Genomic DNA, 56,551 nt, shown 5'->3' with positions numbered 1-56,551 from the left:
AGCTTTTCTACATTAAATACAAATAGAAAGTTTCAGGTCTATACAAGCAACAAATTAAAAAGAGCAAACAAGTATGTAGTCGGGGTAAAAACAGGCTACACAAATGAGGCTGGTGCATGTTTAATCGCAAGAGGCAAAAAAGGTGAAAAAGATGTATTGCTTGTTATGCTTAATGCAGAAAACAGATGGGTTAATGCCAAAAAAGCGCTTGATGAGTTAGTAAATGTAAAAAAAGGCGATACAATAAAACAGAAAAAGGGACATGTCTGAGCTGTTTTTGGTGTTATCTGCCATTTGAACTGTTTTCTCTGTGCAGGAGAAAATCTTTATAAAGCAAAAAGCTTTTTAAAACATAATAACCGTTCGAGAAAACTATCATAACTGGTTGCAACAAACAACCTGATTACGACCGCCTTTTTTTGCTCTATAGAGGGCTTTGTCTGCATTGTCTATGAGTGATGTGATGTCATCTTTCTCACCGCACTCAGCTACACCAAAACTCGCTGTTTTTTTACCTACCGTAGTAAAGTTAGATTCTTCGATTTTGCTTCTAAGATGTTCAGCCAAAGAGAGTGCTCCGTTATGATTCGTTTGCGGGCATATGATTATAAACTCTTCGCCGCCCCATCTGCCTACATAGTCGGTATTTCTAACGTTCTCTTTTAAAATTGCAGCAAATTCTTTTAAAATCGCATCACCGATAAGATGACCGTATGTGTCGTTTACAAGTTTAAAATAATCTACATCAATTAAAATAGCAGAAAATGTATGGTCGTATCTTTTTTTCTTTTTGAGCTCAATTTCGATTATCTCATCAATTTTTACTCTGTTGTAAACATTTGTAAGTCTGTCTGTTACATATAAACCTTCTAGCTCTTTTTTTGCCACAGAGAGTTCTTGATGGCTTTTATGGAGTTTATTGATAAAGATATTTATTGACCTTATGATTTGACCAAGCTCGTCATAAGAGACAATGCAGAGCCTTTTTTCAAAGTCAACATCACCCCTTGCTATCTCTCTTGAGTCCTCGACTATCGTATTTATCTTGTAGCGAATATCTCTATAGACGACAAAAACAATAAGTACAGATAAAATAAGCCATGCAATAAAAATAAAATTTCCATTAAGCAATAAAAAGTTTGTATCTTCATAGAGGGAGTTTCCTCTGATTGCAATCTCTTGCTTTATTTTTAGTTTTAAATTATTTAGTGATGCATAAAGAGCATCATAGTCTGCAATAATTTTTTTGGTATCATCCTCTATACTTGTGTAGCAGTTCTCATTTTCGATGATTTTTTGAGAAATATTTTTAACTTTTTCATAATAGACATCAAAAGCTACTAGCGCATCTTCAGCATCTTTTTTATAGGTACTTTTAAAAAATGTATGGAGATTTTTTCTCATCTTTTGTGCATGAATCTCTGTTGTCTCTATCCATTCTGCCTCTTTTGCAGTAACGGCACTGTTGATATCGTTTGCTATTTTTTCAAGCAAAAGTATGTTGTTGTAGGCAGTCTCTTGCAGCGGATTTAGTTTGCTGTTAAACTCTTGTACCGAGTTTTTTATATCCTGCATACTGAAAAAAGCAAAAATATAAAACGGTAACACAAGAACAAGCCCGATGGTCGGTGCAAACAAGAATTTTTTAAGAATAGAGAGCGAGTGGTAAAAGTGAAGCAGTTTGTTAGTTTTCTTCATAAATAACTTTCCACTCCTTGCGCAAATCTTTTTTGTCTATATAAGCGATAGTGTTTGGTTCTTGAAGCTTTTTGACCATCTCACCCCATTCCAATCTTTTTGCTATGGGTTTTCTCCCTGTAAAAACAAGTCTAGCCCAGTAGCTGTTATACTGAGATTCACTTTTACATAAGATGGTATTGCAAAATTCATCGTGCAGATTTTTATCGTCTGAGAGAATCGGTTTTACTTTTACGCTTTCTACTTTATCTGTTTTTGCTAAGTAAAGATATTGGACTATCTCTTTTGGAATGGCGTTTAGCTGAGATTTTTTATTTGTCACTACTACAACTTTCGCATCTATAAAACATACAAAAAGCAGTAGTGAGAAAATAATTTTCATACGCCAAGCCCACTCAAAATATAAAATCCAACGCAAATGAGAAAACATTCAGCTTTTGAGGTTTTTGCAGAGAGCTTAAGTGGTAGCTTCCGTAATCGCCTTTTGGTACAACATGCTCATACTGAAATTTTAAATCAAAGTTTTCATCAATAAAGTATTTTACGCCGATTGTTTTTGATGATTGTGCCAGATTTTGAGCATGAAGTAGGGCATCTAAGGCAGCTACACCCGTATTTGCTTCATAGGTAGGTACATCCATTTTACTTTTTGCGTATGTTATAAAAGGGATAAACTTGTCAAAACTATACCCCAATGTAGCATAGTAGCCATGAACATCCGCAAAAAAACTAGGAATTTTTCTATGTCCGCATTCTGTAGAAAATAGAATGTTGTTGTAGTCCAAAAACAGTCCAACACCCATATACTCAGATGATGTATCCTTAAATTCATACTTATCTGCCAGCTCATTTAGTCCAAACGCACGTAAACCACTAAAGAGCTGTTCCAAAGAAGCGTTTGATGCGGTTATATCGGCGTTTAAGTATGTAAATCTGGCTTGAAGTGCAGTTGTTCCAAATGTGATGTTTAAGGAATACAAATCATCAACTTCTACATTTGCTTTTTGGTTGAGCGAATGGATGGGAACGGTTAGTTCTGCACTGCCGTAATTTGCCTGAAGTGTGTAAAAATATCTATCTATGATATTTGAGTAAATGACTTCAATACCGTTGTAGGATGAAAAAGGAACTTGGCCGTAAACTTCAACGCTTTCTCTTATCATAAGATTTGAGTATCCTACATTGAGGTTATCGGAATTTTTATAGTAAGGCGTTCTAATTCTTCCGATTTTAACTATAACGTTTTCGCCTGAATCATACTTTAGATATCCCCAGTCAATTTTTGCTTTTACTTCGTCATTGTAGTTGTTATTTACTATGCCTTGAAGCAAAAGAGAAAATTTTTCATTGATGTAAAGTGAAGTTTGCAGGCCGATGAGGGTGTCTGTTTTAAAACTCAAATCATCTGATGAACCATCTTTTTGGAAGATGTCTTTTCTATATATATAATTACTGTTGTCATTATACACGCCGCCTATCGTTCCGAAAGTTTTTATGTCAAACTCACTTGAATAAACAGATGTTGCTAACAAAAAAATACAAATTTTGTAAAATAAACGTTTTATTTTCATAGTAAAAAATTATACTACAAAATTTACATTTTGTAATGTTTATGAAACTTAAAAGCATTAATTGGATAAAATCCTCCTAATATTGCCATTTTTATCAAGGAAAACTATGTTTGAAGTAGTTATCGGACTTGAAGTCCATGTTCAGCTCAACACAAAAACAAAACTTTTTTGCTCTTGCCCTACCAGCTTTAACCACAAACAAAATACCAACACATGCCCGACATGTCTCGCACTCCCCGGCGCACTTCCCGTTTTAAACAAAGAGGTGCTTCATAAATCTGTTATGTTTGGTACGGCGATTGATGCTACCATTAACCAAACCTCTTATTTTGACAGAAAAAGCTACTTTTATCCTGATAGCCCCTCTGCATACCAGATTACACAGCTCTACACTCCTGTGGTTGAGCATGGGAAGTTGCGCATAGACTTTGAAGACGGCTCACACAAGGTTATCCGTATCAACCGTGCGCATATAGAAGCGGATGCGGGAAAAAATATCCATGACGGCGCTATCTCAAAAGTCGATTTGAACCGCGCGGGAACGCCGCTTTTAGAGATTGTCAGCGAGCCTGATTTAAGAAGTGCAGATGAGGTAACACTTTATCTTAAAAAACTTCACTCCATCATCCGTTATCTTGATATAGGCGATGCAAACATGCAAGAGGGGTCGTTTCGTGTTGACGTAAACGTTTCTATCCGTCCGAGGGGTGATGAGAAGCTCTACACTCGTGTCGAGATAAAAAATATCAACTCATTTCGCTTTATCCAAAAAGCTATAGAAGTTGAAGTTGAACGTCAGATAGAGGCTTGGGAAGATAGAGTTTACGAAAAAGAGATAGTTCAAGAGACACGCCTTTTCGACCAGATAAGACAAGAGACACGCTCTATGAGAGGCAAGGAAGAGGCGGCTGACTATCGTTACTTTCCTGAGCCGGACTTGCTTAAAGCGGTAATCACCGATGATATGATGAAAGAGTTTAGCGTGATTCCTGAGCTTCCAGATGAGAAAATGGAGCGTTTCGTGCGTGATTACGGCATGAATGAGTACAATGCAAGTGTACTGACATCGGCTGTAGAGATGGCGCACTACTTTGAGAGTATGATGGAAGAGGGTATTAGTGCTAAAAATGCGCTTACATGGCTAACGGTAGAGCTTCTTGGAAGATTTAAGGGTGAAGTCAACATCACAAATTCTCCGGTAGAAGCAAAAAAACTAGCTCTTTTGGTAAAAAGAATTGAGGATGGTACTATAAGCGGCAAAGCGGCAAAAGAGGTACTTGACTCTCTTATGGAAAAAGGCGGCGATGTGGATTCTACGATTGAGGCATTGGGGCTTAAGCAGGTAAGCGACACAGGTGCGCTTGAGGCAATCTGCGATACGGTTATCGCTGCCAACACTGACAAAGTGACAGAGTACAAAAGCGGAAAAGATAAACTTTTTGGTTTCTTTGTCGGTCAAGTAATGAAAGAGTCCAAAGGAAGTGCAAATCCTGCAACAGTAAACGAGATACTTAAAGCAAAGCTGGGGTAGATGAATTTTTTTACAAGATTAGCGGTCGATTTTGCCTATTTTTTACATTCGTCCCAATCTTACCAGAGTAAGAAGCGTTTTATTTATGATATTTTAGAAAACGACAAATACCACTATAAAAAATACTTTGATATCTTTATGATAATGCTTATTTTTTTAAGTGTTGCCATTTTGATAGTGGAAGTAAAATCTGAGATAAATATCTATCTAAAGATTTTTAACATCTATGTTATCTCTTTTATATTTCTTGTTGAGTATGCTTTAAGGTTTTGGATAAGCAGCAGTGTTAGCGAAATTATCATCAAAAAGAGCGAACAAGCTGTTTCTCTTGGCAGAAAGTTTTATCTCTACAAAGCACTTTTAGGTGCCGCCAAAGAGAAGTTGCGGTTTGTTTTGTCCATAAAAGCAATCATAGATTTGCTTGCCATCTTGCCGCTTTTTCATGAACTGCGATTATTGCGCCTTTTCGTTGTTTTTAGGGTTTTTAAATTCTTTCGCTATACAAAAAGTTTTCAAGTTTTTGCTTCTGTGCTTGCTACGAAAAAATTTGAGTTTTTTATTCTTTTTATCTTCTCATCCATTGTTGTTTTTGTCTCTTCCGTGCTTGTTTATATTATGGAAGCACAAAACCCAAAATCTCCAATCAATACTCTTTTCGATTCCATTTATTGGTCTGTAGTAACGATAGCGACGGTTGGTTATGGTGACATTGTTGCTGTAACAACAGAGGGGAGAATGGTGGCGATTTTTGTCATCATCACCGGTGTCTCAGTTTTGGCATTTATGACATCCATCGTTGTCTCCGCTTTTACTGAAAAACTTGATGAAGTTAGAGAGATACGAACAGTTGACACTATCCGAGAATTGAAATATTTTTATCTTATCTGCGGCTATGAAAGTGTGGCACAAGAGGTTGTGAAAAAACTCAAAAGCTCTAAAATAAGCATTATTGTTTTGGATGAAGATGTACAAAGAGTTGAAAATGCGAAAAAAGATGGACTAATAGCGATTAATTATGACCCTGGAAATGTTGAGAGTTATCAAAAACTAGGCATAGATATCAATTTGCAAGTTAAGACGATTCTTTGCTTGCGAGAGAGTGATGTTGAAAATGTTTACACTACGCTCACTGTGCGTTCTATCAGCAAAGATGTCAACATTATATCTCTGCTTATGGACGATGCAAATAGAAAAAAGCTAAATTTTGCAGGTGCAAATGAGATATTTTATCCAAAAGGGCTTGTCGGGATGATTGCAAAGGAGCTTACAGGGCGACCCGTTGCTTTTGAAGTTATTCATGCGCTTCGCAATGACTATTATGGTGTGGATGTAGAAGAGATTTTGGTAGATGAGAGAATGAGCCAAAATATACTCTACGTAAGTGAGTTAAACTGTGCTAAATTTAGAATTATCTTGCTTGGGATTTATAAAAAAAGCACAAAGAGATTTTTCTTTAACCCCATAGAAGATACGATGATTGAGAGCGGTGATTACTTGCTTGTTATAGGAAATCACGCCTTCATGGGAGAGTTTGAAAAATATCTGCATAAGAAGATAAGACGATGAAACAAAAAACAGCTCTCATTTTTGGCTACAATGATTATGCGCTTGAGATTGCTAAAAATCTTAAAAACGGATATGAAAAAATTATCATCTATACTCTTGAGAGTGATGCAAAGATGATATATGAAAATCATGAAATTGAGGTAAGAAGTTTTGATTTGAGTGATAACTGGAGCAACATCGATGAGTATATCGATAAAGAAAGCTCTATTGCATTTTGCGTACTAGAAGATAGTGCGGAAAATATCTTTTTGACTATCTCACTTCGCTCTACTTTTGCAGATTTAAACATTATAGCACTCTCAAACAACAAACAAACGGCAAGCAAACTCCAAATGGCGGGTGCCAACAAGGTAATTCCGCTTGTGCAAACAACAGCTGAAATGATTGATGAGATGTTGCAAAAGCCCATTGTTAAGGAAGTTTTTCATACTATTTTGTTTGAAAGCGGCGCACTCAAGATAGCACAGGTCAAAATCAACGAACATAACGCATATATCGGCAAGGGGATTGCTGAGATAGACTGGAGTATAAAGTATGGTGTGGTGGTTTTGGCACTTGTGAACAAAGATATGAGTAGTGAATTTATCTATTCGCACAAAATAAAGCACCATATCATTGATAAAGATGACCTCTTTATTATTGTGGGATATGCAAAAGACATCAAAGAGTTTGAAAATATGACAGGGAGCAGATGTGACTAAAGTAGGAGTGATTGGGGCAGGGAAGTGGGGGAGTGCTTTGGCTTTTGCCTTGAGCGAGAGGTGTGAGGTTTTTATTACCTCAAGAACGCCAAGAGAGCTGAAAAACTTTGTATCACTTGATGAGATTTTAAAAATGGAGTATCTCGTCATCGCCATTCCTGCCCAGCAAATCGCTTCATGGCTTAGAGAAAATTTTATCTACGCCAACCAAAAAATATTGGTTGCCTCAAAGGGCATAGAAGCGACTACGGGAAGATTTTTAAATGAGATTTATGATGCCTATGTTCCACAAGAGAACATCGCGTTTTTGTCGGGTCCATCTTTTGCCGCAGAAGTTATGCGCTCACTTCCAACGGCACTGGTTGTTAACTCCACAAATGAGGAGTTGAGTAAAACTTTTGCTTCACTTTTCCCCTCTTTTATCAAAACATATATCTCTAGCGATGTCGTAGGTGCGGAGGTTGCAGGAGCGTATAAAAACGTTATCGCTATAGCAGCGGGCATTTGTGAGGGTTTGGGGCTTGGTAAAAACGCAGCGGCTTCACTTATCGCAAGAGGGCTTGTCGAGATGCACCGTTTCGGTCTCTCTTACGGAGCAAAAGATGAAACATTTATAGGGCTTAGCGGGGCAGGGGACCTTTTCTTGACGGCATCATCAACTATGAGCAGAAACTTTCGTGTAGGACTTGGCATCGCCAAAGGAAAACCGCTTGATGAGATACTAGAAGAACTAGGAGAAGTCGCAGAGGGCATAGGTACGGCATACGCACTTTACGCTATCGCTCAGGAAAAAAATCTCTATCTACCCATAGCGCGCGAGGTTTACAATATGCTAGAAGGCTTAGACCCACACGTAAGCCTCCGCAATTTTCTTGCAAATTAGAATTTTTTCTCTAAGATGTAAGTGGAAATCATCCTGATTTCTTCTTCTGTTACTTTTCCTTTGAGTGAAGGCATAACACCAAACTTTTCTTTTGTCTCTCTTGGAAATAGCATCTTGTCTTCTGTCGGAGAAAAAGCATAATCAACGATATATTTGATTTTATCTTCCTCTTTTTCGTACTTCTCTCTTGCTTTTTTAGCAATCGCCCAGTAAGGAGGTGCTTTCATACTGCTTAATTTCTCTTTTGTTATCTCACCCATAAGATGGCACTCACCGCATTTAGCAACCGCAAGAGCCTCTACAGCCGCATCTGAAGCACAAACAATAGAGAAAACGCCGAGCATCAAAGATAAACCAACTATTTTTTTCATGATAAAACCTTCTATAAATTCGAATAATCAGGATTATAACATAGAATTATTAAAAGAGTGCAAGTTTTTTTTAGAGGTGTCCTTATTACCGCACCGACAAATAAACTTAACTTTTGATGATATAATTTTCAGCTAAAATTTTACAAAAAAAGGAGTATTGCATGGTTGTCCATATCGTTATGTTTAAATTTAAAGAAGAAAACAAAGAAGCAAATATCCAAGCGGTTGCGATGAGGCTAAACGCACTTGTTGCACTTGTTCCATCACTCAAATCTATGGAAGTAGGGGTAAACTTTACAAACTCCGAGAGGGCTTTTGACCTCTCTCTTTACTCTACTTTTGAGACTAAAGAAGACCTTGACGCTTATGCCATCCACCCAGAACATCTCAAAGTGGTAGAGTTTATAAAGTCTGTGACTTTGGAGTCAAAAGTGGTTGACTATATTTTATAAAGCTAAAGGGCACCTCTAAATGCTAGAATTGCGAAAAAATTAAATCCTAAAGGCAGTTTTATGGTAATGACGATTGTAGGAATCTATACGCTTTTTGTACTTCTAACTATGTATATCAGCGTGATGCAGATAGGTTATGTAAACCAAGCAAAACGAGGCAAAGCAGTACTTTTAAGTGAAAGTGAGTTTATAAAAGCCGGAAATTACAGTGTTGCCAAAGAGAAGATGAGCATAGCTTCGGCATTTGTGGAGTATGTCGCTTTTTTGTTTTGGGTCGGTTTTGGGATAAAGTTTTTGGAGCGTAGCGTTTATTTTGAGAGCGAGGCACTTCTTAGTGTTGGCATCGTTATGGGTTTTTTAGTTATAAATTCTCTCGTTTCTCTTCCTTTTGGCTATTATGAGAAGTTTGTGCTAGATACAAAGTTTGGTTTTAACAAATCAACCATGAAGCAGTGGGTCAAAGATACGCTTATCTCTTTTGCCATGACGCTTCTTTTTGGCTCGCTTGTGGTGTGGGGTATTTATGCCATCATCTCCAATTTTGCACTCTGGTGGCTATGGAGTTTTCTCTTTATTTTTGGGGTTGTTGTTCTTGTCAATATGCTCTTTCCAACCTTTCGTGCACTCTTTTTCGATAAACTAACACCCCTTCAAAACGAGGAACTCGATACGCAGATAAAAGAGTTGATGGATAGAACAGGTTTTGTCAGTTCCGGCGTTTTTGTGAGCGATGCAAGTAAAAGAGATGCAAGACTAAATGCCTATTTTGGCGGGCTTGGCAAGACGAAAAGAGTGGTGCTTTTTGATACGCTTATAGAAAAACTGACCACAAAAGAGCTTTTGGCGGTTTTGGGACATGAGCTTGGACACTTTGCGCATGGCGATATCTACAAAAATATCGCTATGGTGGGTGTGATGCTCTTTGGGATGTTTGCGCTATTTGGCAATCTTCCATCCTCGCTCTATGCAGAGCTTGGTATCAAAGAGGCTCCTTATGCGATTATGATTTTGTTGCTTCTTTTTATGCCCGTTCTTGGCTTTTTGATGATGCCGCTTATGGGAGTTGTAAGCAGACGCAACGAATATGCGGCGGACAGGATGGGAAGTGAGCTTGGCGGAGCAGCAGGAGCGATTGAGCTTGCAAATGCACTCACAAAGCTTGTCAATGAGAACAAAAGTTTTCCGCTTTCCCATCCGCTTTATATCTTTTTTCACTACACCCATCCGCCGGTTTTAGAGCGTCTCAAAGAGCTTGGCGTGGCACTGGATGGAACTGATAAAAGTGCTTTAGGGGCGGCATGTCAAGCAGATATCTAGTCAAAGATGCTCTTAGAGAGATTGCACAAACTCTTGCTCATATACAGAGGGCTTCAAGAGAAGCGCAACTGCTTTTGATGTATCATCTGGATGTGGATGAGCTTTGGCTTTTGACGCACCAAGAAGATGAGGTTAAAGAGAGAGAGATGCTTTTGGAGTGGGTAGGGCGCAGAGCTAAAAATGAGCCGCTGGAGTACATAACACAGAGGGTGAGTTTTTACAGTGAGGAGTTTTTTATCGCCAAAGGCGCACTCATCCCACGCCCTGAGACTGAGCTTCTTATAGATGAGGTTTTAAAAAACATTGAAGACAAAAGCGCACCGCTTACTATTGCAGAAGTGGGAGTGGGCAGCGGAATCATATCTATCATGCTTGCAAAGTTTTTACCAAATGCAAGATTTATAGCGGTGGATATCTCCAAAGATGCTCTTGTTATCGCACAAAAAAATATCCAAAAGTTTGGACTTACGGATAGAATCGAGTTAAGAGAGGGTTCACTTTTACAACCCATAACTGAACATATAGACTATCTTGTCTCCAACCCTCCCTATATTGCAAATGCTGCCACACTAGAATCAAACCTCTCCTATGAGCCGCAAAATGCACTTTTTGGAGGAGAAGATGGAGATGAGATCATCAAAGAACTTCTTGATGAACTCTTAAAGAGAGAGATTAACTTTTTTAGCTGTGAGATGGGTTATGACCAAAAAGATAAAATACGCGGCTATTTAAAAAACAGGCCCATCCAATCACTCTCTTTTTATAAAGATTACAGTGGTTTTGACAGGGGTTTTACACTAAGGTTATAATTTATGAAGCGTAATATTTATATTGATTTTGGTTATCTGCTTCTTTTGGCTGCAACTTTTGGCGCAGTTGTTGTTCTTGGTGCATTTGTCGCTCCAGTAGTTTTTAACACCCAAAATCTTCTTTACGGAGTAGAGCTGAGCAACTACAACGAGGGAGTTATCATGGCGGAGATTTTTCGCCGTTTTAGCTACTGGGTTTCTCTTGGGGCCTTTGTCATCACGGTGTATGAGATAGTTATGTACAAAAACGGACAAAGGGATGCCGTACTCTTTGGCGCTTCCGTTACTGCTATTTTTTCTGCTCTTATGTTTAGCGGAGTATATGCGCCAAAAATCATCTCCATGCAAAGGCTTGGCGAAGAGGCAACACTGAGTGACACATTTCAGAGTCTCCATCAGGCAAGTGAGCTTGATTTTAAGATTTTAGCAATAGCAATACTTATATTATTTATAAGAAGATTAATGCTTCTTAGGATAAAATAGCCTCTAAATTCTTCAAAAGAGGTGCATCTTGCTACATAAAATCCTTCTTCTTCTCCTCTCTCTTTTTCTTTCTTTGGGTGCGGAAACTTTTACAAAATCTGCCACGATTGCGCCTGAGCTGGTTCAAAAAGGGTCACAAAAAGAGTGGTGTCCCGTGTGTGGTATGAAGCTGGAAACCTACTACAAAACTTCCCATGCCGCAAAAATCCACAATCATCCGCAAAGACAGTACTGCTCTATAAGATGTTTGGCGGTAGATATGCATGAGTTCAAAATTGATACAAACGATGTGCAGGTTGTAGATGTTGTTTCGCAAAAGCTTATAAGCGCAAAAGACGCCTTTTATGTTGTCGGTTCGGATGTACTAGGAACGATGTCTAAAGTAAGCAAGCTTGCATTTAAAGATAAAGAGGCAGCAGAGGATTTTAACATGGAGCATGGCGGCGAGGTCGTTGACTTCAAAAAAGCTCTATCTATGGCACAGAGTTCGCTTGAAGCTGACATTGCAATGGTTCAGATGAAAAAAGAGAAGCAGGTTTATCCTATGGGTAAAAAAATCTTTGAGAAAAACTGCAAAAAAGAGATTGATATTCATCACTATCTGCAAATCAATGAACTCAAAGCGGATTTGGTAACAAAAAAACTCTGCGGTGAACTCGCAGAGCAGGAGCTTCAGCCACTTTCGCTTTATATGTGGGAGGTAAAAAGATTTGGTGAAGGTGCATCCAAGCAAAATATTATTCAGGTGACAAAAGATGAGAAATGCCCGATTTGCGGTATGTTTGTTTACAAGTATCCAAAATGGGCAGCGCAGATTTTTTACAAAGATACGCACTTCTCTTTTGATGGTGCAAAAGATATGATGAAGTACTATTTTGACCATAAAGACGGTATCTCCAAGATGATTGTAACTGACTACTACTCCCAAAAAACACTTGATGCGACCAAGGCGTTTTATGTCATCGGAAGCGATGTATATGGTCCTATGGGCAATGAGCTGATTCCCTTTGCTACCCAAAAAGAGGCGTCAGCTTTTAGCATGGATCACAAAGGGCATAAAGTGATTGGGTTTGAGGCAATCACAAAAAAAGAGATTGAAAAACTTGACTAATAAAAAAAGTGCTTTTTTGCTCGGGGCTTTTTTACTACTCTTTGGTTTTGTAGTGGTGGAGATTTTTTATCTCTCTTCTACAAAAAATGAAGCGGATTTTGCAAAAAAGAGAGAATTTGTTGCTACTGTAGGGCTTGCAGATTTGGCGATTTCAACAGAGGCTTCTTACATCAGACATAGAAGCATGAGCGATTTTTTTTCTATTTACCGAGACGATGGAACGCTGAGAGATTATTTTGCCTCTACTTATGTTTACAAGGCAAATGATGCGAAGTAGGATTAATTTCTATATCGTTGAGTATGCTATCAACTCGCTGTTGCGCCAAAAATATAAAACCGTTTTTGTCGCTTTGGTTTTAACGCTTCTAATTTTTCTGCTCTCATCCATATTTTTTATCACAAGCTCCATAAAATACGAACTTCATGCAACCGTAGAAGCACTCCCTGAGATTACAGTGCAAAAGATTAAAGCAGGACGGCATGACGAGATAGATGTCGCCCTCATGGATGCGATTTTAGAACTTCACGGCGTAGAGAGTGCAGTGGCAAGGGTGTGGGGGTATTACTACTTTGAAAATGCGGGGGTAAACTTTACGCTTATGGGCATAGATGAGTATGAAGAGCAGTATAAAAAATCATTTGTAGATGCTGCAACAAAGCTTGATTTTACAGGAACATCCATGCTTGTGGGTGAGGGAGTGAAACGAGTGATGGATGCGAACTACTACAAAGAGTATTTTAACTTTATCAAACCTGATGGCTCGCTCAAGCGAGTAGATATCGGCGGTGTTTTCAAAGCTCAGACTGAGCTTGAGTCTAACGATATTATCCTTATGAGTAAAGAGGGTGTGAGAGAGATTTTTGATATAAAGCAGAGCAAAGCGACCGATATCGTTGTGCGTGTAGCCAATTTCAACGAAGTGGCAACCATCGCCTCAAAAATCAAACTTCTCTATCCCGACACAAGAGTTATCACCAAGGATGATCTTAAAATCAGCTATCAAAATATCTTTGACTATAAAAGCGGTATCTTTTTGGCACTCTTTACCACTGCTCTTTTTGCTTTTTTTATCATCATCTATGACAGGGCAAGCGGACTGAGCAGCGAGCAAAAACGTGAGATTGGCATACTAAAAGCTATCGGCTGGAGAGTTGATGACGTGCTAAGAGAGAAATTTTATGAAGGTTTTATAGTCTCACTTTTTGCCTATCTTGTCGGGATTTCACTTGCACTTGCTTTTGTCTATATCTTTCATGCACCGCTTTTACGGGAGATTTTTTCCGGCTATTCGCAGCTCAAAACATCTTTTGCACTCCCTTTTGTGCTAGATGTGCAGACACTTGCACTTCTCTTTTTTCTTACAGTGCCGCTCTACATTGCTGCTATCATCATTCCATCATGGAGAAGCGCAACACTTGAAGCAGATGAGGTAATACGCTAATGATACGCTTGATAGATGTAGTAAAAAAGTATGAGGTAAACCAAAACGAGAGCGTAATTGCGCTTGATAATATCAATCTTGAGATAAAAAAAGGAGAGGTTGTCGTACTGAGAGGATCAAGCGGGAGCGGAAAGAGTACGATTCTCTCGCTTGTTGCCGCACTCAGCAAACCCACAAGCGGCGAGGTGGTTGTAGCAGATGAGCGAATCTCCAAACTTCCCGATAGTTTTGCTTCTGATTTTAGGCGCAACACCATAGGGTTTGTTTTTCAAAAGTACAACCTTATACCAACGCTTAGTGTGGAAGAAAATATCATTCTGCCGCTTGTACCGATAAATCTTGATGCCAAAGAGATAAAAGCGAAACTTGAGCGTGTTTTGGGGATGTTTCATATAGCGCACAAGGCAAAACAGCTTGTCAAAAACCTATCAGGCGGTGAGCAGCAGCGAGTGGCGATTGCCAGAGCAAACATCAACAACCCGCAAATCATCCTCGCCGATGAGCCAACCGCAAACCTCGACTCCAAGCTCTCACTCTCCTTTGTAGAGATAGTGGGAGAGCTTAAAGCAGAGGGAAAAACCATTGTTATAGCGACACATGATCCTCTTTTCTTTGGACTTGATGTTGTCGATAGAGAGATAGAGATTTCTCAAGGAAAGATTCTCTAATGCTTCTTACCCCCGAAGTTCTCGCCATTCTCATACTCAACCTACTCTTTGGGTTGTTTGGCGCAGTCGCATTTGTGCTAAGCTTTAGGATATTTTTAAAATGGGATGCCGATGCAACCACTCCGCTGCAATATAGCCTTGAAAAACAGAGTTTTCTGGCGGCAACCATCATCAAGTATATCTTTAGTGTCAAAGTACCGCTTTTTGCCTTTTTTATCTTTACACTTGACAAAATATCTGGCGTTATTACCGGTGCCATGTGTGCTGCGGGAGTTGTGGATGCCACGCAAAGCGGGATGTATCTTATAGCTCTCAAAATCATCAACCTCTATCTTTTTGCTTCTTGGCTCAAACTCCATAGTATAGATATGAGTGACAAAAATCAACCCTACACAAAGCTAAAATTTGGACTTTTTTTAGCATTCTTTCTATCTCTTTTGCTTGAACTCATACTTGATTTTAGAATGTTTCAAGATATAGAGATAGACAAGATGGTAAGTTGTTGCGGCAGTATCTATTCAAGTTCTTCCACTTCAGCACTCTCAACTCTTTTTAAGATAGACAGCTCTCTTTTGCTGCTTGCTTTTTATGGAAACTATTTTTTGATTCTTCTCTTCTTTTTTTTAAAGAAAAAGTATCTCTTTAGCATGCTCAACACTCTTTTTCTTCCTGTTTCGCTTGTATCGCTCATCCTCTTTTTTGGAACATACATATATGAGCTTCCATCGCACCGCTGCCCGTTTTGTTTTTTGCAGAGTGACTACTACTATGTCGGCTATTTTCTCTACACAGCTCTGTTTTTAGGAACATTTCACGGGATGATTATCGGTTTTATGCCAAAGGTTGCAAGTGGATATAAAATCTCACTTTTGTTTAATTCTCTTTATGTTATATTGCTGACACTTTATGTGCTGTTTTACTATATTAAAAACGGCGTTTTGTTATAAGGAATGTTGATGTTTAAACTTTTTTTACTCTCTTTGTTTGCACTTCTTTTTTTGGGATGTGAAGAGAAAGTTGCGGGAGGACCTGCAAAGATACATTGGGACAGAGATATGTGTGACCGTTGTGTTATGGTGCTTAGTGATAGAAAAAACACCGTTCAGCTGCAAAACCCCACAACAAAAAAAGTCCATAAATTTGATGATATCGGTTGCATGGTTTTATGGTTCGAAGAAGAGAAAATCGACTTTAAAGATAGTGTGAAGATTTGGATTACCGATGCCATTACCGGAGAGTGGATTGATGCCAGAAGTGCATTTTACAGCTCTGAAAATGTCACTCCGATGGCATTTGGTTATAGTGCGCATGCCTCAAAACAGAGCATCAAGGAGGGTGTGGAGATTTTAACTTATGATGAGGTTGTGAAAAAAATAAAATGAAAATACATCTAAAAAACACGATCCTCTTTCAAAATATTGATGATGAGACTATAAAAAAGATAGAAAGCTTTACGACAGAACATAAGATTGGCAGAGACAACATTGTATTTTACGAGGGTGATGGGCCAAGGTATCTCTATCTTTTAGTAAAAGGTGTTATAAAGCTCTACAAAACAACCTCAAGCCACAAAGAGATAGTGCTTAAGTATTTTCATGAGAACGAACTTATCGGCGAGGTTGCAAACTTTGAGGGTATCCCTTATCCGGCAACGGCAAAGGCTTACAGTGATGTGGAATTTTTAAAGATAGACTTTGAAAAACTTAAAGAGATTATTTTTTTAAATCCAAATCTTGCTTTTAACATCCAAACATCTCTTATTAAAAAGATTAAGAATCTTGAAAATATCATCTCTACTAACTTGGTTCTGGACTCAAAAGAGAGGGTAGCAAAGTATATATACAGCCATTCGGATGATTTTTTTGAGACAAAAAATATAGAGATAGCCGAAATTTTGGGTGTTTCTCCGGAGACACTCTCACGCATACTAAAATTTTTCAAAGATAACGGCACCATCAATATAAAGAAAAAATATATAGACAGGGATGCTCTTGTCCAATACTTTTGATTTTAGAGATGCCCTTTAGTTTGTAAGATGAGGAATAACTCTATACCCAATCCCATAAACGCTCTCAATGCAGTTGCCTGATATTTTTTTTCTCAGTTTTGAGACAAGTTTGCGGACATGGAGCGTATCTAAATTTTCATTAGATGCGATATAGTATGCTGTTATCTCTTCATTTGAATAGATTTTTCCTACACTGTTTGTGAGTATTTGCAAAAAAAGAATCTCATATTTTGTAAGAGGAATCATAGTGTTATCTACTTGTAAAATATTTGTATCTTTGTCAAAAGTACAAGTTCCGTGTAATTTTATAAGTGAAGACGGAGTGGATTGATTTTGTTGTTCATTTTTTAAAATTAGTTTTTTTGTTGTTTTTTGAAGTGTACTTAGTAAATCTTGGTAGTCAATCGGTTTTTTTATAAACCGCTCCACTTTCAAGTTGATGAGCGGTATAAGGTATTTTGCATCGTCATGGGCTGAGAGCATGATAACGGTCTGAAGAGGATTGATGGCGTAAATACGCTCTACAAGTTCAACACCGTTCATACGAGGCATCTGTATATCTGAAAGAACTATATCGTAGTATTTTGACTCTTTATCGTAAAAATTTTTATATTGCTGAAGCGCTTCTTCCCCATTTTTTGCACTATCGGCATTGTTAAAAAACTTATTTAAAACCTCTCTTGTGTTTTCTCGCAGTTCATCATAATCTTCAACAAATAGAATAGAGAATTTTTTTGTATCATTTAACAGTTCTTTAAAATTCAAAGAATACCCCTTACTTCTATTTTATTAATTATACTCCTTATTGATTGCGTATTCAATAAAATAGGATACTATAACGCAAAAAAGGTTATAGAAATGGAACTGACTATCAATGGCGAAATAAAAGAGTTTTCGGATGATATTACACTTGAAAAAATATTAGAAAAACTAGAGCTTAAAGATAAAGTGATGGCAGCAGCCGTCAATATGCAAATTGTAAAACAAAACGAATGGGCAACGCACAGGCTTTGCGATGGAGATAAAATCGAACTACTTGATTTTGTCGGCGGCGGCTGATTCTATCGCCACAACGGCAATAGCATACTCCCCGTCATGCGTGATTGATAAACTTATATCCGAAATAGCAAATTTTTCGATAATTTTTTGGGTAAGCTGTAGGCTTGGAGCGCCGTTTACAGTTTTGTAAATGATTATATCGTGAAACCCACACTCAGCACCGATTCCAACACCAAGAGCTTTTGAACATGCCTCTTTTGCTGCCCAAAATCCTGAAGCTGTTTTGTGGTTTTTTACAAGAGCTATCTCATCATCAAATAAAAATTTCTCAAGCGCTCTGCTTCCAAATCTTTGGATGAAGCGCTCCATGCGGGATATTTTAATGAGATCTATTCCTATCATTACTGAATGACGAATTCTGTAAAATAGATACCGTCTATACTTCCATCTGTAATCATAGAGTTAAGTGTATCCATAATTTGCTCTGAAATTTTCTGTTTCCCTTTTTTGGAAGAAATTTCCTCAAGTGTTTTGGAAGTCAAAATCCTGATAATTCTATCTCTAATAACAGGTTTTTTGTTGTCAAGTTCCATGCTTAACTCTTTGCCGTTAAGTTCAAGCGAGATAGTTGTTTTTAGATAGCGACGTCCGGAATCGCTTTTGAGATTGACTGTGAAAGTATCAAGCGGATAAAGCGTACCTATTTGGCTTAATTTTTTTGTCCCCATCTCATCGCCGTCATCTTTTGATTTGCTAGGTGTGCTTTTTTGTTGTGTTTGAGGAGCAGCGGCTTGTTCAACCTGCTGTGGGGCTTGTGCCGCATTTTTCTCATCACTGCTCATCAAAAGGAATGCAACAACGGCACCCGCAATAATAATAAGCAGCAGTACAACGATGATGATTATCATCAGCGTATTTGACTTTTTTCCCTCGTTTGTTGCGCTTTCTTCTTTTTTCTCTTTATCCGCCATGATTTCTTCCTTGAATATTAAATATAGTCTCGTTAGTATATCAAAATTTTTTAGTCACAGATTTCTATATTTAACGTCTTTATAATCTCTTCAAATATTGCTCCGGCTTCTCTTTCGACGTCGTCATGGTATTCAAGAACAACAACGTTCTTAGTGTCGGAGATGTGACATGTATATGACTCCGGTTTTATATCATATTTTGAAGTTATTTTATCTATGGTAGAGCATACAAGTTCCCCTTCCTCTCTTCCTTCATAAGCAATTGATATTTTGGAGAATTTTTCTTCGCTTCTTACTTGTGCATCCATAAAACGCTTTCCTTTTGAGAATTTTAGAAATTATACTATCATCTAAAGTAAAGGATGTTTAAAAGCTAGTACCATTCTAAGAGTTTTGTTACTTCATCTACGATAAATGTTTTTATATTTGTCTTCTCTAAAGGTTTTTTGCAAACAAGTGCTTTAGTGATATTTTGCATATTTGCCTCTTTGAGTCTTGCGTCCATGCCATATACCTCTCTTACATCCCCGACAAGGGTTACTTCACCGATAAAGATGGTCTTTTTTGAGATGGCACGGTTGCGAAAACTGCTGATAATGGCTGCAAGCACCGCCAAATCCGCCGATGTTTCACTTATCTTTATTCCGCCCGTGACGTTGATAAAAACATCATATCCGGATAGCGGAATCTCAAGTTTTCTCTCTAAAAGTGCTAAGAGCATATTGAGCCTGTTGGTGTCAAAACCGGTTGCCTGACGTTTAGAGTTTGCAGTGTGTGACTCTGAGACAAGTGCTTGAACTTCAAGTATGATGGGGCGTGAACCCTCCATAATGACTGTAAGTGCAGAGCCTGCCTGCTCTGAATCACGGTTGAAAAAGCGTGAACCAATGTCCGTAGCCGAGACAAGTCCATCGCTGCGCATCTCAAAAACACCAATCTCGCTTGTCGGTCCAAAACGGTTTTTAAATCCACGAAGGATTCTAAGTTCTTGCGAAGAGTCACCCTCAAAGTAAAGAACGGTATCGACCATGTGTTCCAAAACTCTAGGTCCGGCGATAGAACCCTCTTTTGTGATATGTCCTATGATAAAGATGGCGATGTTTTTATCTTTTGCTATTCGCATCAGCTCAAAAGTTATCTGTCTTACTTGTGTAACAGAACCGGGGGCTGAGGCGATGTTCTCGGAGTAGAGTGTTTGGATGGAGTCTATAATCAAAAAATCATATGCTCTATGCTCTAGCTCAACCAAAACCTGTTCCAGACGAATCTCGCTCAGCAGATAAAGAGAGTTTTGGTTTGCTTTTAGGCGATTTGCACGAAGTTTTATCTGTGAAGCAGACTCCTCTCCGCTTACATAGAGTACATTTTTTCCGCTAGAAGCCAAGTCACCTCCTACTTTTAAGAGAAGCGTTGATTTTCCAACTCCCGGGCTTCCTCCGATAAGTGTGAGTGACCCGGGAACAACACCACCGCCAAGAACGGTGTCAAGCTCGTAGTTGCCGGAGCTAAAGCGAAATATCTCTTCATCCTCAATCTCGTTGATGCTGCATGCTTTTGCTCCTGAAGCAGAGGTTGATTTGGTCTGTTTTACAACTTCTTGCTGCTGTTCGTTTAGCTCTACAAAAGAGTCCCATGCTCCGCAATTTGTACATTTACCCATCCATCTTGGAGTAGTAAGCCCGCAATGTTGGCACTCGAAAAGGATTTTTTTCTTTGACATCGACAAACAACCTTAGAAAAATTTGAGAAATTATAGAGAGAAAAGTATAAAAGGTGTAAAAATATGGCAATTTGCCATATTTTTTAATAGACTTCTCATAACCTCTGTTTGTGAACGATTCTGCAACGGAAGGGTCAAATCTAGCTTGCTAGATTTGGGGTACCCACTGTGAAGCCTAAGAGAACAAACAGAGGTTATGAAAGAATTCTAATCTCCCTCTTGTGAGTAGATAGCGTCTAGCAAACCATCGACAAACTCATATTTGTCAAACGGCGTGAGATTTTCCGGCTGTTCGCCTGTTCCTACATAGAGGATAGGAAGCCCAAGCGCATAAGCGATGCTAAAAACACTTCCTCCTTTTGCCGTTCCGTCAAGCTTTGTGATAACGATACCGTCAATCCCTATCATCTCATTAAATGCTTTTGCTTGAGCTATGGCAGAGTTGCCCTGTGTGCCGTCTATAATAAGAATAGTTCTGTGCGGTGCACCGCTGTGTGCTTTGTCGCATATTCTATGAATCTTTTTAAGCTCGTTTGCGAGGTTTGTCTGAGTATGAAGTCTTCCCGCCGTATCGATAATAACGTGGTCAAACCCTTTTGACTTCGCCGAATCTATAGTGTCATAAGCAACTGCAGAGCTGTCGTGTCCTTGTTTTGAGGCAATGATTGGAATGTCAAGCTTCTTTGCCCAAAGAGTAAGCTGCTCAATCGCCGCTGCTCTAAAAGTATCCCCTGCACCAAGCATAACTTTTTTGCCCTCATTTTTATAGCGAGCAGCAAGTTTTGAGATAGTTGTTGTTTTACCCGCGCCGTTTACTCCGACAATAAGTTCAACAAAAGGAGCCGTAAATTCAGGCTCTTTGTATGAGGTGTAAGCAAGTGTGGCAAGCAGTTTTGAACGTAAAATATCACGTGTTATCTTGCTTTGGTATATCTCATTTAAGATAATCTCTACGAGTGCATATTCTACATCTGCCTCAAGCAAAATCTCCTCAATTTCCTCTTTGGTAAAGGAGGGTTTTTGTTTTGGAACTATTGATTTTATCGCCTCGGCTGTTTTGCTGAGTGATTTTTTTATAAATCCAAACATGGCTACTTTCCTAGTGCATTTTTGATGTCACTCTCGATAAACTCCTCTTCTGTTGCGCCGACATAATGGTTGATGAGTTGCCCGTTTTTGTACATTGCCATCGTTGGAATAGGATATCTCTCTCCTAGACCCAACTCTTTGACGATTGCATCGCTTAAGCGTCTGTTTTGATCGGAGTTAACTAAAACATAGTTGGCTTTGTATGTGGATGCGAATTCTTTTAGTTTCTCATTTGCTATATTATTTTCAATTGTTATACCTATGACGATGAGATTTTCTTTGTATTTTTCTTGGAGTGAGCTAAGATGTTGAGCTGCAGCACGACAAGGCGGACACCATGTCGCAAATATATCAAATATAACAATTTTGTTTTCTGCTCCCTCAAGCGTAAAATTCTGTCCTGATTTTTTGACAAGATACTCTTTGCCGTCCAAGCTTTTTAGCTTAAAATCGGTAGTTGCTATCATCTGATTTGCGTTTGCAGAAGTATCACTACCCTCTTTTTTGCTATCTGAACACCCATGAAAAAGCAGTGCGGAGAGTACGGAGAGAATAAGAATATATTTTTTTGACATTGTAAGACCTTGTTTTGTGATTTTTAGTATAAAATAGCCAAAATTATATCCATAAAGATTTAAGATGGCTCTTACAAAAACAACTTTTAGAAAAAAATGTCTTGATAAAATCAAAAACAGCTCCAAACATAACCGCTTCTATAAAAATCAAAAAATTAATTTTTGGCTTTTTGAAGAGCTGAAAAAGATAAAAAAGAGAAGAATACTTTTTTATACTTCACTCCCTTTTGAGGCAGATACGGCAAAAGCAATCAAAAAAATGAGAAAAAAATATACAATTTATGTTCCGTTTATGCAAGGCGAAAGTTTTAAGATGGTACCATTTAGGCTACCGCTGAAGAAAAAAAAATTTGGTATTTATGAAGCGGGAGCGAGTTTAAGAGATATTAAAAAAATTGATGTAGCTATAGTGCCTGTTGTTGGCGTTGACGGAAATTTACAAAGAGTTGGTTTTGGAAAAGGGATGTATGATCGTTTCTTTGCAAAGTTGAAAAAGAGACCATATACAATTTTTATACAATCAGAGTTTTGTTATACAAAAAAGTTCATCTGTGATAGTTACGATATCACTTGTGATGTGATAATTACGCCAAATATAAAAGTGCAAAATATGGCTAAAATAAGGAATAAAAGTGCTAAACGAGATACTAATTGGAGGCTCAATTGCCTCTGTTAGCGGGCTTGTGGGTTTTTTGATTTCTAAAAAAATAACGAGTGCGAATTTTGATATATATGTCGAAAAAGCAAAAGCTCAGGCAAGTGCGATAGAAAATGAAGCGCAATTGCTTCTTTATAAAGCAAACGTAAAATCTCAAGAGATAGAGTTAGAGGCTACAAAGTTGTATGAAAATGCAAAAGAGAGAGCCAAAGCTGATCTTGTGCAAAGAGAAGATGATGTTGCAAAAAAAGAGCAAACTTTTAAACGTTATAAACAAAATGAAGAGAGACGGCTTCAAGATGAAGTCGCTACTTTAAAAGCAAGACAAGTTGATTTAAAAAGAAATGAAAAATCTCTGGGTTTACTAAAAAAAAGATACGAAGAGAAGATAGATGAGGCGCTTAGTGCGGTTGGGCATTGTGCAGGAATGACACAAGAGGAGGCAAAGATACTTCTTTTGCAAAAAGTAGAAGAGAAGTCTCGTGCAGAGATAGCGCATGTTGTAAGGCGTTATGAAAATCAGGCAAGAGAAGAGGCTAAAAGAAGAGCAAACTACATTTTGGCGCAAGCGACTAGCCGTTTTGCGGGAGAGTTTGCAGCAGAGCGTTTGACAAATCTTGTTTACCTCTCCGATGATGAGCTTAAAGGGCGTATCATCGGAAAAGAGGGACGTAATATCAAAACGCTTGAGACACTTTTGGGTGTGGACATCATCATAGACGATACTCCAAATGCGATTTTGGTGAGCAGTTTTAACCTCTATCGCCGTGCTATTGCTACAAAAACATTGGAACTTCTTATCCAAGACGGGCGTATTCAACCTGCGCGCATCGAAGAGATTTACAGTAAAGTTTGTGATGAGTTTGAAGCAGAGACGCTAAGCGAGGGGGAAGAGATAGTTGTAGATCTTGATGTCGGAGTGATGCATCCTGAACTTGTCAAACTTGTCGGAAAGCTTAGATACCGCGCAAGTTATGGACAAAATGCCCTTGTACATACGCTTGAAGTTGCACATTTGGCAGGTATGATGGCTGCTGAAATGGGTGGAGATATCAGACTTGCAAAAAGAGCAGGGCTTCTTCATGACATAGGCAAAGCACTCACTCATGAACATGAGGGTAACCATGTCGATTTGGGAGCGCAGATTTGCAATCGTTATAATGAGCATAGTATAGTTATAAATGCGATTTATGCACATCATGGACATGAGGAGATAAACTCCATCGAGTGTGGTGCGGTTTGTGCGGCAGATGCACTCTCGGCGGCAAGACCGGGTGCTAGGCGAGAAGTGCTTGAGAGTTTCTTAAAAAGAGTGACTGCCATAGAGGAGATAGCTTCTGAACATACAGGAGTAAAACAAGCCTATGCCATCAATGCCGGGCGAGAGGTAAGAGTTATCGTCAATGCTTCACTGGTAAATGATGATGAGTCGGTTCTTCTGGCAAAAGAGATAGCAAAAGAGATAGAAGAGAAAGTGCAGTACCCGGGCGATATAAAAGTAAACGTTATCCGTGAGAGCAGAGCAGTTGAGTTTGCTAGATAAATCTAGTAAATATCTTCTGCATCGTTAATCTCTGAATCATCATAAGGATCCATGTGCATAAGAACATGGGCTTTTTTCTCTTTAAAATGCTCTTTGATTTTAAGTTCTAGTTTGTCTGCAACAAGATGGGCATCATAAAGTGATATGCTTATGTTATAGACTAGATGCACAGAGATAAAAACATGCGAGCCTGACTCTCTTGTGCGAAGGTGATGGAAATTGGTCACTGCTTTGTCGCTTTGCAAAATAGTTTTGATGTTTTCTATCTCTTCTTCGGGAAGTGCCGCATCAAGCAGCATAAGAATCCCCTCTTTGATGATGGGCATAGCCGAGTAAATCATATAGATACCGATACCGACACCAAGAATAGGGTCAAAAAGCTGCTCCCCGCTTATAGTGACAAGCCCAAGAGCCAAAAGCACGGCGCCATTTGAGATAATATCTGTTTTATAATGCAGAGCGTCTGCTTTGATGACCATATTGCCCGTTTTTTTTGCTACTCTGTTTAAAAAAAGTACAAGAAAAGAGGTGATGATGATAGAGACAACCATCACGGCAATACTTGTCTCCATATATTCCATCTCTCGCGGATGCGCAATTTTTACAAGTGCTTCATAGAGGATAAAAAGAGCAGAGAGTGAGATAACAGTTCCCTCAATAACCGCTGCAAGGGGTTCTATCTTGCTGCGTCCATAGTTGAAATTATCGTCAGGGTCTTTTTCTGCGTTGTGCAGGGCAAAGTAGTTAAATAAAGAGACTGTCAAGTCAAGCAAAGAGTCGATAGCAGATGCCAAAACGGCGATAGAACCGCTGAGTATCCCCACCGCCATCTTTATTATCATAAGAAGTGTTGCTACAGATGTAGATACTACTGTTGCCTTTTTTTCTATTCTCATTTATGCTCCTTGCACCTTTTAAGGTACAATTATAATAAATTTAAGATATCACAGTGATTAAAATGAATATAGAAGAGTTGAGAAAAGAGCGTGCAAAGTGGATGGAGTGGAAAAATATTGCTCCTTTAAGAGAAGCTTTGGCAAATCTGCCCGATGGTTCATGGGAAGTTGAGTTAAATGATGCGGTTACCGTTAAAGGCGAAGCCGTCGCAAACATAGAGGAGACGGCAAGACTTATGATGCCTTGGCGCAAAGGACCGTTTGGGCTTTTTGACACATATATAGACTCAGAGTGGCAAAGCTTTGTAAAATACAATCTTTTGAGAAAACATTTTGATTTAAAAGATAAGAGAGTTGCCGATATAGGGTGTAACAACGGGTATTATCTCTTTAGGATGCAAGAAGATGCGCCGAAGCTGTTAGTTGGTTTTGACCCATCGCCGCTCTTTAAGACGCAATTTGATTTTATCAACCATTTTGTAAAGAGCGATATCGTTTATGAGCTTTTGGGTGTGGAACATGTGGAGTTTTACGAGCAGAAGTTTGACACAATCTTTTGTTTGGGAGTTCTCTACCATAGAAGCGACCCTGTGGCGATGTTAAAATCTCTCTATAAAGGGCTTGATAAAGAGGGCGAACTCTTTTTAGATACTTTTTATATTGAGGGAGAGGATGAGATGTGTTTAACCCCTGCATCCTCTTACTCAAAGATACCAAATATCTATTTTGTGCCTACTGTCAATGCTCTTAAAAACTGGTGTTTGCGTGCCGGATTTGATAGTTTTGAGGTTTTAGAAACCTCTAAGACCGATGCAAGCGAGCAGAGAAAGACTTCATGGATAGAGGGGCAGTCTTTGGAGGATTTTTTAGATAAAGAGGACAGTAGTAAAACGGTTGAAGGCTACCCTGCACCCGCTAGAGTCTATGTAAGAGCAAAAAAGGAGAAAAAATGAACCAAGCACGACAAGAGATGGAAGATGATGATTTGGAGATTAATGAGTACAAGAATAAAGATGAAGTACTCCTTACAACACATGAGCGTATAAATAGGGATTTATGCGGTGAGATAGAAAAATTAGAACAAGGCTATGTCAATCTCAAGCTTGTAACAACACAAGAGATGATTGCCGACTCGATGGGATTGATTCATGGCGGATTTATCTTTAGTGCGGCTGATTTTGCTGCAATGGCGGCGGTAAACGAGAGAAATGTTGTTTTGGTGGCTAGTGATTGTCAGTTTTTATCGCCTGTAAAATTTGGAGATATCGTTAATTTTACTGCAAAAGTGCGCCATAAAGAGGGAAGAAAAAGAAATGTTCATGTAACGGCAAATGTGCTTGATATCAAGGTTTTTGAAGGTGAGTTTAAAACAGTCGTGACAGAGCGACATGTTCTTAAACTCAAGCTCAGCGCTGAAGAGAGCGACGAAGGTTAAAGGTTTGCTATCCAGTAGTCGCTGTATTGCTGCTCTTGTTTGATGGTGGTTGTGCCACCGTGTCCCGGATAGATGGTCTTGTCATAAGGTATCTCTTTAAATCTTCTTAGCGACTCTTTCATCTCTTTTGGGGATGAGTAGGGAAAGTCCGTACGCCCGATAGAACGCTCAAAGATAAAGTCACCGCTAAAGAGTGCATCTCCTATCTCTATCATAGAACATCCGGGAGTATGTCCGGGAAAATGTAAAAATTTTACTTTCACTCCATCAAAATCAAACTCTTGATTTGCTTCTACTTCAACATCGGGATAAGAGGGCGGCAAATCCGGCATCCAAGAACTCTCTTGAAGCAGCATGACATCCTCTTTTGGGGTGTATAGCGGAATTTTTAGCTTCTCTTGTAACTCGGCGTTGCTCCAAACATGGTCAAAATGCCCATGAGTGTTGAAGATGACAACGGGGTTTGTCACATTTTGCATTACCCATTTTGTTGCCCCCATCCCAGGGTCTATAATAAAATCTTTTCCATCCACGCTTACGATATAGCAGTTTGTCTGATAATCGCCCATCGGTCTTGCTTTGACTTGCATAAGTTGCTCTTTTTTGCGAAATTATAACATCGGTTACCAAAATTCGATATAATAATTTTCTTTAAAGTTTACCAAAGGTTGATGATGCGCAAATACGAACTTATAACAGAACATCTTTGCTGTTTTTTAGATGATGAGGTTCGTAAGACGGGTATCCAAAATGTTGTTTTGGGTCTTAGCGGCGGAATTGATTCTGCTGTTGTTGCGCTTCTGGCACAGAGAGTTTTTGGGGAGAGACTGCTTTGCGTTATGATGCCCTCGCACTACTCTTCACAAAGTTCTCTTGATGATGCAAAGGAGCTCTGCTCTAAGTTTGGGCTGCGCAGTGTTACTGCTTCGATTGAGGGGATGCTTAAAGCCTATGAAGAGCAAAACCACGATATGGACAACCTCAGACGTGGCAATCTCTCTGCACGCCTCAGAATGGCGACCGTCTTTGACATTTCGGCAAAAGAGAGAGCTTTGGTCTTGGGTACAAGCAACAAAAGCGAGCTGATGCTTGGATATGGTACGCTTTATGGCGATTTGGCAAGTGCGCTTAACCCTATAGGTGATTTGTATAAGAGTGAAGTGTATGAACTAGCGGAGTATTTGGGCGTGACGGAGGCGATTATCCATAAAGCTCCATCTGCCGATTTATGGCATGGGCAGAGTGATGAAGCAGACCTTGGTTACAGTTATGCCGAGTTGGATGCGGTACTTAAGCTCTATGTGGAAGAGCGGCTAAGTAAAGATGAGATTATCGCACAAGGGCATAGTAAAGAGATGCTTGAGATGATAATGGAGCGGATTTACCGCAACCAGTTTAAGAGAAAGATGCCGCTTATCGCAAAACTTACCTCTCGAACGATAAACCATGATTTTAACTACCCGCGAGATATCAGACTATAAGGAGAAGAGATGAAAGTTGCATTTTGTAAGTATGAGAGCAGTAGAGAGGCGCACTCCAATGTGAGTGATGTTTTAGACGGCGAGGATATCGATCAGGTAAAAGAGCTTGAAGAGGAGTTTGCCTCTTACGTGGATGCCAAGTATGCACTCGCAACATCACATGGAACGGCAGCGCTTCATTTGGCTATGTTGGCACTTGACCTTAAACGAGGCGATAAGGTTGTCTGCTCTGTAAATGCACACCCAAGCGTGCCGGAAGTTGTACGCCATTTTGATGCGGAACCTGTTTTTATCGACATTGATGCGCAAACCTACAATATCAACCTTGATAAACTAGAAGCCTATCTTGAAGATAACAAAGCTAAAAAACTAAAAGCTGTTATCATTACTCATGTGGCGGGTTTATGTGCCGATTTGAGCAGGCTTTACGCTATGGCAACCATCTATGATGTTAAAATCGTAGAAGATGCAAGTGAGGCTCTTGGTGCAACATATAAAGGCAAAAAAATAGGCTCCACGGGTGCGGATATTACCTGTTTCAACTTCTCTTCACACCTTAAAAAAGATGTCTGCAACGGCGGCATGCTTGTGAGCAACTCTGAGGAGATTATCACAAGAGCAAGACTTTTAAGCTCCCATGCAATGGTGCGTGATGAGGACTCTTTGGAGTATGTTTATGATGTAACAGACATCGGTTTTGACTACTCTATGAGCCAGTTGGATGCTGCCTATATTCGGGCAAAAGTCGGAGAACAGGATGCAAATCTTGAGAGGATTCAAGAGATAGCGCAGATGTACAACAAAGCACTTGATGGAGTAAACCACATCTCCATACCAAAGACAAATGCGGAGCATCCGTACTCTCTTTATATTATCAAAGTTGATAAAAACAGAGACTCTTTTGCGTTGGAGCTTAAAAAGCATGGCGTTGAAGTCGGTCTTCATTACATCCCGCTTCACTTTTTGTCATACTACAAGCATAAGTATCTCTTAAAGGTAAACAACTTTCCCATAGCACTTACCACATACCAGCAGGTGATGTCTCTGCCTATCTATGCGAGTATGCAAAATAAAGAGGTGCAGTATGTTATCGATAAAGTCAAAGCAGTTGCTGCAACAAGAGTATAGTGTTTGAAAAAAAAGCTTATCTTTTGGGTTGAGGAGTACTTCTACAACCCAAATTTCTTCCAAAAAATCGTCTCGTTTCTCCTTTTACCGCTGAGTCTGTTTTACTGTTTTGTGATGTTTTTACGTTTTAAAAGCAAAAGGGCGGAGGATTTTGGCATCGCAGTTGTCGGTGTCGGAAATCTCACAGTCGGCGGAAGCGGCAAAACTCCGCTTGTGACCGCTCTTGCTTTACGCTATGAAGATGCGGCGGTTGTATTGCGAGGTTACGGACGAGAGAGTAAAGGGCTTTTTGCAGTTAGCGATAGAGGCAAAATCCTTTGCGATGTTGCTATAAGCGGAGATGAGGCGATGATTTACGCACGCAAACTCCCAAATGCGGTTGTGATAGTTAGTGAAGATAGAAAAGATGGTATAAAAAGAGCAAAAGAGATGGGCGCAAAAATCATCTTTTTGGATGATGCCTACTCTAAACATGATATAAAAAAGCTTGACTTTATTATAGAAGTAGTGAGTAAAAACTCCTTTTGTTTGCCATCAGGACCATTTAGAGAGAGGCTTTGGAGTACAAAAGAGGTTGTTACGCTAAAAGAGGGAGTTGATTTTAAAAGAGTAGTTACACTTCAAAATAAAAGTGATAAAATGTCGCTTTTAACTGCCATTGCAAGACCGCAGCGGCTTGATGCGTATCTGCCCGAAGTAGTGAGTAAAAACTACTTTGAAGACCATCATGTTTTCCTTGAAGAGGAGGCTTTGGAGATTTTGCAAAGAGATAGTTCGGACACTATTTTGGTAACTTACAAAGATTTTGTAAAGTTGGAACAGTTTGGTTTGCCGCTCTCGCTGCTTGACTTGGATGTGCAGGTGCGTGAAGATATTTTTAAAATTATAGATGATTACAGGGGAAAATATGCAAAAAAAGATTGAAACAGTTCAAACACTTCTTGAGGCTTTACCGTTTATAAAAGAGTTTCAGGGAGAGACTATCGTCATAAAGTACGGCGGTTCGGCGCAAGAGACGCCGCAGCTCAAAGAGAAGTTCGCAGAGGATATTTTACTGATGTATCTGGTCGGAATTAAACCCGTTATCGTGCATGGCGGCGGCAGGCAGATAAACGAGATGCTTGATGCACTCAAAATCGATACAAAATTTATCGACGGACAACGTGTAACTTCAAAAGAGGTTATGCGTATCGTGGAAATGGTACTTAGCGGCGAGATAAATAAAGAGATAGCTTCTCTTCTTAACTCTCACGGTGCAAAAGCCATAGGTATCAGCGGAAAAGATGCACACTTCATCTCCGCAAAATCAAAAGATTTCGCAAAATGGGGACTTACGGGCAACATAACAAATGTTAAAGCAGAGGTGATTGAAAATCTTATCGCAGAGAAGTTTATCCCTGTTATCGCTCCTATCGCCGCAGGGAGCGAGCTTGGACACCCGGGGTTTAATATAAATGCAGACTTGTGCGCTTCTTATGTCGCAAAAGCTATCGGTGCTAACAAAATCATCTTTTTAACAGACACGGCAGGCGTACTAAACAACAACAAAGAACTTTTCAGCACGCTTACAAAAGCCGAGATAGAAGCACTCAAAGCGGACGGCACTATTCACGGTGGTATGGTGCCAAAGGTGGATGCGTGTCTTGAAGCCATTGAGGGCGGAGTTCATAAAGCACATATCATTGACGGCAGGATAGAACACTCCATGCTGTTGGAGCTTTTCACATCCGCAGGTGTCGGAACACAGATAACGCTCTAACTTTGTCTTGCCATCTTATAAAAGAGTTTCTCGCTTGAAAGTTCTTTTGGGATGGAAGTTTCATGCAAGATGTTGTCGCCCAGTATCTTTGCAAGATAGGGAGCCAAAACAAAGCCTCTTGAGCCAAGAGCATTGATGATGTAGGCATTTTGGTGGCACTCTAGCAAATTTGGTGGTATCTTTGTGCCGTTTTTGATGGATGGGTACTTTTTGAGGCTTGCATCAAAATCATAAATCTTGCCGATAACGGGAAAGTAGCTCTTTATCGTTGCTCTTGCACCTCTATGGACTTTTGTGATTTCTAAATCTTCTAGTTTTATAAGCTCATTTGCTTCTCTCAGTAGTGTCTCAACTTGCCCCGCTTCCGTGTTTACGTAAAAAGCGCATTTGTCACATGAGGTTAAACACTCCATTTTTGCGGTGTTATGTCTCTCTTTTGTTGCACCGATGGCAACTGTACCGTCGCTTTTGGTTGTGGAGATAGAGATGGATTTGTGGATGTTAAAAGGCACTTTTGTAGATGTTTTTATATCTATTTTTACCCCAAAAATCGGCGCTATCTCTATATATGGAGTTTGCACCAAGGGCTTGAGTACCCCTTGGGCAAGAATAATATTCTTTGCTCTAACTTCCCCAAAAAGATAAAACCCATCTTCAAACCACAATTCTTTTACATCTTGTTTATAAAAATCCGACCCTCTCAAAAGCTCTTCACAAACCTCACGAGGGTTTAAAATGGCTGCATTTTCGTAAAAATAGCCATCTATTTTCCTGAAATTTGGTGAAAGTGTTTGCAGCCTCTCAGCAGAGACAAAGCGGCTCTCTATGGCACTGGAGCTTAGTTTGCCATCATCAAAATTTGCATTTGCAATCCGCAAAACACCTTTTTTGACAACTGCATGAGGTGCAAAATTTTCATAAAACGCAAGACTGTATGCAAGAGCCTCATTGACAAAAGTGTTGTATGGATTTGCTTTTCCGGGAAGCGGAGACAAAAATGCACCAGCGGCTCCGCTGCCACCGCCCGCAACTCCCTCTTGGTCTATCACGGCAACTTTTTTGCCTTTTTTTTGCAGATAGTGAGCGACGTTACACCCAGCGCTTCCGGCTCCGATAATTACAAAATCATATGTTTTCATTGGCGTATTGTAATGTGTTGTGCGTTAAGGCTTTATTAGAATAGTGATGATATAATCCCATTTTTATTAAAACTACAGGATAAAATATGCACGGACTTTTTGAAGACGAAGACGATATATTTATGGGTTCACCAAAGAGCAAATTGATGGATATCGTATTTAATGCAAACAATGGCGTTGTCAGATATGAGCTTGAAAAATTTATCGACAGAGCGGCTGCTATGGAGATGATGATGCGTGAGAAATGCAGTGAAAAGTTTAGTGATGACGGCGATGAGATAGAAAAAGAGATTCGTTCTTATATACTTACTCGCAGAGATGATGTGGATCAGTTTGCAAAAAATCTATATATAGAGTTGATGGGTTCGATTTTATCACAGAGTGAATAATTGAAAAATTTTTTTGTTCTTCTTGCACTTTTAGCTTTTAGCGCAACTTTTGTATTTGCTTCCGGATTTAAAGAAAGCAGAGAAATTTTGCTAAAAAAAGATGAGCAAAAGGATATTTTTGTAAAATACGCTGATAAAAAAAAGCTTTTTACTTTGAGATGGACGCTCTATAAGGATGGCGCTCTTGTTATTTTCCGCTCCTATGACAAGGTAGTAGCGCAAAATGTGCTCTCTTTGAAGCATGAAAATCAAAGTTTTCGACTAGAGCTTATGCCAAAAGGGAGCAAGTATTCTCAAATGGCGTATCTGCTTGTAAAGTTTAAAGAGTTCAAAGAGGAGTCCAAAGAGGCGCTTTTTGAGCTTTTTCTTTTTGATAAAGGCAAGCTTGTAGAGTTGGAAGAATTAAAAAATGGATAAAAAAGACGATGCAAAGAGTTGAGAGAGAGATAGCAAGACTGATAGAAGAGATAGGTTACGGTGAAGTAACACGTCTTTTTGAGATGCTTCAAGGCGGAAAAAGGCTAAGAGCAAAACTTATTTTAAAGATAGCCTCTTCCTCCCAGACGGCTCCGCTTCTTGGTGCAATTGTTGAGCTTATCCATGCGGCAAGCCTGCTTCATGATGATGTTATCGATGAGGCGACGCTCAGACGAGGCACACCTTCTGTCAATGCAACCGATGGCAGTAAAACAGCGGTTATGCTTGGCGACATCCTCTACTCAAAGGCTTTCAGCGAGCTTGTTTTATTTGATAGAGAGATTGCAAAAGCGGTCTCATCTTCAGTTACGGCTTTAAGCAAAGGCGAGATGATGGATGTTAAGATGTCGCAAACTTTTAATGACGATGCGCAGATATACCTTGATATGCTCTATCTTAAAACCGCTACTCTCATTGAAGCTGCCGCTTATGGGGCTGCTCTTTTGGCGGGCAAAGATGCACAAAATCACGCCCTGTACGGAAAAAATTTGGGGCTTTCGTTTCAAATCATAGATGATATTTTAGACATTACCGCAGATGAGGCAACGCTTGGCAAACCTGCTATGAATGATTTTGTCGAGGGCAAATGTACACTCCCGTATATCTACCTTTATCACGCCCTAAATGCGCCGGAACAAGAGAGACTCCGCGCACTTCATGCAAAAGTTTTAGACAAAGAAGAGGCTCTTTGGATAAAAAAGAAAATGCAAGAGCATAAAAGCATAGAAAAATCTTTTGCTTTAGCGCAAAAGCTATCAGATGAAGCGATGCAAGTCGTTAAAGAGGATGCGGGATTGATAGAGATTTTAGAAACCATGATAAAAAGAAGTTACTGATGCACTATTTAAACATAAGTTTTTCACACAAAAATTCGACACTTGAAGTAAGAGAGAAGCTCTCTTATAAAGATGATAACGCAACAAAAGGGTGTTTGACAAAGCTAAATGCGGGTGAAGCCATTAACGAATCCATCCTTATCTCTACATGTAACCGTATGGAAGTTTTTTGCAGCTGCAACGATATAGCAGGCGCAACACAGCATATTTTTGAGATGTTGGCGGCAAGGTCAGGGGTTTCTATTGAGGAGCTTGAGGGGAGAGCTGATATTTTTGATGACAGCAGCGCGATTCACCATCTCTTTAGCGTTGCATCATCGCTTGACTCTATGGTTGTGGGTGAAACGCAAATTGCAGGGCAACTTAGAGATGCATTTCGTTTTTCTTATGACAATGGATTTTGTGGACAAAAACTAGCTCGCGCTATGCACCACGCTTTTAAATGCGCCGCAAAAGTAAGAAACGCAACAGATATCTCCTCAAAACCGGTCTCCATAGCAAGTGTTGCGGTCGCAAAACTCAAATCTGTTTTAGAGAGTGTTGAAGGCAAAAAAGCTCTTGTTATAGGTGTCGGCGAGATGTCGGAGATAACGGCAAAACATCTTCTCTCAAGCGGAGCGGATGTTTACATTATGAACAGAACAAGAGAAAATGCCCAAAAACTCGCATATGACTGCGGTGCCAAAGTGCTGGATTATAGTGAACTCGCAAATGCCATCAATGAGTTTGAGATTCTCTTTACCGCAACCTCCGCTCCGGAGCCTATCATCACGGATGAGATTATCAAATCATGTGATTTTGAGAGATACTGGTTCGATTTGGCGCTTCCGCGAGATATCAACTACCACAAGGGCGATAAAATAAACCTCTATGTGATAGATGACTTAAAGAGTATCGTAGATGAAAATATCGGCTTAAGAGAAGAGAGTGCAAGAAAAGCACACGGGATTATCGGCAGAAGCACGGTTGAGTTTTTTGAGTGGCTCAACACACTCAATGTTGAGCCGATGATAAAAGAGATTTATCAAAAAGCTTTTGAAGCTGCACACATCGAGAGCGAGCGTGTTATCAAAAAAGGGTATATTCCAAGAGAGTATGAAACACAAGCAAAAAAGATGGCGGAACAGGCGATGAAACGCTTCTTGCACCAGATGAGTGCAAAGATGCGCAGTGTCTCTGAAGAGTCAAAAGCTGACATGGTGACAAGTGCCGTGCAGTTTTTGATACAGAAAGATAAAAACGATATGCCTGATAAATATAAGTGTGAGCATGCATTAAACATCATAGAAGGAAAAACAAATTGAGAAGAAGTAGAGCTTTTATTCCAACAGCAAAAGAGGCACCATCGGATGCAACACTGCCAAGCCATAAGTTTTTGGTAAGGGGTGGTTTTATCAACCAACAGGGTGCCGGACTTTACAACTTTATGCCGCTTGGCAAAATTGTTTTGGAGAAAATCAGAGCTATTGTCAAAGAGGAGCTAGATAACGCTCTCTGCCAAGAGGTGCAGCTTAGTTTTGTAACGCCAATTGGTTTATGGGAGAGAAGCGGTCGTTCCGAGGCGATGGGCAAAGAGATGCTCCGTATCCGTGACAGACATGAAAACGAGTTTGTACTTAGTCCGACAAATGAAGAGGCTATGGTAGAGCTTGTAAAAAACAGAGTGACCAGCTACAAAGATTTGCCGCTTAACCTATACCAGATAAATACAAAATTTCGTGATGAAGCAAGACCGAGATACGGATTGATGCGAGGTCGTGAATTTTTGATGAAAGACGGCTACTCTTTCCACTCTAGCGTAGAAGATATGGTGCGAGAGTTTAACCTTATGGAAGAGACGTATAAAAAGATTTTCACAAGACTTGGACTTGACTTTAGAGTAGTTGCGGCAGACAGCGGAGCAATCGGCGGCGAGGGAAGCAAAGAGTTCCATGTTTTGGCAAACAGCGGCGAAGATACGCTTGTTGTGTGCGAGGCATGCGAGTATGGAGCAAATATCGAGACTATCTATGAGAGCGAAGAGGAGATTGATGCGTTAAAAGCAAAATCTTACGATGAACTTCAAGAGTTGAAAATTGATAAAAAATGCTCCTGCGGCGGGGCACTTCATTTTAAAAAAGGGATTGAAGTCGGGCATATTTTCCAGTTGGGTACAAAATACTCTGCACCGCTTGAAGCATACTTCAATGATGAAAACGGAAGAACAAAACCTTTTGAGATGGCGACATTCGGTATAGGCGTGAGCAGACTTGTAGCAGCGGTTATTGAGCAAAATCATGACGAAGATGGGTGTATCTGGACAAAAGCAACTGCTCCTTATGTGGTAAATATAATGGTTTCAAACATCAAAGATACTGCACAAATGAGTTTGGGCGAAGAGCTTTACAAGAGACTTGAAAACTCTGGCATTGATGTTATGCTGGATGATTCCAAAGAGCGTTTTGGCTTTAAGATGAAAGATGCGGAGCTTATAGGATTTCCATACACAATCATTATTGGAAAAGAGCTTGAAAACGGCATGGTGCAGGTTTACGAGAGACGCACAAAAGAGACACTCTCTGTTGATGCCAAAACCGTTTACGCCAAGATTATGGAGCTTCTCTCTTAATGCTCTACTTTTTGATTTATCTCTTTTTTGAAGTGCTTATCTCTGTCAATATCGCCTCGGCTATCGGGGGGTTGGCAACTTTCTTTGAGATAATTTTAAGTGCCTTTTTGGGTCTTGCCATACTTGCAAATTTTCGTGCAACTTTAAGAGAAAACCTTATGGCGGTTTCTTACAGCACTATAAATCTAAATGAGTTTCAAAGGCTCAATCTTTTTACGATTATCGGTGCTATTTTACTTATTATCCCAGGTTTTTTGACGGATATTATAGGTATTTTACTCCAGTTTAGCGTATTTACAACTATGCTTGTTAATCGTTACGATGTAAAATCAAAGTATAAAAAATATAACAAAGAAAAGGATATTGATGTCATTGATGTTGAAATTATTAGCGACAATTCTCATACTAAGTAGTTTTTTGCGGGCAGATGCTTCGAGTGAGGAAGTTGAGCAGTTTTTAAAGAAAATGTTTGCCGGAAACCAAAATCTAAAATCACTTAAACTAAAAGTTACGAATGTAACCGATGTAAAAGGGCATGACGATTGGAAGGCGTACTATGTCGAATTTGACGCAATTTTAAAAAAAGACGGACGACAAGTTGTCCAAAAAATGGTCTGGTTCTCCAATGGAGAGGTTATCGCAAAAGAGATTTTTGACATAGAACAAGCAAAAGATATGAATGAAATGGTCTCTTTGCCGATGAAACCTGAACATTACAAAAAAGAGAATCTTATCTATGGAAATGAAAACGCAAAGTATAAGATAGCAATTTTTTCAGACCCTCTCTGTCCGTTTTGCAGAACTTTTGTTCCTGAAGCATTGGAATATATGAAAAAAGAGCCAAATAAATTTGCTATCTACTACTACCATTTTCCGCTTGAATCAATTCATCCGGCCGCAGTTGAGCTTGTAAAGGCTGCTATTGCGCTTGAGTTAAAAGGTGCAAAAGATGTCGTGCTCAACCTTTATAAAGTCAACATAGACCCAAGAGAGAAATCAAACGAAAAGATATTGGCAGAGTTCAACAAAGTAATGAATTCTAATATCCAGTCATTTGATCTTATATCAAAAGAGGTCTCACAACATCTACAGAGTGATTTGAAAATAGCAGATTCGCTTATGGTTAACGGAACTCCAACGATGTTTTTTAACGGTGTGATAGATAGAACAAAAATGAAATACAAAGAGGCAAAATAGATGCAAAAACTCATAATAGCAACGAGAACATCAGACCTTGCTCTTTGGCAGGCATACCACATAAAAGGGAGGATAGAAGCCTCTTATCCGGAGATTACGGTAGAACTCAACAAAATCGTAAGTAACGGTGATAAGGTTTTGGACAAACCTTTAGCTCTTATCGGGGGAAAGGGTCACTTTACAAAAGAGCTTGAGGATGAGATGTTGGCGGGCAATGCCGATTTGGCGGTACATAGTTTAAAAGATGTTCCTACATATATTCCTGAGGGTTTGGAACTAGTTGCCGTTACACAGAGACAAGACCAAAGCGATGTTTTTTTATCGCACAAATATAGTTCTTTAGAGGAGTTGCCGGAGGGTGCCGTGGTGGGAACTACAAGCCTAAGAAGAAGAATGCAGCTGCTGGCACGCCGCCCTGATTTGAGAGTAAAAGATTTAAGAGGCAATGTAAATACCAGACTTAGAAAATTGCAAGAGGGACAGTATGATGCGATTATCTTGGCATACATAGGTCTTTTTAGATTGGATTTGCTAAAAAATATCCCATATACCCAAAAATTATCGCTTGATATGATGATACCTCCGATGGGACAAGCCGCTCTTGGAATAGAGATAGTCTGCAAAAATGAAAAAGTACGGGAGATTGCATTAAGTCTAAAGGATGAAGAGACATTTTTATGTACTCAAATAGAGAGAGATTTTATATCTAAAATCGGAGCCGGATGTTCTGCCCCGGTTGCTTGTAATGCCGTTATAGATGGCGGTGTGGTTACTTTTAGGGCAATGATAGGATTTCCGGATGGGACAAATATCATGCAAGAAAAAATAGTTAGAAATCTTGAGCAGAGCCAAACTTTAGGGTTTGAAATGGCAGAACTTATGATAAACAACGGCGCTTTAGAGTTGTTAAAAGGAGCCGAGAAGATAGCATTTAAATATGAGATGCCACAAAGATTATAAAAATTTTGTCAAATAAAATCAAAGAACGATTATGAAAAGAACTATAGAACTTTTAAAAAAAAATGATGAGCTAAGAGTAATTGAGCAAGAGCTTGATATCTACCTTGAAATTCCACATTTAGCTTATGCTGAGGTAAAGAAAAAAGATGGCGGCAAAGCACTTCTTTTTAAAAATGTCGTTGACAAAAAAAGCGGCAAGAAGTTTGAAGAAAATGTTTTGATGAATGTTTTTGGGTCGTACAGACGCTGTGAACTCCTTTTTGGAAGAACTATAGAGTCTGTTGCCGATGAGATTACCAAACTGCTTCATATGAAGATGCCTCAAGGGTTTTTTAACAAACTCTCAATGGCAGGCGAGCTTTTTTCACTTAAAAATATCTTTCCTAAACGTACCACAATGAAGGCACAATGCCAGCAGATAAGATATCTTGATGATGCAGTCGATCTTTACAAACTTCCTGTTCTTACAACATGGGAGCAAGACGGCGGTCCGTTTATCACGATGGGGCAGACTTACACCCAAAGTCTTGATGGCGAAATGGTAAATCTTGGGATGTACAGACTCCAAATTTACGATAAAAATCATCTGGGACTTCACTGGCAGATTCATAAAGACTCTTCACACTTTTTTGACCAGTACCAAAAAGCCGGCAAAAAAATGCCAGTAACCATTGCTATCGGCGGAGACCCGCTCTACACTTGGTGTGCAACAGCACCGCTTCCTTACGGTGTCAATGAGCTTTTGATGTATGGACTTATAAAAAAAGAGCCTGCTAAACTTGTCAAATCCCTTACAAATCCGCTCTATATTCCGCATGATGTCGATTATGTCATTGAGGGGTGGGTGGACACGGCAGAGATGCGCATAGAAGGACCTTTTGGAGACCATACGGGTTACTATACGCTGGAAGAACCTTATCCGGTGCTTGAAGTAAGCGCCATCACTATGAAAAAGGAGCGCACTTACCTAGCGACGGTTGTAGGAAAGCCGCCGCTTGAAGATAAATATATGGGCTGGGCAACAGGAAAGATATTTTTTCCGCTTCTAAAAACAACCGCACCGGATTTGCTTGATTATCATATGCCTGAGAATTGCGGATTTCATAATCTCATCTTAGCCAAGATGCAGCCGCTTTACAAAGGACATGCAAAGCAGTTTATGCACGCTTTTTGGGGTGCGGGACAGATGAGTTTTGTCAAACATGCGATTTTTCTTGATGAAAAAGCTCCGAAATTAGAGAGTTATGAAGCAGTGAGTGCTTATATCCTAGATAGATTTACGCCAAAGTCGCTCTATATTACAGAGGGGATTTTGGATGCACTTGACCATTCATCGCCTGAATCTCTTGTAGGCGGCAAGCTGGGTATCGATGCAACGGCAGCAAACAAGGTGGAGCCGCCTCTGCTTTTAGGGGATGAGGAACTGCTTCAAAAAGTTCAAGAATTATTACCAGAAGCAGTGGGTCTGCACCAATTTATGAGAAGAACAAGCAACCCTATTACCGTGATTGCACTGCATAAAAACAAAAATACAAAAAACTACTTTGATGCACTTCTTCCTTTAAGCATGCATCTGAGGATTGTTGTTTTTGTTGATGCCGCCAAAAATGATATTTATAATGACTATATGCTTTTATGGAGAGTAACAAACAATATGGATGCAATAAGAGATATTTTTATCTCCGGTTTGATGGTTGGAGTTGACGGAACGACCAAAAACAAAATAGACGGTTTTGAACGCAGATGGCCTGATGACGTTGATTGTACACCAAGTGTTGTGGAGTTGCTTAAGAGCAAAGGCGTGTGGGATTTAAGTGAAAACTTGTATAAAAAGTTTCAATTAACATGATTTAATATCATTTTGAAAGATTCTAAGGTTCGTATAATAAAGTGTAATGTAACATAAGCGATTATTATAAGGGTTGAGCGTATGAATAAACTTTTGATTTTTGTTGTGTCTCTTTCTGTTTTTACTTTGTGTTCGCTTGATGCAGCCGCTTATAAAGGGCAGAGTGTATATGCTAAAAAATGTGTCAAGTGCCATAAAGGCGGACAGTCGTTTGTTTCTTCCAAGAAAGCGATGGAGTGGAACGCTATTATGAAAAACGAAGGCGAGAAACTTGCAAATTTGCATTTAAAAAGTCAAAATCCGGATGCAAAACCTTCTCATGAGTATTTTGAGAGTGGAAATTTTACAAAAACTGCAAATCATCTAAAAGATTTTCTTATGGAGTATGCAGGTGATAGCGGAAATGTTCCCGCTTGTAACTAACGCTTTTTTATCTCTACAAGATAGAAAAATTCTATCTTCGCTCTTTATTTTGTCAAAAGTTAGCTAAAATACGAAACTTTTTCATATTGGAGAACTTATGGATAAAATGTGGTCAGGTCGCTTTAGTGCGAGTGCTTCTTCCCTCTTAGATCAATTCAATGCCTCGATAATGTTTGACAGAAAGCTTTACAAAGAGGATATTGAAGGCTCTTTGGCGCATGCAAAGATGCTTGCAAAACAGGATATTTTGACCTCTGATGAACTTGCTCAGATTGAAATGGGTCTCTTGCGGGTAAAAGAGGAGATAGAATCGGGTCTCTTTGAGTGGAAGATATCTGATGAAGATGTTCATATGGCTATAGAGAAGCGATTAACGGCACTCATCGGCGATGCCGGCAAAAAAGTGCATACCGCAAGAAGCAGAAACGATCAGGTAGCGGTTGATTTTCGCCGTTATGTGCTTCGTAAAAACTTAGAGATTGTTGATGGATTGAAACTTTTGATGCGTGAGATTTATGAAATCGCTTCAAAACACACAACGACGATTCTCCCTGGGATGACACATTTGCAACATGCACAGCCTATCAACTTCGCATTTCATCTAAGCGCCTATCTCTCTATGTTTAAACGAGATATTGAGAGATTTGAGAGTTCTCATGCGAGAAACAACATCTCTCCGCTTGGATGTGCCGCACTCGCAGGAACACCGCATAAGATAGACAGAGATATGACGGCTCAACTTTTAGGTTTTGGGAGTGCGAGTGTAAATTGCCTTGACACTGTAAGCGACAGAGACTTTGCGCTTGAGATATTGTTTAATATCTCAACTATGATGATGCACATCTCCCGTTTAAGCGAAGAGCTTGTTATGTGGTCTAGCTATGAGTTTAGGTTTATCGAACTGAGTGATGAGTACTCTACCGGTTCTTCCATCATGCCGCAAAAGAAAAATCCGGATGTTCCGGAACTTTTACGCGGTAAAACAGGAAGAGTTTATGGCTCTTTAATGGGGCTTTTAACGGTAATGAAAGGGCTTCCGCTTGCTTATAACAAGGATACGCAAGAGGATAAAGAGGGTGTTTTTGATGCGGTAGAGACTGCCCAAATTTCACTAGAAATCCTCAAAGAAGCAATTAAGACTATGCAAGTAAAACCGCACTATATGAAAAATGCTTCTAAAATCGGACATTTAAGTGCAACAGACTTGGCGGATTATCTGGTTCAAAAATGTGATATCCCTTTTAGAGAAGCACACTTTATTACAGGAAAAGCAGTAGCAAAAAGTGAAGAGTTAGGTATTGACTTGAGCGATATTGAGTTAAAGTATCTTCAAGAGATAGATGGACGTATCAATGCAGACGTGTTAGAATATTTGACGATTGAAAACTCTATGAACGCCAGAACATCTGCCGGCGGAACTTCAACACAAAGAACTGAAGAACAGTTGGCATATTTTAAAAATTTTTTGGAGCGCTAAAGTATGAAAGTAACCGTATCGCATTTAAACGAGATGAGATTTGAGGCTAAAACAGAAAAGAGCAGTTTTATTATTGATTGTCCGCAGATAACGCCTATCGAGTATTTTTTATCAGGCATCATCTCATGCAGTGCAACAGATATTGTTTTGCTTCCAAAAAATCAGGGTAAAACCGTATCTAACCTCGTTATAGAGGGCGATGCCCTGCGTAATGAAGATTTTCCAAAAAAGTTCAATACGCTTCATTTGGAGTATAGTTTTGATTCTAACGGCGATGATGTAATGGCTGCTAGATGGGTTATGGCTTCGCTTGAGACCTACTGCTCAACCATCAACACCATAAGAGACAGTGTTTTCATTTCCTACTCTATCACCCATAATGGTGTAAAAATCAGAGAAAACGAGAAGATGATTTCAGGCGGCGGAAGTAAGATAGACTTAGGCGAGATAGAGAGCTGCCCGTCATAGCGGGAGCTGCTATATCATCTCTTTTGGATGCGCATCGCTTAGGTGCGACCATGCAAGCTTTGCTCCGCCTAAGACGTGAAAGTGAAGATGTTTAACCTCTTGACCTCCGTCTTCTCCTATATTTGTTATCACTCTATACCCATTTTTATCAAGACTTAACTCTTTTGCCACCTTTTGTATAAAAGGAGTAATTCCGCTCATAATTTCTCCGGAGACTTCATGAAAACTCTCTACATGTACTTTTGGAATAACCAAAATATGAACCGGGGCCTTTGGATTTATATCATGAAATGCTAAAAAATCCTCATTTTCCAGAATAATATTTGAAGGTATCTCACGCTTAACAATTTTACAAAATATACACATTTTACAAACCTCTTTTTATTTTATTGTAACATACAAATTGACAAATGAAGCTATATATAAATTATTTTTGACTATAATCGCATAAAATTTAAGAGGGGTTTCCCTCAGCGTGGGTGAGTATATTGAAACAGTGGTATGATGCGATTCAAGAAGCGCGTAGTGTTGAAAAAATCGAAGAGATTCGTATATCTGTGTTTGGAAAGAAAGGTGTTTTGGCGGCAGAATTTGCTAGAATGAAAGAAGCACCGGATGAAGAGAAAGCAAAAATTGCGCAGGAACTAAATATTCATAAAAATGCACTTATGAATGAGCTTGCCGCACGAAAAATAGTGCTTCAAACATTAGAACTTCAAGAGAAGATGAGAGCAGAGGCTATAGATGTAACGATGTTTGGTGCATCTTCACAAGCCGGTGCGCTTCATCCGGTTATGCAGACTATGGATAGAATAGTAGAGTATTTTTCTTCTATGAATTTTGCCGTTAAAACAGGAACAATGGTAGAGGATGATTTCAATAATTTTGAAGCTTTAAACCTTCCAAAATACCATCCTGCACGTGATATGCAAGATACTTTTTACTTCAAAGACGAGATGCTTCTTCGCACGCACACCTCTCCTGTTCAGATAAGAACAATGATGTCCTCAAAGCCGCCTATTCGCATGATAGCTCCGGGTGCTGTTTTTAGAAGAGATTATGATATCACTCATACTCCGATGTTTCATCAGGTTGAGGGACTTTTGGTCGATAAAGAAGGTAAGGTCTCTTTTGCGAATTTGAAGTTTATTTTAGAAGATTTTTTAAAGTACATGTTTGGTGATGTTCAAGTTCGTTTTCGCCCTAGTTTCTTCCCTTTTACAGAACCTTCTGCCGAAGTGGATATCTCTTGTGTTTTTTGTCACGGCGAGGGGTGCAGAGTATGTTCAAAGACCGGATGGCTTGAAGTTTTAGGTTGCGGAATCGTTGATCCAAATGTTTTTGCGGCGGTAAAATATGAAAATGTAAGCGGTTACGCATTTGGTCTGGGCGTCGAGAGATTTGCTATGCTGATTCATCAGATTGGAGACCTTCGTTCACTCTTTGAGGGAGATATTAAGTTGTTGGAGCAGTTTAGATGATAATTACAAGAAGTTGGTTAAATGAATGGATAGATTTAAGCACAATCTCTACCGACAAGTTGGCAAAAACTCTCAACTCTATAGGACTTGAGGTTGACAGCGTAACAACGTACAAAATTCCTCAGAAGATAGTTTTTGGAAGAGTTTTAGAGTGTGAAAAACATCCTGATGCAGATAAGCTTAATGTTTGTAAAGTTGACACCGGAGACGGCGTCAAGCAGATAGTTTGCGGTGCATCAAACGTTAGAGCCGGACTTGATGTGGTTGTTGCAACTATCGGTGCAGTTATGCCTGATGGTACGCTTATCAAGCCTGTAGTACTTCGCGGTGTAGCATCTGAGGGTATGATATGTTCTTCAAGAGAGATTGGTTTTGGTGATGTTCAAGACGGTATTCTTGAGCTTGATAGCAGTATCGGTCAATACAATATAGGTGAAGAACTCTCTACAAATCCAATCTTTAGTGATTCGGTTATTGAGATAGAATTGACTGCAAACCGTGGAGATTGTCTTAGTATAAGAGGTATAGCAAGAGATTTAAGCGCAGCTTTTGATAAGCCACTTCGCGAAATAGCTCCTCGCGAAGATGAAGAGAAAAGAGTTGGGATAGGGCGTGTTTTATCACTTTGGCATGAAAATAATTTAGATGTCGAGATTCGCTATAAAGCCGTTGATTTTAAAAACTTTGTACTGCCGCTTATCATGAAGATTAGACTTGCTCAAATTGAAGAGAAACAGGAGTCTTTTGTTGAGTCTCTTATGGTTTATGCAACGCACGGCAGCGGGGTAGTTTTAAGAGCGTATGAACATGCTTTCTTTTGTGCAGCAGGTGAGACGATGGCAAAAATATCTCTTAGCAAGGATGCAAATGGTTTTGCTTCTATCAAGGCAAAAGATAGAGTAGCTTCCATTGTCGGTGTGTCACAAGAAGCTGCTTCAAAAGCAGCTTTTAATGAAGGTCTTATGCTTATTGAAGCAACCTACATCCCACCGGAGATAATCTCTAAAAAGATGCAAGAGAACAAAATTCCATCGGAAGCCGCTTATTATAGAGCTTCAAGGGGTAGTGAGCCGGAGTTAAATCAGGGATTGGATTACTGTATAGGCATAATAGACTCCTATTCAGATTCTTCGGTTTATGGCGGAACTATCGAAATAGAAGAAGCCAATGACGATAAAATCATAAGCGTAAGCAAAAAAGAGATTGATGAAATTATCGGTGCAAATATAGACAAGGCAAAAATTACAAAAATATTTAAAAATCTCGGATTTGATACAACTAAGTCTTCTGCCGATAATTTTATTGTTGTAGTCCCAAGATACAGACATGATATAGTTAATAAACAAGACATAGTTGAAGAGATTGTTCGTCTGGTCGGGATTGATAACATTCCTTCCAAACCATTTACTTTTACGGAAGCAAACAGTTTTAATGACGACTATCGTAATTATAAAAAGAGAGAGAATTACAGACACAAAGCTGCATACAATGGTTTTTTTGAATCTGTTCATTTTGTTTTTGATGAAAAAAAGGTTTTACAAGAGTATGGATTTGAGACTGTTGATGAAACCAAAGAGTTGCTAAATCCTATAGTCAATACCCTCGACACGTTGAGAACAACGCTTTTAACAGGGCTTCTAAAGGCTACATCCAACAACAGCAAAAACGGTTATGCCTCTGTAAAACTGTTTGAAGTCGGCTCTGTTTTTGATGCACAGCGAAATGAATCTTTAAAAATGGCTCTTCTTTTATGCGGTGACAGAGAGGCTGAGAGTTTATCTAATGCAGGAAAGCCATCAAAAGTGGATTTTGCTTTTTTTGCGCAAAAACTCTCTAGTATTATTGGTTCATTTGAACTTCGTCAATTTACGACTAAACATGCACTTTCACACCCTTACCAATCTGCCGAAATCTTTATAGAGGGTGAGAGTGTGGGCGAAATGTTTCGTCTGCATCCAAATGTGGAAGAGAGTTTTGACTTGGATGTAACATATATGTGTGAACTTGATTTTGAAAAGTTGCCTTATGCACTTAAAACTGCAAAAACAACATCAAGATATCAAGCCTCATTCAGAGATTTGAGCGTGGTTATGCCAAAAAATATGCCTTATGCAAAAGTAAAAGATGTCATTAGCGCCTGTGCGGTTAAAGAGCTTGTACGCTTTTACCCTGTTGACAAGTATAGCGATGCAGCGTTGGGCGACAACATGAGTTTCTCTATCCGTTTCGTGCTTCAGTCAAATGATAAAACACTTGAAGAAGATGATATTACAAAAGCCATGGGTACTATTTTAAACGCTCTTGGCAGTGAGCTTGGGATAGGAATCAGATGAGCAGCATAAAAGTTACAAAAGCAGAGCCTTTTTCGCTTCGTATCTCTGAGATAGCACCTGATAAGTCTATCTCCCACAGATGTGCAATGTTTGCCATGTTGGCGGATGGAACAAGTGAGATAGAGAACTTTTTAAGAGCGGAAGATACGCTAAACTCTCTGCAAATCGTAAAAAATCTAGGTGCAACGGTGGAAGATGACGGAGTGGTTATCAAGATAAGTTCTGAGGGCATCAAAGAGAGCAGTGAAGTACTGGATTGTGGCAATTCAGGAACGGGAATGAGACTTTTTTGCGGACTTTTAAGTTCGGCAGAGGGGCATTTTGTTTTAACAGGGGATGAGTATCTTCGCCGCCGCCCTATGAAGCGTGTTACTGCTCCGCTTCGTGATATCGGTGCAAAGCTTGATGGCAGAAATAACGGTGACTTGGCACCGCTCAGCATCAGGGGGGCATCTCTTAGAGCATTTAATTATGAGAGTAAAATCGCTTCTGCACAAGTTAAGAGCGCAATGATTTTGGCAGCACTTAGAGCTGACGGAGAGTGCAGCTACAGCGAGCCTGAGCTTAGTCGTGACCATACAGAGAGAATGTTAAAGGGTATGGGCGCAGATATAGAGGTAGATGGTTTAACAACAAAAATAAAGCCGATGAAAAAACTTCTCTCGCCTCTAAAGATAAGAGTTCCATCCGATCCCTCAAGTGCATTCTTTTTTGCTGTTGCAGCTGCCATCACTCCTTCTTCAGATGTTGTTTTAGAAGGTGTTACGCTAAATCCGACACGTATTGAAGCATTTGAAGCACTCCGAAAAATGGGCGCAGATATAACTTATGAGACTACCGATAACAAGTATGAGCCTATCGGCAATATACATGTAAAGCATGCTCCACTTCATGCTATAACGGTTGAAGATAACATCTCTTGGCTTATCGATGAGCTTCCTGCTCTCTCCATCGCTTTTGCGTGTGCAGATGGTGTAAGTGTGGTTAAAAATGCAGAGGAGCTTAGGGTTAAAGAGAGTGATAGAATCTCAACTGTAGTAAGGGGTCTTAGAGCTTGCGGGATTGAAGTAGAAGAAGTTCATGACGGATATAGCGTTAAAGGTTCAAAGCTTCAAAGCGCCACTATAAATAGCTATGGAGATCACAGAATCGCTATGAGCTTTATGATAGCGGGTCTTAAATGTGGAGTGGAAGTAGAGGATGTTGCGTGCGTAAATACCTCTTTTCCAAACTTTTTTGAACTTTTACAAAAAATCACAAGTGTGGAGTTTGCGTAGATGAAGATAGAGCTGGCTGAGAGTTACGGTTTTTGTTTTGGTGTCAAACGAGCAATTAAAATAGCTGAAGAGAATAGAAACTCTGCAACATACGGTCCGCTTATTCACAACTCCAGAGAGATTGAACGCTTAGAGAAAGATTTTAATGTCGGTCTTACTGATAATCACAACAGTTTTGCAACAGGCGATAAAGCAGTCATTAGAACACACGGTATTCCAAAAAACGAGCTTGAAGAGCTGAGGGCAAAGAAGGTTGATGTTGTTGATGCAACGTGTCCTTATGTAACAAAACCGCAGCAGATTTGCCAAGATATGAGTGAGCAGGGATATGACATTATTATTTTTGGAGATGATGCCCATCCTGAGATAAAGGGTGTTAAAAGCTACGCAAAGTACGGTGCAACCGTCGTAACCTCTCCAAAAGATTTGGATAGATTAAAGCTCAAAGAGAGAATAGCACTTGTAGCACAAACAACCAGAAGTGTCGAGGATTATTTGGAAATTGCAAATTTTCTTATACCTAGGCACAAAGAGGTCAGAGTTTTTAATACTATCTGCAATGCAACCTTTGAAAACCAAGAAGCCGCACGAAAACTTGCCAAAAAAGCAGATGTTATGATTATTGTCGGCGGTAAAAACTCATCCAACACAAAAGAGCTTTTTAAAATTGCTTTAGATAATTGCAAAGAGAGCTATCATATAGAAGATGAAAAAGAGCTTGACTTTTCATGGTTTGATGGAAAGGAACTTTGCGGTATCAGTGCCGGTGCTTCCACTCCCGATTGGATTATTCAAAATGTTGTTAATGCAATCCAAAATAGTCGTTAAGGCTGTTTTGTAAATTTTCTTTTGCCCCCCTTTACTAGACTTCTTGCATAACCTCTGTTTGTGAACGATTCTGCAACGGAGGGGTCAAATCTAGCTTGCTAGATAAGGTACTCACCGTGAAGCCTTAGCGAACATACAGAGGTTATGTAAGAAGTCTATTCTTTTTTTTGACCCTCATTTTTTCAATAATTAATAAAAGTATTATTCATAATTGGATATACTCACGAAATTTTTATGTAACAGAGGATAGGTAATGGCGTTCGATAACGAATCATTTGAAGAAGAAGAAAATTTTGCAGAGATGTTTGCTGCAAGTGAAAAGCAGCAAGAAACAAGCCGCATTGTTGAGGGTGAAATTGTTGAAATCCAAGCGGATGAAAACAGAGCGTTAGTAGGTGTTGGAGATAAATTAGAAGGAATTCTTAGTTTAGATGAAATCAGCGAAAATGGCGCATTAAAGTTTAAAGTTGGTGATAAAATCAAAGTTATGGTAACAGGATACTACAATGAGCGTCCTAAGATATCATACAAAAAAGTTTTAGAGCAGCAAAAAACTATTGATTTCATCGACAAGTACAAAGACAACTTCGAAGATATCGTAATTGATGGTGTAATTACCAAGAAAAATCGTGGCGGTTACGTAGTAGAAGCTGATGATGTAACATTCTTTATGCCTAAATCGTTGGCGGCTTTCAAAGAGAGCGAAGATGTAGTTGGTCGCAAAATCAAAGCACAAGTTGTAAAAATTGATGAAGAGCAAAACTCTATTGTTGTCTCTCGTCGTAAACTTTTCAATGATGAGCGCAAAAAGAAAAAAGAAGTTATTGATAAGCTTATGGAAGATGGCAATATCATCGAAGGAACTATCAAGAAGATTACAAGCTACGGTATGTTTGTCGATGTTGGCGGTGTTGATGGTTTGGTACATTACAACGAGATAAGCTACAAAGGTCCGGTAAATCCTTCAAAACTCTACAAAGAGGGTGATAAGGTAATGGTAAAAGCCATCTCTTACGATAAAGACAAGAGACATCTTTCTCTCTCTATTAAAGCTGTTCAGTCTGACCCTTGGGCAGAAGTTGAGAGCGAATTGGATGAGGGCGATACTATCACCGTAACTGTTTCAAATATTGAAGCGTACGGTGTTTTTGTTGATTTAGGAAATGATATAGAAGGTTTCTTGCATATCTCTGAAATTTCATGGGATAAAAACGTTAAAAATCCAAACGATTACCTAAAAGTCGGTCAAGAGATTGATGTAGAAGTTATCGAAATTAACCCTAAAACACACAAACTCCGCGTTTCACTCAAGAGACTTTTAGCAAAGCCTTTTGATGAATTTATGAAAAATCATAAAGAGGGTGATGTTATCAAAGGAACTGTAACATCATTGACAGATTTCGGTGCTTTTGTTCGCATTGATGGCATTGAAGGTCTTTTGCACAATCAGGATGTCTCTTGGGATAAAAATGTTAAGTGTAAAGATGTTTTAAAAGCCGGAGATGAAGTAGAAGTTAAAATTGCAAAAATCAATCCTGAGGATCAAAAGATTTCTCTTAACAGAAAAGCGCTTTTAGAGAGTCCGATAGATACTTTTGCTAAAAAACACAAGCTTAATAGTGTTGTGACAGGAACCATCCGTGACATCAAAGATTTTGGTGTTTTTGTTTCACTTGAAGACGGTGTAGATGCGCTTGTTCGTGATGAAGATCTCGCACCGCTTCAAAAGAGCGATTTGGCAGTAGGTCAAAAGATTGAAGCGGCAATCGCAGTTATCGATACACGTCGTGACCGTATCCGTCTATCGGTAAAAAAGTTGGATTATATAAAAAATCAAGCAATGTTAGATGAAATTAACGATGACGAATCACACTCTTTAGGTGATTTGATTAAAGATAAATTCAAGAAATAGTGTGCGAAAAATTCTAAGATGGTTCACTCCTCTCATTGCAGTGGGGGTGGCTGTTTTTATCCTTTTTTTTCTAATTTCAATAAATTCAGACAAAGCATCAGTAGCACTAGCCCCATTAGAGCATAAAAGTGATGTCGTTGCAGAGAAGCCGCAACAAGTCTGGTTAAACCATTTTTCTAAAACAGAAAAATTAGGATATTTTTACCCCGTAAATGAAGTTTTAATTCAAGTTGATTTGAATGAGAAGATTGTTGAAATAAAGCCGACAATCTATAAGCTCTCCGCCGCTTTGATAGACCCTTATCAACTCTTTTGTTTAAAAGAGGAGTTGAAGCGTCATAACTTAAAGTATTATCTCAAAAAAGATAAAAACGGTACGGAGTTGCTTATCTACTCAAAAGAGAGAGAGAAGTTAGACTCTCTTGTAGAAGTGTTAAAAAAATATCAAATTTCAGCCACTGTTGGGCTGTATAAAGAGGACGTATAATGCAAAAATATACTATAGTTGTTTGTGATCATATACATGAAGCTGGCTTGGAAATGCTTCGCAATGATAATAGCATCAATTTTATCATGGCAGCTGATGAGGACAAAGAGAAACTTTTAGAGATTATTGAACAAGCGGATGTTGCTATTACAAGAAGCTCTACTGATGTGGATGAGAAGTTTATTGCACATGCAAAAAATATGAAAGCAATCGTTCGTGCCGGTGTAGGCGTGGATAATGTTGATATTCCCGGATGTTCTAAAGAGGGAATTATCGTCATGAATGTTCCGACAGCCAACACAATAGCAGCAGTTGAACTAACCATGGCACATATGCTCTCTTGTATGAGAATGTTCCCTTACTCTCACAATCACCTCAAGCATGAGAGAATTTGGAAGAGAGAGAAGTGGTACGGGTACGAGCTAAAAGGTAAAAAGCTTGGTGTTATCGGCTTTGGCAACATCGGAAGCCGTGTAGCAAAAAGAGCTCAGGCGTTTGAGATGGATATTGTTGCATACGACCCGTATATCAATCCTTCAAAAGTAACGGACTTAGATATGGTCTATACAAAGAACTTTGAAGATATTTTGGCGTGCGATATCATTACCATCCATACGCCAAAAAACAAAGAAACAACAAATATGATAGATAAAGCTGAAATTGCAAAGATGAAAGACGGTGTTGTTCTTATCAACTGTGCAAGAGGCGGTCTTTACAATGAAGAGGCTCTTTATGAGGGGCTGACAAACGGTAAGATTCGTTTTGCGGGTATCGATGTATTTATGAAAGAGCCGGCAACAAATCATCCGCTTTTGGACCTTGATAATGTTACTGTTTCACCTCACTTGGGTGCTAATACTTATGAGTCTCAGTATAACATCGGTGTTCAAGCAGCTGAAAATGCGATAGCTGCCGCAAAAGGCATCTCTTATACACACGCTATGAACCTTCCAATTGATGAGACAAAGATTCCGTCATTTGTAAAGCCATTTTTAGAGATGGGACAAAAAATCGGTTTCTTGGAATCTCAGCTTAACAAGTCTCAAATTGTTGCGATTAAAGTAAGCGGGCAGGGCGAGATAGCAAAATATGTTGATTCGCTTGCGACATTTGTTGCTGTTGGCGCAATGAGCCAGATAAGTGACGATACTATTAACTATGTTAACGCCGATTTTGTAGCAAAAGAGAAAGGTATAAAGGTGGAGCATGAAGCACTTCATGACTCTTCTGTCTATAAAAATCTTATCACTATAAAGCTTACAACTGCCGAGGGCGGAACAACAACTATCAGTGCAACGATTTTTGATGATAACATCTTTAGAATTGTCTCAATTGATGGATTTGACATCGAAGTGGCGCTTAAGGAGGATATGATTATCCTTAAAAATCAGGATGTTCCCGGTGTTATAGGCAATATCGGCACGACTTTAGCAAAATATAATGTTAACATTGCAGACTTCTCACTTGCTAGAAATGATAAAAAGCAAGCACTTGCAGTTATTTTGGTTGATAATATTATCAGCGATGAGACACTTGCAGAACTTCTTAAAATTGATGCTTGTTCAAGCGTCCAATACGCAAGATTATAAATTTATAAACTCTCTCTTGATGTTTTACGCACCAAAACGAACTCGTCCGTTTTGGTGGCAGAGACTAAAGTCCCTGCAACCCCCTAAAGCTACGAAAAATAAAGTTTTTCGAGAAATGTCAGTTATCATCCAAGTTAAAATGTCTCTCTAAATCAGCTTTAAAAAGAAGTATCGGAACGATAATCAAAGAGGCGACTACCGCTGCGATTGTTCCAAATATAAGAGCAACTCCAAGTCCTCCAAAGACTGCATCGCCAGCCAGAAGCGTTGAAGCCAGGATAATGGCTGCTGCTGTTAAAAAGATTGGTTTTGCACGTGTTGCCGTTGCATAAGCAATAGCTTCTGCCTTGCTCATACCGCTATCCTTCATAAGAGAAGCCGTAAAATCTATGAGCAGCAGAGAGTTTCTTGAACTGATACCGATAAGTGCGATAAAGCCGATAAGCGACGTAGCCGTCAAGAAAAAAGTATCTTTTGTAAACAAATCCATGATGTAATGCCCCACAATTACGCCGATGATTGATAAGAAAGAGCCTAAAAGAACGATTCCGCTAAGCGTATAACTCTTATAGTAAACCACCATAAGCAAAAAGATTAGCACAAGTGCGGCGATAAAAGCGGCACCAAGCTCTACAAAGGTATCAAGTGTTACCTCCATCTCTCCGTCCCATATAATTTCATAGACATCTTTGGAAGTTTTGTCTATTAATTTTAGGTTGAAAAGCCCTATTTTTTCAATGTTATACTTTTCTGCAAAAGTATCAATGATAACGTTTCTCGCATCCATAAGAGGATAAACCTGTGAAACCATGTCGGTTTCTGCCATGACATTGGTCATTTTATGGAGGTTTTTGCTCATAATCATAGGATTTGATTTTTTAGGAACAATGGTAACGAGTTCTGTAAGCGGTGTCATCATCCCCATCTGATTCATCAGTTTGAGTGATGAGAGTTTTGCTTTGATGGTGTTTATATCTTTTGATGAGAACTTTTTTGAGTCTCTGCTTAAAGAGAGATAAATAGGAATCTGATCGTTTGCAACAGCAGAGTTTTTTACCGCTATCTGCATGCCCTCAAATGCCAGATATAAAACATCGTTAAGCTGTTTGATATTGATGCCTGAGAGGGAGACCTTGGTGCTGTCAACCTCGACTTCAAAGGTGTCATAAATCTCATCTTGCATAACCTCTACATCCGCCAAGCCCTCTGTTTTTTCAAAAACGTCTTTAACTCTGTTTGCAAGCATACGTATGCCATCGCTGTTTTGTCCGTAAACTTCTGCAACTATTGCTGCCAGAACAGGAGGACCCGCAGGAGGCTCAACAAACGTGATGGTTGTATTGGCATAAAGGGAAGCACATTTTTGTTGGATTTGCGGTCTTATTCTTTGTACCATAAAGTAAGACGGCTCTTCCCTGTGGTGTTTTTTAGTAAGATTGATAACGATTTCAGCAACATTTTCGCTGTTTTTAAAGTGTGACCCTTTGATAAGTCCTGCAAAATCAAGCGGTGCGCCCATTCCCAAAAATATCTCAAAATCAGTAATTTCTTTCTCTTGTTTTAAAAAATCCGCCACACACTCGCTCACTCTGCTTGTTTGTTCAATGGAACTTCCATCGGCGAGCGAGGTGTAGATGGTGAAAGTGTCGTTGTTTTTTCCGGGAAGCATCTTTGCCAAAACCATTTTTGTCGGCGCTATCATAAGCACGGAGAGCGCAAAGGCAACAAAGGTCGCGACAAGAATTAAATTTCTTTTTTTAGGATTTTGGATTCCCTCAAAAACCGTATCTTGAAATTTTTTAAACATGTTTATCCTCGCTGTGAAACTCTGGTTTTTTTAGCATTCTTGCCGCCAAGTAAGGCGTAAAGATATAGGCAACAAAAAGTGATGCTATGAGTGCAACGGGAACGTTTGAGGGAATAGGCTTCATAAACTGCCCCATCATCTGACCGACAAACGCCATAGGTACCATTGTCATAATGATTGCAAGCGTTGCAATATTTGTCGGCGGTCCGATTTCATCCGTAGCTTCAACCATAATGTCATCAACGCTTTTGTGTGCGGACTCTTTTGAGTGGTAGTGTCTGTGGATATTTTCAATGACGATAATCGCCGCATCAACAAGAAGTCCAAGCGAGAGCAAGAAAGCAAAGAGAGTGATGCGGTTTATGGTTTGCCCTGTGAGATATGCCACAAAAAGAGTGATAGCCAAGATAGCCGGAACGGTAAAGGTGACGATGAGTGACTCTCTCCATCCAAGCACCAAGATGAGCAAAATAGCGATGATAACGATGGAGAGGAGCAGGTGAAATACAAGCTCATTGACTGCTTCGTTTGCTCTCTCGCCGTCATTTCTGGTGATGACATAGCCTATATTGTTGCTGTTTAAAAACTCTTTGTAGCTCTCTAGCTCGTTTTTGACGGCATCGGCAATCACAACGGCATTAGTGCCTTGAAGCTTAGAGACGGTAAGTGTAACTTGATTTTGCAGTGGTGAGAAGGTGCCGCTCTCCTCTTTTTTGCTGATTGTTGCCGATTTGAAATTTTGGATATCATAAGAGGAGGTTACGTTTGCGATTTGTCTTAGATAAACCGGTGAACCCATGTACTGTGCGATAATAATATTGCCTATGTCATCTGCACTCTCGATAGCGTTTTTCACGCCTAGCATAATGATTTCATTCTCTTTTGTTCTATTTTTTACGGCCGGAACACTGTAGGAGAGAGATTGGACGCCTTGAACGATTTGTCCCATAGAGATGTTGTAGCCTGAGAGTTTGTTAAAGTCAACTTCGATGTTGAACTGCTGTTTATTGCCGCCTTTAAGCTCTGTTACGGCGACATTTTTAAGACCGTTGATATGGTGTTGTATCTCTTTTACTCTTTCGTAGAGTTCGATTTTGCTCATATTTGCATCTTTTGAGTAAAAAGCGACGGAGACTACAGGGATATCAACATCGATATCAAGCGGTTTGATGATGGGATTCATCGCTCCTTTAGGGAATATATCCATATTTTGCATGATTTTGTCATAGACTTTAAGGTTGGAGTTCTCTTTTTCTTCACCTATAAAAAATGCCGCATTGACGATACCGACATTGTCCATGGACATGCTCATGATGTTTTCAACGCCTTTAACCTCTTTGAGTTTTCTCTCAAGCGGCTTGACGATAACTTTTTCGATTTCAGCGGCACTGGCTCCGGGAAGTGCCACGATAACGGTTGAACCGCTTACTACCATTTGAGGATTTTCCTCGCGAGGCATGATGTTGAGAGCCAAGTAGCCGATGGAGAGCAAAAAGATGCCAAGCACGACAGTAAGTGGATTTCGCAAAAATCCCGATGCAAGTTTACCTGCTATATCTGTGGGTTTGTAGTGAATCATAGCAAAACCTTACTCAATGACTACAGTGGCGTACATGCCAGGATATATCGATTTGTAAACATTTTGAAAGGAGATTTTTATCTTAAATGAGTGTGTCATCGGGTTGGAGCTTGGGATAATGGCGCTGATGGTTCCAACTGTTTGGATATTTTGAGATGGGATATTGACAACCACTTTTTTCCCCTCCTTGATAGTTCCTAGACTGCCCTCTGCAATTTCGGCAGATATCTTGAGTGTAGAGAGGTCTGAGAGTTCAAGTGCCGGCATTCCCGGCATTGCCATCTCTCCTACTTTGATATTTTTAGCAACGATAACACCGTCGTTTGGCGCTGTGATATTGAGATATTTATACTGGTTTTTTACCTCTTCAAGACGTGCTTGTGCTTGCGCAACCTGCTTTTTTGCAATAATAATCATATTGGCAAGATTTTCTTCTGCAAGAGCGAGATTTTCTACTTCAAATTTTGAGACCATATCTTTTTCTAAAAGTCTTTTGTGGCGCTCAAGGTTAAGTTTGACGTTTGTATATTGATTTTGATACATTTGAAGAGAAAGCTCTGCTTGAGATAT

62 protein-coding genes (2 of these 62 only partly in view) are annotated in these 56,551 nt (G+C 39.5%); 44 read left to right on the top strand and 18 right to left on the bottom strand.

Annotation, left to right across the window (positions count from 1 at the left end; genetic code table 11):
• Positions 1 to 270: the final stretch of a serine hydrolase gene (locus PHY84_RS04545; RefSeq protein WP_299858171.1), read on the top strand. The gene continues 573 nt to the left of window position 1, outside the view; 270 of the gene's 843 nt are visible here — the last part of the coding sequence; its start codon lies off the left edge, out of view; the stop codon is at positions 268 to 270.
• A gap of 105 nt (positions 271 to 375) precedes the next feature.
• Here PHY84_RS04545 and PHY84_RS04540 read toward each other — a convergent pair whose 3' ends face one another.
• The 3 genes from PHY84_RS04540 to PHY84_RS04530 are packed head-to-tail and all read right to left on the bottom strand — an operon-like array spanning position 376 to position 3,230.
• The gene (locus tag PHY84_RS04540; RefSeq protein ID WP_299858170.1) at positions 376 to 1,698 is read right to left on the bottom strand and encodes a diguanylate cyclase; all 1,323 of its coding nucleotides are present in this window, start codon (positions 1,696 to 1,698) and stop codon (positions 376 to 378) included.
• Positions 1,685 to 2,080, bottom strand: coding sequence for a hypothetical protein (locus PHY84_RS04535; protein WP_299858169.1), 396 nt, complete (start codon positions 2,078 to 2,080; stop codon positions 1,685 to 1,687). The genes PHY84_RS04540 and PHY84_RS04535 overlap by 14 nt, the downstream gene beginning before the upstream one ends.
• Before the next feature lie 13 nt (positions 2,081 to 2,093).
• Entirely contained in the window at positions 2,094 to 3,230 is a 1,137-nt protein-coding gene (locus PHY84_RS04530; protein WP_299858168.1) for a hypothetical protein, read from the bottom strand.
• Between the two features lie 145 nt (positions 3,231 to 3,375).
• On the opposite strand from PHY84_RS04530, the gene gatB reads away from it, so the two are divergent.
• Genes gatB through PHY84_RS04510 form a run of 4 tightly spaced genes read left to right on the top strand, consistent with a single transcriptional unit; the run spans position 3,376 to position 7,950 of the window.
• The gene (gene gatB / locus PHY84_RS04525; RefSeq protein ID WP_299858167.1) at positions 3,376 to 4,800 is read left to right on the top strand and encodes an Asp-tRNA(Asn)/Glu-tRNA(Gln) amidotransferase subunit GatB; all 1,425 of its coding nucleotides are present in this window, start codon (positions 3,376 to 3,378) and stop codon (positions 4,798 to 4,800) included.
• Positions 4,801 to 6,366 (top strand): ion transporter, encoded by a 1,566-nt coding sequence (locus PHY84_RS04520; protein ID WP_299858166.1) that lies wholly within the window; start codon positions 4,801 to 4,803, stop codon positions 6,364 to 6,366.
• Positions 6,363 to 7,067 carry an NAD-binding protein gene (locus PHY84_RS04515; protein WP_299858164.1) on the top strand — a complete coding sequence of 235 codons (705 nt, stop codon included), beginning with the start codon at positions 6,363 to 6,365 and terminating at the stop codon, positions 7,065 to 7,067. The genes PHY84_RS04520 and PHY84_RS04515 overlap by 4 nt, the downstream gene beginning before the upstream one ends.
• On the top strand, positions 7,060 to 7,950 hold the full coding sequence (locus PHY84_RS04510; protein WP_299858163.1) for an NAD(P)H-dependent glycerol-3-phosphate dehydrogenase: 891 nt from the start codon (positions 7,060 to 7,062) through the stop codon (positions 7,948 to 7,950). The genes PHY84_RS04515 and PHY84_RS04510 overlap by 8 nt, the downstream gene beginning before the upstream one ends.
• On the opposite strand, the gene PHY84_RS04505 is transcribed toward PHY84_RS04510, so the two are convergent.
• Complete coding sequence (locus PHY84_RS04505; RefSeq protein WP_299858162.1) at positions 7,947 to 8,321, bottom strand: c-type cytochrome; 375 nt, start codon at positions 8,319 to 8,321, stop codon at positions 7,947 to 7,949. The two genes, PHY84_RS04510 and PHY84_RS04505, sit on opposite strands and share 4 nt — an antisense overlap.
• 161 nt (positions 8,322 to 8,482) lie before the next feature.
• Here PHY84_RS04505 and PHY84_RS04500 point away from each other — a divergent pair, with 161 nt between their 5' ends.
• The 11 genes from PHY84_RS04500 to PHY84_RS04450 are packed head-to-tail and all read left to right on the top strand — an operon-like array spanning position 8,483 to position 16,611.
• Positions 8,483 to 8,773, top strand: coding sequence for a Dabb family protein (locus PHY84_RS04500; RefSeq protein ID WP_299858161.1), 291 nt, complete (start codon positions 8,483 to 8,485; stop codon positions 8,771 to 8,773).
• Positions 8,774 to 8,833: 60 nt separating this feature from the next.
• Entirely contained in the window at positions 8,834 to 10,090 is a 1,257-nt protein-coding gene (locus tag PHY84_RS04495; RefSeq protein ID WP_299858160.1) for a M48 family metallopeptidase, read from the top strand.
• Positions 10,072 to 10,899 (top strand): peptide chain release factor N(5)-glutamine methyltransferase, encoded by an 828-nt coding sequence (prmC, locus tag PHY84_RS04490; RefSeq protein ID WP_299858159.1) that lies wholly within the window; start codon positions 10,072 to 10,074, stop codon positions 10,897 to 10,899. Before PHY84_RS04495 ends, prmC begins: the two co-directional genes overlap by 19 nt.
• 3 nt (positions 10,900 to 10,902) lie before the next feature.
• Positions 10,903 to 11,382 (top strand): DUF4149 domain-containing protein, encoded by a 480-nt coding sequence (locus PHY84_RS04485; protein WP_299858158.1) that lies wholly within the window; start codon positions 10,903 to 10,905, stop codon positions 11,380 to 11,382.
• Between the two features lie 28 nt (positions 11,383 to 11,410).
• On the top strand, positions 11,411 to 12,493 hold the full coding sequence (locus tag PHY84_RS04480) for a nitrous oxide reductase accessory protein NosL (RefSeq protein ID WP_299858157.1): 1,083 nt from the start codon (positions 11,411 to 11,413) through the stop codon (positions 12,491 to 12,493).
• Positions 12,486 to 12,770 (top strand): hypothetical protein, encoded by a 285-nt coding sequence (locus tag PHY84_RS04475; RefSeq protein ID WP_299858156.1) that lies wholly within the window; start codon positions 12,486 to 12,488, stop codon positions 12,768 to 12,770. Before PHY84_RS04480 ends, PHY84_RS04475 begins: the two co-directional genes overlap by 8 nt.
• Positions 12,760 to 13,935: an FtsX-like permease family protein gene (locus PHY84_RS04470; protein ID WP_299858155.1), complete on the top strand. Its 1,176-nt coding sequence runs from the start codon at positions 12,760 to 12,762 to the stop codon at positions 13,933 to 13,935. Before PHY84_RS04475 ends, PHY84_RS04470 begins: the two co-directional genes overlap by 11 nt.
• Positions 13,935 to 14,603, top strand: a complete 669-nt coding sequence (locus PHY84_RS04465; RefSeq protein ID WP_299858154.1) for an ABC transporter ATP-binding protein — start codon at positions 13,935 to 13,937, stop codon at positions 14,601 to 14,603. Before PHY84_RS04470 ends, PHY84_RS04465 begins: the two co-directional genes overlap by 1 nt.
• Positions 14,603 to 15,550 (top strand): hypothetical protein, encoded by a 948-nt coding sequence (locus PHY84_RS04460; RefSeq protein WP_299858153.1) that lies wholly within the window; start codon positions 14,603 to 14,605, stop codon positions 15,548 to 15,550. The genes PHY84_RS04465 and PHY84_RS04460 overlap by 1 nt, the downstream gene beginning before the upstream one ends.
• 9 nt (positions 15,551 to 15,559) lie before the next feature.
• Entirely contained in the window at positions 15,560 to 15,985 is a 426-nt protein-coding gene (locus PHY84_RS04455; RefSeq protein WP_299858152.1) for a hypothetical protein, read from the top strand.
• Positions 15,982 to 16,611 carry a Crp/Fnr family transcriptional regulator gene (locus PHY84_RS04450; RefSeq protein WP_299858151.1) on the top strand — a complete coding sequence of 210 codons (630 nt, stop codon included), beginning with the start codon at positions 15,982 to 15,984 and terminating at the stop codon, positions 16,609 to 16,611. The genes PHY84_RS04455 and PHY84_RS04450 overlap by 4 nt, the downstream gene beginning before the upstream one ends.
• Positions 16,612 to 16,626: 15 nt before the next feature.
• Here PHY84_RS04450 and PHY84_RS04445 read toward each other — a convergent pair whose 3' ends face one another.
• Positions 16,627 to 17,376: a response regulator transcription factor gene (locus PHY84_RS04445; protein WP_299858150.1), complete on the bottom strand. Its 750-nt coding sequence runs from the start codon at positions 17,374 to 17,376 to the stop codon at positions 16,627 to 16,629.
• Between the two features lie 93 nt (positions 17,377 to 17,469).
• Between PHY84_RS04445 and thiS the strand changes: the two genes are divergently transcribed.
• A complete protein-coding gene (gene thiS / locus PHY84_RS04440) occupies positions 17,470 to 17,670 on the top strand; it encodes a sulfur carrier protein ThiS (protein WP_299858149.1) in 201 nt (66 codons plus the stop codon).
• Here thiS and acpS read toward each other — a convergent pair.
• The 6 genes from acpS to PHY84_RS04410 form a co-directional block, all read right to left on the bottom strand.
• Positions 17,644 to 18,012, bottom strand: coding sequence for a holo-ACP synthase (gene acpS / locus PHY84_RS04435; protein WP_299858148.1), 369 nt, complete (start codon positions 18,010 to 18,012; stop codon positions 17,644 to 17,646). The two genes, thiS and acpS, sit on opposite strands and share 27 nt — an antisense overlap.
• Positions 18,012 to 18,581: a flagellar basal body-associated protein FliL gene (fliL, locus tag PHY84_RS04430; protein ID WP_299858147.1), complete on the bottom strand. Its 570-nt coding sequence runs from the start codon at positions 18,579 to 18,581 to the stop codon at positions 18,012 to 18,014. Before fliL ends, acpS begins: the two co-directional genes overlap by 1 nt.
• Before the next feature lie 50 nt (positions 18,582 to 18,631).
• A complete protein-coding gene (locus PHY84_RS04425) occupies positions 18,632 to 18,889 on the bottom strand; it encodes a hypothetical protein (RefSeq protein ID WP_299858146.1) in 258 nt (85 codons plus the stop codon).
• 65 nt (positions 18,890 to 18,954) lie between these two features.
• On the bottom strand, positions 18,955 to 20,301 hold the full coding sequence (gene radA, locus PHY84_RS04420; protein ID WP_299858145.1) for a DNA repair protein RadA: 1,347 nt from the start codon (positions 20,299 to 20,301) through the stop codon (positions 18,955 to 18,957).
• A 207-nt stretch (positions 20,302 to 20,508) separates the two neighbouring features.
• Positions 20,509 to 21,390 carry a signal recognition particle-docking protein FtsY gene (gene ftsY / locus PHY84_RS04415; RefSeq protein ID WP_299858144.1) on the bottom strand — a complete coding sequence of 294 codons (882 nt, stop codon included), beginning with the start codon at positions 21,388 to 21,390 and terminating at the stop codon, positions 20,509 to 20,511.
• Between the two features lie 2 nt (positions 21,391 to 21,392).
• Entirely contained in the window at positions 21,393 to 21,965 is a 573-nt protein-coding gene (locus PHY84_RS04410) for a TlpA disulfide reductase family protein (RefSeq protein ID WP_299858143.1), read from the bottom strand.
• A 64-nt stretch (positions 21,966 to 22,029) separates the two neighbouring features.
• On the opposite strand from PHY84_RS04410, the gene PHY84_RS04405 reads away from it, so the two are divergent.
• Both PHY84_RS04405 and rny read left to right on the top strand, forming a co-directional pair.
• Entirely contained in the window at positions 22,030 to 22,641 is a 612-nt protein-coding gene (locus PHY84_RS04405) for a 5-formyltetrahydrofolate cyclo-ligase (protein ID WP_299858142.1), read from the top strand.
• Positions 22,598 to 24,166, top strand: coding sequence for a ribonuclease Y (rny, locus tag PHY84_RS04400; RefSeq protein WP_299858140.1), 1,569 nt, complete (start codon positions 22,598 to 22,600; stop codon positions 24,164 to 24,166). Before PHY84_RS04405 ends, rny begins: the two co-directional genes overlap by 44 nt.
• Before the next feature lie 2 nt (positions 24,167 to 24,168).
• Here rny and PHY84_RS04395 read toward each other — a convergent pair whose 3' ends face one another.
• Complete coding sequence (locus PHY84_RS04395) at positions 24,169 to 25,062, bottom strand: cation diffusion facilitator family transporter (protein ID WP_299858139.1); 894 nt, start codon at positions 25,060 to 25,062, stop codon at positions 24,169 to 24,171.
• A 62-nt stretch (positions 25,063 to 25,124) separates the two neighbouring features.
• Between PHY84_RS04395 and cmoB the strand changes: the two genes are divergently transcribed.
• On the top strand, positions 25,125 to 26,015 hold the full coding sequence (gene cmoB, locus PHY84_RS04390) for a tRNA 5-methoxyuridine(34)/uridine 5-oxyacetic acid(34) synthase CmoB (RefSeq protein WP_299858138.1): 891 nt from the start codon (positions 25,125 to 25,127) through the stop codon (positions 26,013 to 26,015).
• Positions 26,012 to 26,497, top strand: coding sequence for a hotdog domain-containing protein (locus tag PHY84_RS04385; RefSeq protein WP_299858137.1), 486 nt, complete (start codon positions 26,012 to 26,014; stop codon positions 26,495 to 26,497). The genes cmoB and PHY84_RS04385 overlap by 4 nt, the downstream gene beginning before the upstream one ends.
• On the opposite strand, the gene PHY84_RS04380 is transcribed toward PHY84_RS04385, so the two are convergent.
• Complete coding sequence (locus PHY84_RS04380; RefSeq protein ID WP_299858136.1) at positions 26,494 to 27,087, bottom strand: MBL fold metallo-hydrolase; 594 nt, start codon at positions 27,085 to 27,087, stop codon at positions 26,494 to 26,496. The genes PHY84_RS04385 and PHY84_RS04380 overlap by 4 nt on opposite strands.
• Positions 27,088 to 27,171: 84 nt before the next feature.
• Between PHY84_RS04380 and PHY84_RS04375 the strand changes: the two genes are divergently transcribed.
• From PHY84_RS04375 to argB, 4 genes are read left to right on the top strand one after another with little or no spacing between them, the layout of a single operon-like run.
• On the top strand, positions 27,172 to 27,978 hold the full coding sequence (locus tag PHY84_RS04375; RefSeq protein WP_299858135.1) for an NAD+ synthase: 807 nt from the start codon (positions 27,172 to 27,174) through the stop codon (positions 27,976 to 27,978).
• Between the two features lie 9 nt (positions 27,979 to 27,987).
• Positions 27,988 to 29,106 (top strand): DegT/DnrJ/EryC1/StrS aminotransferase family protein, encoded by a 1,119-nt coding sequence (locus tag PHY84_RS04370; RefSeq protein ID WP_299858134.1) that lies wholly within the window; start codon positions 27,988 to 27,990, stop codon positions 29,104 to 29,106.
• A gap of 3 nt (positions 29,107 to 29,109) precedes the next feature.
• On the top strand, positions 29,110 to 30,030 hold the full coding sequence (locus tag PHY84_RS04365; protein WP_299858133.1) for a tetraacyldisaccharide 4'-kinase: 921 nt from the start codon (positions 29,110 to 29,112) through the stop codon (positions 30,028 to 30,030).
• Positions 30,014 to 30,865 (top strand): acetylglutamate kinase, encoded by an 852-nt coding sequence (gene argB, locus PHY84_RS04360; protein ID WP_299858132.1) that lies wholly within the window; start codon positions 30,014 to 30,016, stop codon positions 30,863 to 30,865. The genes PHY84_RS04365 and argB overlap by 17 nt, the downstream gene beginning before the upstream one ends.
• Here argB and PHY84_RS04355 read toward each other — a convergent pair.
• Complete coding sequence (locus PHY84_RS04355; RefSeq protein ID WP_299858131.1) at positions 30,862 to 32,004, bottom strand: FAD-binding oxidoreductase; 1,143 nt, start codon at positions 32,002 to 32,004, stop codon at positions 30,862 to 30,864. The genes argB and PHY84_RS04355 overlap by 4 nt on opposite strands.
• An 86-nt stretch (positions 32,005 to 32,090) precedes the next feature.
• Here PHY84_RS04355 and PHY84_RS04350 point away from each other — a divergent pair, with 86 nt between their 5' ends.
• The 12 genes from PHY84_RS04350 (at position 32,091) to PHY84_RS04295 (ending at position 42,688) form a co-directional block, all read left to right on the top strand.
• A complete protein-coding gene (locus PHY84_RS04350; RefSeq protein ID WP_299858130.1) occupies positions 32,091 to 32,393 on the top strand; it encodes a DUF2018 family protein in 303 nt (100 codons plus the stop codon).
• A complete protein-coding gene (locus tag PHY84_RS04345) occupies positions 32,394 to 32,810 on the top strand; it encodes a hypothetical protein (protein ID WP_299858129.1) in 417 nt (138 codons plus the stop codon).
• Between the two features lie 8 nt (positions 32,811 to 32,818).
• The gene (locus PHY84_RS04340; RefSeq protein ID WP_299858128.1) at positions 32,819 to 33,706 is read left to right on the top strand and encodes a polyprenyl synthetase family protein; all 888 of its coding nucleotides are present in this window, start codon (positions 32,819 to 32,821) and stop codon (positions 33,704 to 33,706) included.
• Complete coding sequence (gene hemA, locus PHY84_RS04335) at positions 33,706 to 35,010, top strand: glutamyl-tRNA reductase (RefSeq protein ID WP_299858127.1); 1,305 nt, start codon at positions 33,706 to 33,708, stop codon at positions 35,008 to 35,010. The genes PHY84_RS04340 and hemA overlap by 1 nt, the downstream gene beginning before the upstream one ends.
• Positions 35,007 to 36,314 (top strand): proline--tRNA ligase, encoded by a 1,308-nt coding sequence (gene proS / locus PHY84_RS04330; protein WP_299858126.1) that lies wholly within the window; start codon positions 35,007 to 35,009, stop codon positions 36,312 to 36,314. The genes hemA and proS overlap by 4 nt, the downstream gene beginning before the upstream one ends.
• Positions 36,314 to 36,727 (top strand): FxsA family protein, encoded by a 414-nt coding sequence (locus PHY84_RS04325; protein ID WP_299858124.1) that lies wholly within the window; start codon positions 36,314 to 36,316, stop codon positions 36,725 to 36,727. The genes proS and PHY84_RS04325 overlap by 1 nt, the downstream gene beginning before the upstream one ends.
• Positions 36,681 to 37,511, top strand: coding sequence for a DsbA family protein (locus PHY84_RS04320; RefSeq protein ID WP_299858121.1), 831 nt, complete (start codon positions 36,681 to 36,683; stop codon positions 37,509 to 37,511). The genes PHY84_RS04325 and PHY84_RS04320 overlap by 47 nt, the downstream gene beginning before the upstream one ends.
• The gene (gene hemC / locus PHY84_RS04315) at positions 37,512 to 38,471 is read left to right on the top strand and encodes a hydroxymethylbilane synthase (RefSeq protein WP_299858119.1); all 960 of its coding nucleotides are present in this window, start codon (positions 37,512 to 37,514) and stop codon (positions 38,469 to 38,471) included.
• Positions 38,472 to 38,502: 31 nt separating this feature from the next.
• Positions 38,503 to 40,320, top strand: coding sequence for a menaquinone biosynthesis decarboxylase (locus PHY84_RS04310; RefSeq protein WP_299858117.1), 1,818 nt, complete (start codon positions 38,503 to 38,505; stop codon positions 40,318 to 40,320).
• 81 nt (positions 40,321 to 40,401) lie between these two features.
• The gene (locus tag PHY84_RS04305) at positions 40,402 to 40,743 is read left to right on the top strand and encodes a cytochrome C (RefSeq protein WP_299858115.1); all 342 of its coding nucleotides are present in this window, start codon (positions 40,402 to 40,404) and stop codon (positions 40,741 to 40,743) included.
• Between the two features lie 97 nt (positions 40,744 to 40,840).
• On the top strand, positions 40,841 to 42,220 hold the full coding sequence (gene argH, locus PHY84_RS04300; RefSeq protein ID WP_299858113.1) for an argininosuccinate lyase: 1,380 nt from the start codon (positions 40,841 to 40,843) through the stop codon (positions 42,218 to 42,220).
• Between the two features lie 3 nt (positions 42,221 to 42,223).
• Positions 42,224 to 42,688, top strand: a complete 465-nt coding sequence (locus PHY84_RS04295; RefSeq protein WP_299858111.1) for an OsmC family protein — start codon at positions 42,224 to 42,226, stop codon at positions 42,686 to 42,688.
• Between the two features lie 9 nt (positions 42,689 to 42,697).
• On the opposite strand, the gene PHY84_RS04290 is transcribed toward PHY84_RS04295, so the two are convergent.
• Positions 42,698 to 43,054 (bottom strand): histidine triad nucleotide-binding protein, encoded by a 357-nt coding sequence (locus PHY84_RS04290; RefSeq protein ID WP_299858109.1) that lies wholly within the window; start codon positions 43,052 to 43,054, stop codon positions 42,698 to 42,700.
• A 122-nt stretch (positions 43,055 to 43,176) separates the two neighbouring features.
• On the opposite strand from PHY84_RS04290, the gene pheS reads away from it, so the two are divergent.
• The 7 genes from pheS (at position 43,177) to serA (ending at position 52,595) form a co-directional block, all read left to right on the top strand.
• Positions 43,177 to 44,169, top strand: coding sequence for a phenylalanine--tRNA ligase subunit alpha (gene pheS / locus PHY84_RS04285; RefSeq protein WP_299858107.1), 993 nt, complete (start codon positions 43,177 to 43,179; stop codon positions 44,167 to 44,169).
• Positions 44,166 to 46,502 (top strand): phenylalanine--tRNA ligase subunit beta, encoded by a 2,337-nt coding sequence (gene pheT, locus PHY84_RS04280; RefSeq protein WP_299858106.1) that lies wholly within the window; start codon positions 44,166 to 44,168, stop codon positions 46,500 to 46,502. The genes pheS and pheT overlap by 4 nt, the downstream gene beginning before the upstream one ends.
• Positions 46,499 to 47,779, top strand: a complete 1,281-nt coding sequence (aroA, locus tag PHY84_RS04275) for a 3-phosphoshikimate 1-carboxyvinyltransferase (protein ID WP_299858103.1) — start codon at positions 46,499 to 46,501, stop codon at positions 47,777 to 47,779. Before pheT ends, aroA begins: the two co-directional genes overlap by 4 nt.
• The gene (locus PHY84_RS04270) at positions 47,780 to 48,607 is read left to right on the top strand and encodes a 4-hydroxy-3-methylbut-2-enyl diphosphate reductase (protein WP_299858101.1); all 828 of its coding nucleotides are present in this window, start codon (positions 47,780 to 47,782) and stop codon (positions 48,605 to 48,607) included. It abuts the gene before it with no gap.
• Between the two features lie 253 nt (positions 48,608 to 48,860).
• Complete coding sequence (locus PHY84_RS04265; protein WP_299858099.1) at positions 48,861 to 50,519, top strand: 30S ribosomal protein S1; 1,659 nt, start codon at positions 48,861 to 48,863, stop codon at positions 50,517 to 50,519.
• Between the two features lies 1 nt (position 50,520).
• Complete coding sequence (locus PHY84_RS04260) at positions 50,521 to 51,006, top strand: hypothetical protein (RefSeq protein WP_299858097.1); 486 nt, start codon at positions 50,521 to 50,523, stop codon at positions 51,004 to 51,006.
• Positions 51,006 to 52,595: a phosphoglycerate dehydrogenase gene (gene serA / locus PHY84_RS04255; RefSeq protein WP_299858095.1), complete on the top strand. Its 1,590-nt coding sequence runs from the start codon at positions 51,006 to 51,008 to the stop codon at positions 52,593 to 52,595. The genes PHY84_RS04260 and serA overlap by 1 nt, the downstream gene beginning before the upstream one ends.
• Positions 52,596 to 52,713: 118 nt before the next feature.
• Here serA and PHY84_RS04250 read toward each other — a convergent pair whose 3' ends face one another.
• The 3 genes in view from PHY84_RS04250 to PHY84_RS04240 are tightly spaced (at most 9 nt apart) and all read right to left on the bottom strand, a layout consistent with a single transcriptional unit that may run on beyond the window.
• Positions 52,714 to 54,402, bottom strand: coding sequence for an efflux RND transporter permease subunit (locus PHY84_RS04250; RefSeq protein WP_299858094.1), 1,689 nt, complete (start codon positions 54,400 to 54,402; stop codon positions 52,714 to 52,716).
• Positions 54,395 to 55,981, bottom strand: coding sequence for an efflux RND transporter permease subunit (locus PHY84_RS04245; protein WP_299858092.1), 1,587 nt, complete (start codon positions 55,979 to 55,981; stop codon positions 54,395 to 54,397). Before PHY84_RS04245 ends, PHY84_RS04250 begins: the two co-directional genes overlap by 8 nt.
• Positions 55,982 to 55,990: 9 nt before the next feature.
• A protein-coding gene (locus PHY84_RS04240; protein WP_299858089.1) for an efflux RND transporter periplasmic adaptor subunit crosses the window boundary here: on the bottom strand, positions 55,991 to 56,551 show its 3' portion. The gene runs 231 nt beyond the window's last position; 561 of the gene's 792 nt are visible here — the last part of the coding sequence; the start codon falls outside the window, past its right edge; it ends in the stop codon at positions 55,991 to 55,993.

This window comes from Sulfurimonas sp. (assembly GCF_028694605.1).
GTDB lineage: Bacteria > Campylobacterota > Campylobacteria > Campylobacterales > Sulfurimonadaceae > Sulfurimonas.
Note: the sequence above shows the minus strand (reverse complement) of the source record. Positions and strands in the feature narration are given on the sequence as shown.

Coding starts and splice junctions, on each gene's coding strand:
- PHY84_RS04540 (WP_299858170.1), bottom strand. CDS start 1,698: ATGAAGAAAACTAACAAACTGCTTCACTTTTACCACTCGCTCTCTATT.
- PHY84_RS04535 (WP_299858169.1), bottom strand. CDS start 2,080: ATGAAAATTATTTTCTCACTACTGCTTTTTGTATGTTTTATAGATGCG.
- gatB (WP_299858167.1), top strand. CDS start 3,376: ATGTTTGAAGTAGTTATCGGACTTGAAGTCCATGTTCAGCTCAACACA.
- PHY84_RS04520 (WP_299858166.1), top strand. CDS start 4,801: ATGAATTTTTTTACAAGATTAGCGGTCGATTTTGCCTATTTTTTACAT.
- PHY84_RS04515 (WP_299858164.1), top strand. CDS start 6,363: ATGAAACAAAAAACAGCTCTCATTTTTGGCTACAATGATTATGCGCTT.
- PHY84_RS04505 (WP_299858162.1), bottom strand. CDS start 8,321: ATGAAAAAAATAGTTGGTTTATCTTTGATGCTCGGCGTTTTCTCTATT.
- PHY84_RS04500 (WP_299858161.1), top strand. CDS start 8,483: ATGGTTGTCCATATCGTTATGTTTAAATTTAAAGAAGAAAACAAAGAA.
- PHY84_RS04495 (WP_299858160.1), top strand. CDS start 8,834: ATGGTAATGACGATTGTAGGAATCTATACGCTTTTTGTACTTCTAACT.
- prmC (WP_299858159.1), top strand. CDS start 10,072: ATGTCAAGCAGATATCTAGTCAAAGATGCTCTTAGAGAGATTGCACAA.
- PHY84_RS04485 (WP_299858158.1), top strand. CDS start 10,903: ATGAAGCGTAATATTTATATTGATTTTGGTTATCTGCTTCTTTTGGCT.
- PHY84_RS04470 (WP_299858155.1), top strand. CDS start 12,760: ATGCGAAGTAGGATTAATTTCTATATCGTTGAGTATGCTATCAACTCG.
- PHY84_RS04465 (WP_299858154.1), top strand. CDS start 13,935: ATGATACGCTTGATAGATGTAGTAAAAAAGTATGAGGTAAACCAAAAC.
- PHY84_RS04460 (WP_299858153.1), top strand. CDS start 14,603: ATGCTTCTTACCCCCGAAGTTCTCGCCATTCTCATACTCAACCTACTC.
- PHY84_RS04455 (WP_299858152.1), top strand. CDS start 15,560: ATGTTTAAACTTTTTTTACTCTCTTTGTTTGCACTTCTTTTTTTGGGA.
- PHY84_RS04450 (WP_299858151.1), top strand. CDS start 15,982: ATGAAAATACATCTAAAAAACACGATCCTCTTTCAAAATATTGATGAT.
- thiS (WP_299858149.1), top strand. CDS start 17,470: ATGGAACTGACTATCAATGGCGAAATAAAAGAGTTTTCGGATGATATT.
- acpS (WP_299858148.1), bottom strand. CDS start 18,012: ATGATAGGAATAGATCTCATTAAAATATCCCGCATGGAGCGCTTCATC.
- fliL (WP_299858147.1), bottom strand. CDS start 18,581: ATGGCGGATAAAGAGAAAAAAGAAGAAAGCGCAACAAACGAGGGAAAA.
- PHY84_RS04425 (WP_299858146.1), bottom strand. CDS start 18,889: ATGGATGCACAAGTAAGAAGCGAAGAAAAATTCTCCAAAATATCAATT.
- radA (WP_299858145.1), bottom strand. CDS start 20,301: ATGTCAAAGAAAAAAATCCTTTTCGAGTGCCAACATTGCGGGCTTACT.
- ftsY (WP_299858144.1), bottom strand. CDS start 21,390: ATGTTTGGATTTATAAAAAAATCACTCAGCAAAACAGCCGAGGCGATA.
- PHY84_RS04410 (WP_299858143.1), bottom strand. CDS start 21,965: ATGTCAAAAAAATATATTCTTATTCTCTCCGTACTCTCCGCACTGCTT.
- PHY84_RS04405 (WP_299858142.1), top strand. CDS start 22,030: ATGGCTCTTACAAAAACAACTTTTAGAAAAAAATGTCTTGATAAAATC.
- PHY84_RS04395 (WP_299858139.1), bottom strand. CDS start 25,062: ATGAGAATAGAAAAAAAGGCAACAGTAGTATCTACATCTGTAGCAACA.
- cmoB (WP_299858138.1), top strand. CDS start 25,125: ATGAATATAGAAGAGTTGAGAAAAGAGCGTGCAAAGTGGATGGAGTGG.
- PHY84_RS04385 (WP_299858137.1), top strand. CDS start 26,012: ATGAACCAAGCACGACAAGAGATGGAAGATGATGATTTGGAGATTAAT.
- PHY84_RS04380 (WP_299858136.1), bottom strand. CDS start 27,087: ATGCAAGTCAAAGCAAGACCGATGGGCGATTATCAGACAAACTGCTAT.
- PHY84_RS04375 (WP_299858135.1), top strand. CDS start 27,172: ATGCGCAAATACGAACTTATAACAGAACATCTTTGCTGTTTTTTAGAT.
- PHY84_RS04370 (WP_299858134.1), top strand. CDS start 27,988: ATGAAAGTTGCATTTTGTAAGTATGAGAGCAGTAGAGAGGCGCACTCC.
- argB (WP_299858132.1), top strand. CDS start 30,014: ATGCAAAAAAAGATTGAAACAGTTCAAACACTTCTTGAGGCTTTACCG.
- PHY84_RS04355 (WP_299858131.1), bottom strand. CDS start 32,004: ATGAAAACATATGATTTTGTAATTATCGGAGCCGGAAGCGCTGGGTGT.
- PHY84_RS04350 (WP_299858130.1), top strand. CDS start 32,091: ATGCACGGACTTTTTGAAGACGAAGACGATATATTTATGGGTTCACCA.
- PHY84_RS04340 (WP_299858128.1), top strand. CDS start 32,819: ATGCAAAGAGTTGAGAGAGAGATAGCAAGACTGATAGAAGAGATAGGT.
- hemA (WP_299858127.1), top strand. CDS start 33,706: ATGCACTATTTAAACATAAGTTTTTCACACAAAAATTCGACACTTGAA.
- PHY84_RS04325 (WP_299858124.1), top strand. CDS start 36,314: ATGCTCTACTTTTTGATTTATCTCTTTTTTGAAGTGCTTATCTCTGTC.
- PHY84_RS04320 (WP_299858121.1), top strand. CDS start 36,681: ATGTCATTGATGTTGAAATTATTAGCGACAATTCTCATACTAAGTAGT.
- hemC (WP_299858119.1), top strand. CDS start 37,512: ATGCAAAAACTCATAATAGCAACGAGAACATCAGACCTTGCTCTTTGG.
- PHY84_RS04310 (WP_299858117.1), top strand. CDS start 38,503: ATGAAAAGAACTATAGAACTTTTAAAAAAAAATGATGAGCTAAGAGTA.
- PHY84_RS04305 (WP_299858115.1), top strand. CDS start 40,402: ATGAATAAACTTTTGATTTTTGTTGTGTCTCTTTCTGTTTTTACTTTG.
- argH (WP_299858113.1), top strand. CDS start 40,841: ATGGATAAAATGTGGTCAGGTCGCTTTAGTGCGAGTGCTTCTTCCCTC.
- PHY84_RS04295 (WP_299858111.1), top strand. CDS start 42,224: ATGAAAGTAACCGTATCGCATTTAAACGAGATGAGATTTGAGGCTAAA.
- PHY84_RS04290 (WP_299858109.1), bottom strand. CDS start 43,054: ATGTGTATATTTTGTAAAATTGTTAAGCGTGAGATACCTTCAAATATT.
- pheT (WP_299858106.1), top strand. CDS start 44,166: ATGATAATTACAAGAAGTTGGTTAAATGAATGGATAGATTTAAGCACA.
- aroA (WP_299858103.1), top strand. CDS start 46,499: ATGAGCAGCATAAAAGTTACAAAAGCAGAGCCTTTTTCGCTTCGTATC.
- PHY84_RS04270 (WP_299858101.1), top strand. CDS start 47,780: ATGAAGATAGAGCTGGCTGAGAGTTACGGTTTTTGTTTTGGTGTCAAA.
- PHY84_RS04265 (WP_299858099.1), top strand. CDS start 48,861: ATGGCGTTCGATAACGAATCATTTGAAGAAGAAGAAAATTTTGCAGAG.
- serA (WP_299858095.1), top strand. CDS start 51,006: ATGCAAAAATATACTATAGTTGTTTGTGATCATATACATGAAGCTGGC.
- PHY84_RS04250 (WP_299858094.1), bottom strand. CDS start 54,402: ATGTTTAAAAAATTTCAAGATACGGTTTTTGAGGGAATCCAAAATCCT.
- PHY84_RS04245 (WP_299858092.1), bottom strand. CDS start 55,981: ATGATTCACTACAAACCCACAGATATAGCAGGTAAACTTGCATCGGGA.